General features: G+C 59.5%; 52 protein-coding genes and 13 pseudogenes (1 of these 65 running past the window's edge). 28 read left to right on the top strand and 37 right to left on the bottom strand.

The annotated features are described in order from the left end of the window. From AB7G19_RS40435 to AB7G19_RS40415, 5 genes and pseudogenes are all read right to left on the bottom strand, one after another. Nucleotides 1-52 carry the start of an undecaprenyl-phosphate glucose phosphotransferase gene (locus AB7G19_RS40435; protein ID WP_439037754.1) on the bottom strand. Its footprint begins 1,442 nt before the window's first position, so 52 of the gene's 1,494 nt are visible here — the first part of the coding sequence; it begins with the start codon at nt 50-52; the stop codon falls past the left edge of the window. A gap of 620 nt (nt 53-672) precedes the next feature. Then, on the bottom strand, nt 673-1,314 hold the full coding sequence (locus AB7G19_RS40430; protein ID WP_439037652.1) for a DUF4339 domain-containing protein: 642 nt from the start codon (nt 1,312-1,314) through the stop codon (nt 673-675). Between the two features lie 736 nt (nt 1,315-2,050). After that, nucleotides 2,051-2,668, bottom strand: coding sequence for a LabA-like NYN domain-containing protein (locus AB7G19_RS40425; protein ID WP_439037653.1), 618 nt, complete (start codon nt 2,666-2,668; stop codon nt 2,051-2,053). Beyond that, nucleotides 2,655-2,855 (bottom strand): hypothetical protein, encoded by a 201-nt coding sequence (locus AB7G19_RS40420; protein WP_439037654.1) that lies wholly within the window; start codon nt 2,853-2,855, stop codon nt 2,655-2,657. Before AB7G19_RS40420 ends, AB7G19_RS40425 begins: the two co-directional genes overlap by 14 nt. Before the next feature lie 1,926 nt (nt 2,856-4,781). Further along, nucleotides 4,782-5,440: pseudogene (locus AB7G19_RS40415) on the bottom strand (IS5 family transposase); the annotation flags it as partial. 168 nt (nt 5,441-5,608) lie between these two features. Between AB7G19_RS40415 and AB7G19_RS40410 the strand changes: the two are divergent. Continuing rightward, complete coding sequence (locus tag AB7G19_RS40410; protein WP_439037655.1) at nt 5,609-8,932, top strand: AAA family ATPase; 3,324 nt, start codon at nt 5,609-5,611, stop codon at nt 8,930-8,932. 395 nt (nt 8,933-9,327) lie between these two features. Here the strand turns inward: AB7G19_RS40410 and AB7G19_RS40405 are convergent. The 3 genes and pseudogenes from AB7G19_RS40405 to AB7G19_RS40395 form a co-directional block, all read right to left on the bottom strand. After that, nucleotides 9,328-9,690: pseudogene (locus AB7G19_RS40405) on the bottom strand (transposase); the annotation flags it as partial. A gap of 769 nt (nt 9,691-10,459) precedes the next feature. Beyond that, on the bottom strand, nt 10,460-10,759 hold the full coding sequence (locus AB7G19_RS40400; protein ID WP_439037656.1) for a hypothetical protein: 300 nt from the start codon (nt 10,757-10,759) through the stop codon (nt 10,460-10,462). Then, entirely contained in the window at nt 10,752-10,949 is a 198-nt protein-coding gene (locus AB7G19_RS40395) for a hypothetical protein (protein ID WP_441268861.1), read from the bottom strand. The genes AB7G19_RS40400 and AB7G19_RS40395 overlap by 8 nt, the downstream gene beginning before the upstream one ends. A gap of 148 nt (nt 10,950-11,097) precedes the next feature. Between AB7G19_RS40395 and AB7G19_RS40390 the strand changes: the two genes are divergently transcribed. After that, nucleotides 11,098-11,883, top strand: a complete 786-nt coding sequence (locus tag AB7G19_RS40390) for a Phasin protein (protein WP_439037657.1) — start codon at nt 11,098-11,100, stop codon at nt 11,881-11,883. 431 nt (nt 11,884-12,314) lie between these two features. On the opposite strand, the gene AB7G19_RS40385 is transcribed toward AB7G19_RS40390, so the two are convergent. Further along, nucleotides 12,315-12,524 (bottom strand): hypothetical protein, encoded by a 210-nt coding sequence (locus tag AB7G19_RS40385; RefSeq protein WP_038960214.1) that lies wholly within the window; start codon nt 12,522-12,524, stop codon nt 12,315-12,317. Between the two features lie 121 nt (nt 12,525-12,645). On the opposite strand from AB7G19_RS40385, the gene AB7G19_RS40380 reads away from it, so the two are divergent. The 6 genes and pseudogenes from AB7G19_RS40380 (at nt 12,646) to AB7G19_RS40355 (ending at nt 16,644) form a co-directional block, all read left to right on the top strand. Beyond that, nucleotides 12,646-13,815, top strand: coding sequence for a sensor histidine kinase (locus tag AB7G19_RS40380; protein WP_439034260.1), 1,170 nt, complete (start codon nt 12,646-12,648; stop codon nt 13,813-13,815). Nucleotides 13,816-14,277: 462 nt separating this feature from the next. Beyond that, nucleotides 14,278-14,358, top strand: a pseudogene (locus AB7G19_RS40375) (heat-shock protein); the annotation flags it as partial. 66 nt (nt 14,359-14,424) lie between these two features. Next, nucleotides 14,425-15,607, top strand: a pseudogene (locus tag AB7G19_RS40370) (IS3 family transposase). Continuing rightward, a complete protein-coding gene (locus tag AB7G19_RS40365; protein ID WP_441268860.1) occupies nt 15,490-15,999 on the top strand; it encodes an Hsp20 family protein in 510 nt (169 codons plus the stop codon). The pseudogene AB7G19_RS40370 and the gene AB7G19_RS40365 overlap by 118 nt, the downstream one beginning before the upstream one ends. 89 nt (nt 16,000-16,088) lie before the next feature. Then, nucleotides 16,089-16,411, top strand: a pseudogene (locus AB7G19_RS40360) (hypothetical protein). A 23-nt stretch (nt 16,412-16,434) separates the two neighbouring features. Next, nucleotides 16,435-16,644 carry a hypothetical protein gene (locus AB7G19_RS40355; protein WP_439037658.1) on the top strand — a complete coding sequence of 70 codons (210 nt, stop codon included), beginning with the start codon at nt 16,435-16,437 and terminating at the stop codon, nt 16,642-16,644. A gap of 639 nt (nt 16,645-17,283) precedes the next feature. Here AB7G19_RS40355 and AB7G19_RS40350 read toward each other — a convergent pair. From AB7G19_RS40350 to AB7G19_RS40340, 3 genes are all read right to left on the bottom strand, one after another. Further along, entirely contained in the window at nt 17,284-18,012 is a 729-nt protein-coding gene (locus AB7G19_RS40350) for a DUF72 domain-containing protein (protein ID WP_283018990.1), read from the bottom strand. Nucleotides 18,013-18,484: 472 nt separating this feature from the next. Next, nucleotides 18,485-19,000: an inorganic diphosphatase gene (locus tag AB7G19_RS40345; protein ID WP_439037659.1), complete on the bottom strand. Its 516-nt coding sequence runs from the start codon at nt 18,998-19,000 to the stop codon at nt 18,485-18,487. A 74-nt stretch (nt 19,001-19,074) separates the two neighbouring features. Beyond that, nucleotides 19,075-19,590 (bottom strand): YciE/YciF ferroxidase family protein, encoded by a 516-nt coding sequence (locus AB7G19_RS40340; protein ID WP_439037660.1) that lies wholly within the window; start codon nt 19,588-19,590, stop codon nt 19,075-19,077. A 47-nt stretch (nt 19,591-19,637) separates the two neighbouring features. On the opposite strand from AB7G19_RS40340, the gene AB7G19_RS40335 reads away from it, so the two are divergent. Then, nucleotides 19,638-19,991, top strand: a complete 354-nt coding sequence (locus tag AB7G19_RS40335) for an FAD-dependent oxidoreductase (RefSeq protein WP_439037661.1) — start codon at nt 19,638-19,640, stop codon at nt 19,989-19,991. Between the two features lie 359 nt (nt 19,992-20,350). On the opposite strand, the gene AB7G19_RS40330 is transcribed toward AB7G19_RS40335, so the two are convergent. The 5 genes and pseudogenes from AB7G19_RS40330 to AB7G19_RS40310 all read right to left on the bottom strand — a co-directional run bounded on the left by AB7G19_RS40330 (nt 20,351) and on the right by AB7G19_RS40310 (nt 23,512). Continuing rightward, complete coding sequence (locus AB7G19_RS40330) at nt 20,351-20,839, bottom strand: hypothetical protein (RefSeq protein ID WP_439037662.1); 489 nt, start codon at nt 20,837-20,839, stop codon at nt 20,351-20,353. Then, nucleotides 20,836-21,472: pseudogene (locus AB7G19_RS40325) on the bottom strand (cysteine hydrolase family protein). Before AB7G19_RS40325 ends, AB7G19_RS40330 begins: the two are co-directional and overlap by 4 nt. Before the next feature lie 69 nt (nt 21,473-21,541). Next, entirely contained in the window at nt 21,542-22,093 is a 552-nt protein-coding gene (locus AB7G19_RS40320; RefSeq protein ID WP_439037663.1) for an MOSC domain-containing protein, read from the bottom strand. Beyond that, nucleotides 22,090-23,241: a YihY/virulence factor BrkB family protein gene (locus AB7G19_RS40315; protein WP_439037664.1), complete on the bottom strand. Its 1,152-nt coding sequence runs from the start codon at nt 23,239-23,241 to the stop codon at nt 22,090-22,092. The genes AB7G19_RS40320 and AB7G19_RS40315 overlap by 4 nt, the downstream gene beginning before the upstream one ends. A 58-nt stretch (nt 23,242-23,299) precedes the next feature. Further along, entirely contained in the window at nt 23,300-23,512 is a 213-nt protein-coding gene (locus tag AB7G19_RS40310) for a hypothetical protein (RefSeq protein WP_439034276.1), read from the bottom strand. 40 nt (nt 23,513-23,552) lie between these two features. On the opposite strand from AB7G19_RS40310, the pseudogene AB7G19_RS40305 reads away from it, so the two are divergent. Then, a pseudogene (locus AB7G19_RS40305) lies at nt 23,553-24,248 on the top strand (PAS domain-containing protein); the annotation flags it as partial. A 312-nt stretch (nt 24,249-24,560) separates the two neighbouring features. After that, nucleotides 24,561-24,959 (top strand): response regulator, encoded by a 399-nt coding sequence (locus AB7G19_RS40300; RefSeq protein WP_439037665.1) that lies wholly within the window; start codon nt 24,561-24,563, stop codon nt 24,957-24,959. On the opposite strand, the gene AB7G19_RS40295 is transcribed toward AB7G19_RS40300, so the two are convergent. Continuing rightward, entirely contained in the window at nt 24,884-25,351 is a 468-nt protein-coding gene (locus tag AB7G19_RS40295; protein WP_439034278.1) for a SemiSWEET family sugar transporter, read from the bottom strand. The two genes, AB7G19_RS40300 and AB7G19_RS40295, sit on opposite strands and share 76 nt — an antisense overlap. 105 nt (nt 25,352-25,456) lie before the next feature. Here AB7G19_RS40295 and AB7G19_RS40290 point away from each other — a divergent pair, with 105 nt between their 5' ends. Genes AB7G19_RS40290 through AB7G19_RS40275 form a run of 4 tightly spaced genes read left to right on the top strand, consistent with a single transcriptional unit; the run spans nt 25,457 to nt 27,441 of the window. Then, the gene (locus tag AB7G19_RS40290; RefSeq protein WP_439037666.1) at nt 25,457-26,032 is read left to right on the top strand and encodes a phosphatase PAP2 family protein; all 576 of its coding nucleotides are present in this window, start codon (nt 25,457-25,459) and stop codon (nt 26,030-26,032) included. Beyond that, on the top strand, nt 26,019-26,624 hold the full coding sequence (locus AB7G19_RS40285) for a cupin (RefSeq protein WP_439037667.1): 606 nt from the start codon (nt 26,019-26,021) through the stop codon (nt 26,622-26,624). Before AB7G19_RS40290 ends, AB7G19_RS40285 begins: the two co-directional genes overlap by 14 nt. Then, nucleotides 26,621-26,968 (top strand): DUF3147 family protein, encoded by a 348-nt coding sequence (locus AB7G19_RS40280; RefSeq protein ID WP_439037668.1) that lies wholly within the window; start codon nt 26,621-26,623, stop codon nt 26,966-26,968. The genes AB7G19_RS40285 and AB7G19_RS40280 overlap by 4 nt, the downstream gene beginning before the upstream one ends. Further along, nucleotides 26,965-27,441 (top strand): DUF3147 family protein, encoded by a 477-nt coding sequence (locus AB7G19_RS40275; RefSeq protein ID WP_439034281.1) that lies wholly within the window; start codon nt 26,965-26,967, stop codon nt 27,439-27,441. Before AB7G19_RS40280 ends, AB7G19_RS40275 begins: the two co-directional genes overlap by 4 nt. An 18-nt stretch (nt 27,442-27,459) precedes the next feature. On the opposite strand, the gene AB7G19_RS40270 is transcribed toward AB7G19_RS40275, so the two are convergent. After that, complete coding sequence (locus AB7G19_RS40270) at nt 27,460-27,975, bottom strand: YciE/YciF ferroxidase family protein (RefSeq protein WP_439037669.1); 516 nt, start codon at nt 27,973-27,975, stop codon at nt 27,460-27,462. 137 nt (nt 27,976-28,112) lie between these two features. On the opposite strand from AB7G19_RS40270, the gene AB7G19_RS40265 reads away from it, so the two are divergent. Beyond that, nucleotides 28,113-28,253 carry a hypothetical protein gene (locus AB7G19_RS40265; RefSeq protein WP_439034283.1) on the top strand — a complete coding sequence of 47 codons (141 nt, stop codon included), beginning with the start codon at nt 28,113-28,115 and terminating at the stop codon, nt 28,251-28,253. Nucleotides 28,254-28,368: 115 nt separating this feature from the next. Here AB7G19_RS40265 and AB7G19_RS40260 read toward each other — a convergent pair. Together AB7G19_RS40260 and AB7G19_RS40255 are read right to left on the bottom strand one after the other, a co-directional pair. Next, nucleotides 28,369-28,637: pseudogene (locus tag AB7G19_RS40260) on the bottom strand (ATP-dependent DNA ligase); the annotation flags it as partial. A gap of 18 nt (nt 28,638-28,655) precedes the next feature. Beyond that, nucleotides 28,656-28,865, bottom strand: coding sequence for a hypothetical protein (locus AB7G19_RS40255; RefSeq protein ID WP_439037670.1), 210 nt, complete (start codon nt 28,863-28,865; stop codon nt 28,656-28,658). A gap of 354 nt (nt 28,866-29,219) precedes the next feature. Here AB7G19_RS40255 and AB7G19_RS40250 point away from each other — a divergent pair, with 354 nt between their 5' ends. Further along, nucleotides 29,220-29,675, top strand: coding sequence for a YidB family protein (locus tag AB7G19_RS40250; RefSeq protein WP_439037671.1), 456 nt, complete (start codon nt 29,220-29,222; stop codon nt 29,673-29,675). 107 nt (nt 29,676-29,782) lie between these two features. Here the strand turns inward: AB7G19_RS40250 and AB7G19_RS40245 are convergent, their stop codons facing one another. The 4 genes from AB7G19_RS40245 to AB7G19_RS40230 are packed head-to-tail and all read right to left on the bottom strand — an operon-like array spanning nt 29,783 to nt 32,581. Next, complete coding sequence (locus tag AB7G19_RS40245) at nt 29,783-30,517, bottom strand: hypothetical protein (RefSeq protein ID WP_439037672.1); 735 nt, start codon at nt 30,515-30,517, stop codon at nt 29,783-29,785. Next, a complete protein-coding gene (locus AB7G19_RS40240) occupies nt 30,514-30,930 on the bottom strand; it encodes a phage holin family protein (protein WP_439037673.1) in 417 nt (138 codons plus the stop codon). Before AB7G19_RS40240 ends, AB7G19_RS40245 begins: the two co-directional genes overlap by 4 nt. Then, nucleotides 30,927-31,607: a hypothetical protein gene (locus tag AB7G19_RS40235; RefSeq protein ID WP_439037674.1), complete on the bottom strand. Its 681-nt coding sequence runs from the start codon at nt 31,605-31,607 to the stop codon at nt 30,927-30,929. The genes AB7G19_RS40240 and AB7G19_RS40235 overlap by 4 nt, the downstream gene beginning before the upstream one ends. 11 nt (nt 31,608-31,618) lie before the next feature. Next, nucleotides 31,619-32,581, bottom strand: coding sequence for a DUF3618 domain-containing protein (locus AB7G19_RS40230; protein ID WP_439037675.1), 963 nt, complete (start codon nt 32,579-32,581; stop codon nt 31,619-31,621). Between the two features lie 1,211 nt (nt 32,582-33,792). Between AB7G19_RS40230 and AB7G19_RS40225 the strand changes: the two genes are divergently transcribed. Continuing rightward, nucleotides 33,793-34,041, top strand: a complete 249-nt coding sequence (locus tag AB7G19_RS40225; protein WP_439034290.1) for a hypothetical protein — start codon at nt 33,793-33,795, stop codon at nt 34,039-34,041. Nucleotides 34,042-34,282: 241 nt separating this feature from the next. Here AB7G19_RS40225 and AB7G19_RS40220 read toward each other — a convergent pair. The 3 genes and pseudogenes from AB7G19_RS40220 to AB7G19_RS40210 form a co-directional block, all read right to left on the bottom strand. Then, a pseudogene (locus AB7G19_RS40220) lies at nt 34,283-34,493 on the bottom strand (DNA ligase); the annotation flags it as partial. 433 nt (nt 34,494-34,926) lie between these two features. Further along, nucleotides 34,927-35,070: a hypothetical protein gene (locus AB7G19_RS40215; RefSeq protein ID WP_439034291.1), complete on the bottom strand. Its 144-nt coding sequence runs from the start codon at nt 35,068-35,070 to the stop codon at nt 34,927-34,929. A gap of 1,254 nt (nt 35,071-36,324) precedes the next feature. After that, a complete protein-coding gene (locus tag AB7G19_RS40210; RefSeq protein ID WP_439037676.1) occupies nt 36,325-37,158 on the bottom strand; it encodes an AI-2E family transporter in 834 nt (277 codons plus the stop codon). 804 nt (nt 37,159-37,962) lie between these two features. Here AB7G19_RS40210 and AB7G19_RS40205 point away from each other — a divergent pair. From AB7G19_RS40205 to AB7G19_RS40190, 4 genes and pseudogenes are all read left to right on the top strand, one after another. Next, nucleotides 37,963-38,394 (top strand): annotated as a pseudogene (locus AB7G19_RS40205) (pyridoxamine 5'-phosphate oxidase family protein). A 421-nt stretch (nt 38,395-38,815) separates the two neighbouring features. Next, nucleotides 38,816-39,709 (top strand): DUF72 domain-containing protein, encoded by an 894-nt coding sequence (locus tag AB7G19_RS40200; RefSeq protein ID WP_439034293.1) that lies wholly within the window; start codon nt 38,816-38,818, stop codon nt 39,707-39,709. 58 nt (nt 39,710-39,767) lie between these two features. After that, nucleotides 39,768-41,273 (top strand): FAD-dependent oxidoreductase, encoded by a 1,506-nt coding sequence (locus tag AB7G19_RS40195; RefSeq protein ID WP_439037677.1) that lies wholly within the window; start codon nt 39,768-39,770, stop codon nt 41,271-41,273. A 35-nt stretch (nt 41,274-41,308) separates the two neighbouring features. Beyond that, nucleotides 41,309-42,340, top strand: coding sequence for an ATP-dependent DNA ligase (locus tag AB7G19_RS40190; protein WP_354134864.1), 1,032 nt, complete (start codon nt 41,309-41,311; stop codon nt 42,338-42,340). 148 nt (nt 42,341-42,488) lie between these two features. Here the strand turns inward: AB7G19_RS40190 and AB7G19_RS40185 are convergent, their stop codons facing one another. The 3 genes from AB7G19_RS40185 to AB7G19_RS40175 all read right to left on the bottom strand — a co-directional run bounded on the left by AB7G19_RS40185 (nt 42,489) and on the right by AB7G19_RS40175 (nt 44,415). After that, nucleotides 42,489-43,415 (bottom strand): transglutaminase family protein, encoded by a 927-nt coding sequence (locus tag AB7G19_RS40185; RefSeq protein WP_439037678.1) that lies wholly within the window; start codon nt 43,413-43,415, stop codon nt 42,489-42,491. 236 nt (nt 43,416-43,651) lie between these two features. Beyond that, nucleotides 43,652-43,834, bottom strand: coding sequence for a hypothetical protein (locus AB7G19_RS40180; RefSeq protein WP_439037679.1), 183 nt, complete (start codon nt 43,832-43,834; stop codon nt 43,652-43,654). Nucleotides 43,835-43,926: 92 nt separating this feature from the next. After that, nucleotides 43,927-44,415, bottom strand: a complete 489-nt coding sequence (locus AB7G19_RS40175; protein ID WP_071915852.1) for a YciE/YciF ferroxidase family protein — start codon at nt 44,413-44,415, stop codon at nt 43,927-43,929. Between the two features lie 208 nt (nt 44,416-44,623). Between AB7G19_RS40175 and AB7G19_RS40170 the strand changes: the two are divergent. Next, nucleotides 44,624-44,836 (top strand): annotated as a pseudogene (locus AB7G19_RS40170) (DUF2252 family protein); the annotation flags it as partial. Between the two features lie 93 nt (nt 44,837-44,929). On the opposite strand, the gene AB7G19_RS40165 reads toward AB7G19_RS40170, so the two are convergent. The 3 genes from AB7G19_RS40165 to AB7G19_RS40155 form a co-directional block, all read right to left on the bottom strand. Then, nucleotides 44,930-45,085, bottom strand: coding sequence for a hypothetical protein (locus AB7G19_RS40165; protein ID WP_439034296.1), 156 nt, complete (start codon nt 45,083-45,085; stop codon nt 44,930-44,932). Nucleotides 45,086-45,202: 117 nt separating this feature from the next. Continuing rightward, nucleotides 45,203-46,474: a hypothetical protein gene (locus tag AB7G19_RS40160; protein WP_354112621.1), complete on the bottom strand. Its 1,272-nt coding sequence runs from the start codon at nt 46,472-46,474 to the stop codon at nt 45,203-45,205. A gap of 29 nt (nt 46,475-46,503) precedes the next feature. Further along, the gene (locus tag AB7G19_RS40155; protein ID WP_439034298.1) at nt 46,504-47,682 is read right to left on the bottom strand and encodes a zinc-dependent alcohol dehydrogenase; all 1,179 of its coding nucleotides are present in this window, start codon (nt 47,680-47,682) and stop codon (nt 46,504-46,506) included. A gap of 124 nt (nt 47,683-47,806) precedes the next feature. Between AB7G19_RS40155 and AB7G19_RS40150 the strand changes: the two genes are divergently transcribed. The 3 genes from AB7G19_RS40150 to AB7G19_RS40140 all read left to right on the top strand — a co-directional run bounded on the left by AB7G19_RS40150 (nt 47,807) and on the right by AB7G19_RS40140 (nt 52,002). Next, nucleotides 47,807-48,082, top strand: coding sequence for an SDR family NAD(P)-dependent oxidoreductase (locus AB7G19_RS40150; RefSeq protein ID WP_439037680.1), 276 nt, complete (start codon nt 47,807-47,809; stop codon nt 48,080-48,082). 90 nt (nt 48,083-48,172) lie between these two features. Then, entirely contained in the window at nt 48,173-48,412 is a 240-nt protein-coding gene (locus AB7G19_RS40145; RefSeq protein ID WP_439034300.1) for a hypothetical protein, read from the top strand. A 1,061-nt stretch (nt 48,413-49,473) separates the two neighbouring features. Continuing rightward, nucleotides 49,474-52,002, top strand: coding sequence for an excinuclease ABC subunit A (locus AB7G19_RS40140; RefSeq protein WP_439037681.1), 2,529 nt, complete (start codon nt 49,474-49,476; stop codon nt 52,000-52,002). Here AB7G19_RS40140 and AB7G19_RS40135 read toward each other — a convergent pair. The 3 genes and pseudogenes from AB7G19_RS40135 to AB7G19_RS40125 all read right to left on the bottom strand — a co-directional run bounded on the left by AB7G19_RS40135 (nt 51,999) and on the right by AB7G19_RS40125 (nt 52,976). Next, a complete protein-coding gene (locus AB7G19_RS40135; protein WP_354134855.1) occupies nt 51,999-52,214 on the bottom strand; it encodes a hypothetical protein in 216 nt (71 codons plus the stop codon). The genes AB7G19_RS40140 and AB7G19_RS40135 overlap by 4 nt on opposite strands. Nucleotides 52,215-52,231: 17 nt before the next feature. After that, entirely contained in the window at nt 52,232-52,480 is a 249-nt protein-coding gene (locus tag AB7G19_RS40130; RefSeq protein WP_354134854.1) for a hypothetical protein, read from the bottom strand. Nucleotides 52,481-52,626: 146 nt separating this feature from the next. Further along, a pseudogene (locus tag AB7G19_RS40125) lies at nt 52,627-52,976 on the bottom strand (hypothetical protein). 417 nt (nt 52,977-53,393) lie between these two features. Between AB7G19_RS40125 and AB7G19_RS40120 the strand changes: the two are divergent. Together AB7G19_RS40120 and AB7G19_RS40115 are read left to right on the top strand one after the other, a co-directional pair. Beyond that, a pseudogene (locus AB7G19_RS40120) lies at nt 53,394-54,410 on the top strand (IS110 family transposase); the annotation flags it as partial. Nucleotides 54,411-54,614: 204 nt separating this feature from the next. Continuing rightward, nucleotides 54,615-54,770, top strand: a complete 156-nt coding sequence (locus AB7G19_RS40115; protein ID WP_354134852.1) for a hypothetical protein — start codon at nt 54,615-54,617, stop codon at nt 54,768-54,770. Nucleotides 54,771-54,792: the final 22 nt, after the last annotated feature.

Here is a 54,792-nt window from a genome sequence, read left to right as displayed (position 1 = left end):
GAACTGTCCGATCCGAGGCCAATTTACCATTACTATTTGACATAAAAAACACACTCAAAAAACGGCACGAAAAGCACGCCGCTAGCGGTTTTGCTGCAAAATTAACCTCATATCAACTAATCTCTGATTGCGGCGCAACAATGACTCCGCCTTAGACTGAAGTCGTGCGGATTGGCCGTGGTTTTTATTCACCTGAGGTGTGCTTGCATCACGCCGCCTCCCATCCCCCAACAGCTGTTGGCAAGCACTCTGAGTGGTGAGCGTGCGCGTCAGCAAACTAGACGGGGCGGTCTCTTGTCTGCTTCTGATTGGCGACTGCGGAAAAGGCGACAGCCGCACCAAGGTGATCGCCCATCTGGCCCCCGCTGAGAGCCTCTCACGTTAATCGAAGTTTGGCTTGAAAGCCCTAAGACTTGCCGTCCACAACGGGTTCAGCGACGCATGGAGCCCAAAGCTTCGCATTTGCCGGCATATGCGTGAGAGTGAGCCAAAAGAGCGTCGTCGAGCACACTCGAAATCAGCGGTTATCGAGAATGAGGTCCGCCGGCTACCAAGTGAGAATTACCTAGCTTAGAAGCGGGGCACGCGCCTGCCCGTTCTCGACCGAAATGGTAGTGAACCTTCGCGGGCCGTGGGGAGTACAAAGAATGACGCCCTGGCTCGGATGCTGAATTATACGCTTCCTTGTGACTGCCGTTCGCTATCTCTAGAGATCTGCTGTGCGGCCTCGAGAGCAACTCGGAGTCTGTCGGCCAATTTGTTCAGGTAGCTCTTATCGCGGGCATGAAAAACAACACTTGCGCCGTTCCGTAGTACGACCTTCAAGTATGAATTTGATGAAACATCGATGACATTGTACAGAGCAAAGATCATTCCGACGACTGTGAATATAGCAATATAGAACGGCCCATCTCGTGGCTCCCGAATGTGAATCAATGCAGGTATTAGGAGCACTGCGCCGAACGCTAAGCACGTCAGCCCGCCCACGGGCGTCTCCGTCTTTACCGAAATGTCGCGTATCATGCTTAGGAGAAATTCCTGGCCGTCCAGCTGAGCTTCGCCATTACTGATGGTGAGGTTTTGATCAAAGTATGTAGTCGAAGCCGGTTGAGGATTAGGGGGGAGTGCCGCTAGAGGCTGCGCCGGTGCGGTGGGAAAAAGATCGGAGAGACGTCTCCAAGTCCCGAGTCCTTGTTTCCACACGTATCCGGTCGGTCGAAGTTTTCCCGTGGCGCGCATCGACCTCAACTCTTCAATTGTTATTGGTCCGACTTGATTTCCGTCTTGCCAAACGAACCATTCCGCGATCGACATGGCTCCCCCACGGAAACGACATCAAAGAAACCATATTGGATTATGCAACTATGAGCGTCTAGTCTCGAAAGCGGGACGCCGCTGCCACCGCTGGATACGAGCCGTCGGTTGTTTCCCAGGTCAGCATTCCCGGAGGCCGGCGCTAGCCATTTCAATTCTGGCCAATTCGTCAGACGACCAGCGCGCCAAGAAATGCCGCTCCGAACCATCGATGTTACGTAACGGATCAAGGTTTGCATCACTCCCATCTGCAGTCAGGAGAGCTTAGAACGCCGCCTGTTGTTCGCCGCGGAATGCGGATACTTTAATTGTCACGAGGTCGGTCAAATTAGCACCTGCCACGTACCTCGAGCTTGAGGGAGAAGATAACCGTCAACTATGTCCGCGCTCAGGTATCAGAGGTCATTTCATGGTTTCTATCGAGCATGTGAACAGAATCGGGTGCACCATGACAAATGATGCGCAGGACGACCATTTTTTTTGCCATTGCAACCTGGAGCGTCACGATCTCTTGGGCGAGGCACCTGTACCCGCTAGCTCTCGCGGGTTATGCGTTCGCTAAGCGGAATGCAGCCGCTTGGTATCATTACCTCCGTGCTTTTCTCAAACGCTAGGGCCAGCCGCACGCTATACCTGCCTCGGGTGGCGTCGACCCAAACAAGCCGATCGCGCGGCGTGTCTTTTGGGCGCAATGCAGCAAAACCTTGGGCCAACGGGCCCACAAGGCAAACAGGGTTCAATCGTGAGGGGCATTCCCCTTCGGTTCTTGCAGGAACTTTGGCGGATAACCGCGGCCCTCGCCGCGATCACGTGGGGCGGGGCGCTCGGACGGGTCGCGGCCGAGCTTGGATTGCAGCTCGACGAGGTCGGTGAAGACGTCGGCCTGGCGGCGCAGCTCGTCGGCGATCATCGGCGGCTGGCTCGCGATGGTGGAGATCACGGTGACCCGGACGCCGCGGCGCTGGACGGCTTCGACCAGGGGGCGGAAATCGCCGTCACCCGAGAACAGCACCATTTGGTCGATGTGCTCGGCGAGCTCCATGGCGTCCACGGCGAGCTCGATGTCCATGTTGCCCTTGACCTTGCGGCGGCCGGAGGCGTCGATGAACTCCTTGGTCGCCTTGGTGACGACCGTGTAGCCGTTGTAGTCGAGCCAGTCGATCAGCGGGCGGATCGAGGAGTACTCCTGATCCTCGATGATCGCGGTGTAGTAGAACGCCCGCAACAGCGTCCCGCGGCTCTGAAACTCCTTCAGCAGGCGCTTGTAGTCGATGTCGAAGCCCAGAGTTTTCGCCGTCGCGTAGAGATTGGCCCCATCGATGAAGAGCGCGATCTTGTTTTCAGGGGACGCCATTGTGCTGTTCGCAGAAGTTAAAGTGATGAATTGAGAGTAGAAGGATTTGCTCGCTAAGGACGAATGGGCGGCGCGCTTTCTGGACATAGTCACGGGAGACGATGAGCGCCAGATAGAGCAGCTTGAGTGGTTTGAATTCTGCTTGGAACCCAGCCCGCAGACCGCTGTTGTCTGTCAAAATTGTCATTGTCACTTTCCTGTTTGAGGTTGGTCGTGCCATGACGTCTGGCAATTTTGCTCTATACGAACTCTCCATCAGAAAACGGGGCCGCGCATGGCGGTGGTGTGTCTCAGATAGATGCGGAAATCTTCTGGTGGTTGGAAGGGAACGCAGCCGCAACACGGCGCAATACCTTGCCGCTAGAGCCCTGTTCCAGTTGTTGTTGACTGCCCCGTATCGCGATCTAGAGAGATCTTACTCTCCTCGGTCGCTGCGCGGCAATCGACATGATCGTCAGGAGGGGTTTCGACCGAGGTGACCGAGAGGCTCTCTTCCCGAGAGGACGTAGCAATTCAACGATTATCGCGAGGCGATCTTCGACTTCCTCACCACAACCGCCCCGTGCAAGTCCCACTTCCATGGAAGTCGTGGGTAACCGCGCCTCTGGGCGATTCGTTCGCTTATTAAGAAGTTTTCGCTTTTCCGTTAGGGGGCGGATGGTTGATGCCCTCCGCTATGGCTTGTTGGAAAGAGGGTTGACCCGATCCACCGATACGCTTCCGGCTGTCACCGGGCCTTGGAGCGGCATTGTGGGGTTTGCCGGAAACAACACGTACTCCCAAGTGGTGCGAACAAACACATCCGGACAGGTAGGAAAGCGTGCGAGCGCGGCAACAACCACAATCTATATTGCACGTTCGGTTGGACCGATCTGGCGGCTGGGATGCTGATCGTCGGTTCGATCGTGTCGGTTGAGTAATTTCCAAAGGAGAAAAGCAAGATAGGATGGACCCAAGGGGTGCCCGATGGCAAGGCCAAAACGGTTGGTATCGGCCCGCACCAGCCGGCGGAGGCGGCGGTGCAACACCGGGACAGCTACTTTTTCGAATGGCAACAAAACGGTTCTTTGAACGGCCCTAGTCTTTACCCCCTCGCACGGTATTGACGCGGCGCAGGTACTGGCACCCCAGGCCGTTGCCGGTAAAAAGTTCTTCATCGTCCATGTTGATAGTCAACCGTCGAACTGCGGCGTCATCGGTATCACAGATGGGGTCAACCAGGGCTGCCCAAGGTTCGCTGGCGCAGGAAACGTCGGGCTGGTTCAGCAACGCAGGTGGCATTTGGGTGAATGGCTCTAACGTCGGCTCCGACCCGAGTATGGTTTCTGGGCGATGGCCGGCCTCCGCATCGATGCTAGCAGCAAGCTCGCTTGGTTCACTGTCGATGGTGTCAACTTCTATGGATCGAGCGGAACGGCGCGGACGGCTGCTAACGTGGCTGCGGGCTCGGACGGCTTTGACTTCGCTACGGCTGTGTCCGCTTCGACGTTTTATGCAGCGGTCGGGGCCATGGAAAACACCGGACAGGGCTACACAATCCAAAGCGGGTTGCCGGCGGGTTGGACTATGCCGTCCGTTTATAGTTTGTTTGTAGCCACGAGCGTTGGTCCGATCAAACCGATACGCTTGCGGCTGTCACCGGGCCTTGGAGCGGCATTGTGGGTTTGCCGGAAAGCGATGTGCGGAAACGCTTTATAGCCTTTGCGACACGGCGTCGTATGCGCCTCTCTGCTAAACTTAGGCCTTAGGCTCGTCCGGAAAATCGAAGCTGAAAATAACGAGTGCGAAAACTCCGACGATCAGGAGCGCAACGCATAGCGCCGCGATTCCGTAGGGCCACACCGCTGATCTCCTCTGGGAAAAACGAAGCCGACGCGCCGAGTATGATGGCGCGCCAACTCCGCCATGCTGAACCCGGACAGGGCAACTCGTCCGGCTACGATAGAGTAACCGGGCCGCCGAATGGCGCAATCGAAGCATGGAATTAAGCTTGAGCGGTAGGGTAAACGCGGACGCTAGGTTTCAAGTGGCTGGATAAGCCAGATCGCCATCCAAATCACCAATGTCCTGGTCTCGCATTGGTTAAGGAGCTCCTGCGGACTAAGCACCAAAGGCGCGATCGGCCGATCCTGTTGAAGAACCGCTCGACCTGGTTGCGAGCACGATGGAGATAGGGGCTGAAGCAGATCGGATCGCTGCGGTTGGTTTTCGGCGGGATGTTGGCCCACGCGCCCTTCTTCATGGCAAGCTCCCTGATCCAGTCTGCGTCATAGCCACGGTCGGCAAGCAGCATTGACCCGGATTTCAGGCGAGACAGCAGTTTTCCGGCAAGTCGAACGTCATGGGCCTCACCGGGGCTCAGCGCCAGCCGTACCGGCAGACCATTGCCATCGACCACCGCATGGATTTTGCTCGTCAAGCCGCCGCGGGACCTTCCCATCGATTGGCACTGGTTCGTTGTGATGCAGGCTCCATGCTGATGCACGCGGACAATGGAAGTGTCGATCATCTGGACAGCAGCATCCCGGGCAGTGGCAAGCGCTTCTATGATGCGGCTCCAAACACCGGCCCGCCGCCACCTGACGAAGCGGTTGTAGCAAGTAGTGTAAGGGCCAAACGCCGTCGGCAGATCACGCCAGGGTGCTCCTGATCGGAGGACCCAGAAGATGTCATTCAGGACCGTCTGTCGTTCACCCGAGGAACGCCACGCGGCTTGTTCGGCAGCAACGGCTTGATGGCGGACCATTCATAGTCGGCGAGTTCGTAGCGCATGATTCGAGCCCCCAGTTCGAGAGTTTGAATCACGGCATCTCTGCCAAAACTCTCGAAAAATGACCGGACATGCAACCTCGCGGCGGGCGCTGGAATAAGTCGGCGCGCGTGGTAGACTTTCGGTCCTATCGGTCCAGAGTGGGTTGCACAAAATCCGGAGGGGCCGCGATGCAGCAAATTGCCGACTGGCTCGAAAAGCTCGGAATGTTCGAGTACGCGCAGCGTTTTGCTGAAAACGGGATTGGTTTCGCAGCACTTCGCCATCTGACTGATCAGGACCTTAAGGACATCGGCGTGCTGCTCGGGCATCGGCGCATAATGCTTGCGGCTATCCAGGAGCTTGGGAGCCCTGCCGTAGCTGAACGCGTTACGGCCGAGTTGAAGCCCCAAGATGCCGCCGAACGTCGCCAAGTCACTGTTATGTTCTCGGACCTTGTGGGTTCAACAGCACTTTCAGCACGCATGGACCCTGAAGACCTACGCGAGATCATTTCCGCGTATCAGAATTGCGTCGCCGACATCGTGCAGCGGTTCGGCGGCTTCGTTGCGAAGTATATGGGCGATGGGGTACTGGTGTATTTCGGGTATCCGCAGGCGCACGAAGACGATGCGGAACGGGCCGTCCGGGCGGGGCTGGAGTTGGTGGCTGGCGTAGGTGCTCTGAAGATTCGTGCGCCCCTGCAGACGCGTATCGGCATCGCAACGGGACTGGTGGTTGTCGGCGACCTCATCGGGTCCGGCGCTTCTCAGGAGCACGCCATAATCGGTGAAACGCCAAACCTTGCGGCACGTTTGCAGGGCGTTGCTGAGCCGAACAGCGTCGTCATTGCGGAGAGTACTCGGAAGCTGTTGGGCAATCTGTTCGAGCTTGAAGAATTTGGGCCGAAAGAACTCAAAGGTATCTCAGGCGCCGTAGGGGCATGGGCTGCGTTGCGGCCGGCTTCAGTCGAAAGCCGCTTCGAGGCCTTGCACGCGAACGGATTGACCGAGCTTGTTGGGCGGGACGAAGAACTCGAACTCCTGTTGCGACGCTGGTCCAAGGCAAAGAGTGGTGAAGGCCAAGTAGTGCTGCTCTCCGGCGAGGCTGGTATTGGCAAATCGCGGCTTACGGCGGCGCTGCTGGAAAGCATCGCTAACGAGCCGCATACCCGATTGCGCTATTTCTGCTCGCCGCAGCATACCGACAGCGCTTTTTATCCGATCATCGGCCAGATGGAACGGGCAGCACGATTTGCGCATGACGACGCGCTGGAAACAAAGCTGGACAAGCTCGATACAGTATTGGCGCAGACTTCAACCTCTTTGGAGGATACGGCGCTATTCGCCGACATGTTGTCGCTGCCGAAAGACGGACGCTACGCGGCGCTCGACATACCCTCCGAACAGCACCGCCAGCGGACATTTGAAGCGCTCGGGTCACAGGTGGAGGCATTGTCGCGCTCCACACCTGTGCTAATGATCGTCGAGGACGCACATTGGACCGATCCCACGAGTCAGGAAGCTTTCAGCGGGGTCGTTGACCGGCTTCGGACCTACCGTGTGCTGTTGATTGTGACGTTTCGTCCAGAGTTCGAACCGCACTGGCTCGGGCGGCCCTACGTCACTGCTCTCACCCTCAATCGGCTGGCGCAGCGCGAAATCGAGACGGTGATTGATCACATCGTGGGCAACCAGCTTATCTCGGCGAGCGTGCGGCAGGACATCATTGAGCGCACGGACGGGATTCCCCTTTTCGTGGAGGAGATGACGAAAGCGGTCCTGGAGACCAAGAGTGAGGGCGAAGCGCGGCGAACTACTACAGACAATATTCCGTCACCTGCGGCGGCGGTCCCCGCAAGCCTGCACGCCTCGCTTATGGCGAGGCTCGACCAGCTCGGGCCCGCCAAGGAGGTGGCCCAGATCGGTTCCGCGATCGGGCGAGAGTTCTCTCACACCCTGCTTTTTTCCGTTGCGAGCAAGCCGGAGCCAGAGTTGGCATCCGCCTTAGACCGTCTGATCTCCGCTGGCTTGTTGTTCCGGCAAGGTGTGCCTCCGTATTCCAGCTATCTATTCAAGCACGCGCTGGTGCAGGACGCTGCCTATGGCACGCTGCTGCGCCGAAGACGGCAAGAGTTGCATGCACGAGTTGCCACCACCTTGGAGCAGCATTTCGCAGATCTGGTCGATCGGCAGCCCGAGATACTGGCCCATCATCTGACGGGTGCCGGACAGGCGGAACGGGCCTCTGATCAATGGCTAAAAGCGGGCCAGTTTGCGGCTTCCCGCTCCGCGTATGCCGAGGCGGTCAGTCATTTCGATCGTGGTTTGTCCCTGCTGCCATCTCTCTTGGATGCGCAGCGCGATCGGCAGGAGATCAAGCTGCAACTCGCTAAAGGCGTGTCTCTAAGTAACGCCAACGGCTTCTCCTCGGCCGAAGCAGCAAAAGCGCACGCTCGTGCGCACGAGCTTTCCGATAAGATAGGGGACATCGATTCTCAGTTCACCGCGATATGGGGGTTGTGGACTTTCCGACGCACGTCGGATTGGAATGCGGCGCGCCAGCTTTCAGATAGGCTCCTGAGCCTGGTCGAAAAGAGTAATAATGTCGGCCTTCGGCTCGAAGCTCATCATACGGGTTGGACAACACATTTCTTCTGCGGCGAACTTGCTCCGGCGCAGGAACATTGCGAGAAGGGCCGAACCCTTTATGAGTTCGAGCAGCACCGGACGCACGCACACATCTACGGCCACGACCCCGGAGTCTGTGCAGGAACGCTAGGTGCCTGGAGCGCCTGGCTGCTCGGCTACCCTGACACGGCGCTCGCTCGCGTGAATGACGCGTTGGCGCTTGCGGAACGGGTGAACCATCCCTTTAGCCTTGCTATGGCGCATCTGCATGCGTCGATATTGCACCAGTTCCGACGTGACTCAGCTTCGGTGCTGCAGCGCATTGAGAGCGCAGAGACCCTAGCGGCTGAGAAGCGCATTGCCTTGCCGCTCGATCCACGAGTCCTCCGCGGCTGGGCGTTGTTGGCACCGGATAGGATTGAGGCGGCGATTGCCTCCTACCACGCCGCGCTTGCTGATCCGGCGAAGCAAGGCACGATCCAGTACGCTCCCTATAGCTTTGCGCTTTTTTGCGAGGTGCTTTGTCGCACGGGAAACTACCCCGGCGGAGCCGAAGCCCTGACGGGTGCTGCTGCCATTGCGGAACAAAGCGGCGAGCACTGGTGGGATGCGGAAATCTCTCGGCTGCGAGGGTTGGTGGCATTATCTCGCGGCCAGCTCGGAGGGAGCAAATGGCTGTTGAAGTCCCTACAGACCGCTCGGCAACAACGGGCGAAATCACTTGAGCTCCGGGCAGCGACGAGCCTTGCCCGCTTATTGCGCGATGAGGGCAAACGCACCGCGGCACGTGATCTTCTGGCTCCGGTTTACGGCTGGTTCACTGAAGGGTTCGACACGCTCGATTTGAAAGAGGCCAAGGCGTTGCTCGATGACTTGGCGTCGTGAACCAGTCCAATGGTCTAGCGACTTTCGAGCTTGGCCCATCGCGACATATTGCGCTGCCGCACGAAGTCGGTTGCTTATAGGGGCAAAGCAGATATTGCCTTAGTCGCATCACGCCACCGGGTTTATGGGTACACGGCCTTCTGTAATGGGCCCGATGATGTCAAGCCTCCCGAGTGAACGTCACGCCGCCGAACCATGCTTCTGTCCGTGGTCAACGCCTGGTCGCCACATCATGCTGTCAGAGGGAGCGGTGAGCCTATCTAGATACGCGTGGTTCGTCAGATGACGGCCACTGGGCGTGTAACGGCTTCACCGGATCCACCGTCCCGGCGACGGGACTTCGGGCACCGGGCTTCAGTTCAGCCCGGTTGCGTTCTTGATCTCCTCCACGTCTTCTATGCCGCGATCGGCCCCGCTTCGGTCCATCGGTAAGTTGTGCCGTCGACCCAGATCCGATGCAGGATCACTGCGAGCTTACGTGCCAGAGCGACTTTTGCGCGCTTCGAACCTCGCCGCTTGGCGACGTCCATCCCCCAACGCTTGAGTTTTGAGAACCGCGTGATGCGCGATAGCAGAACGTTGGCAGCCTCATACAACACCGTGCGCACTATCTCGTCTCCGGCCAGCGTGATCCCGCCCGTGACGTCCTTTTCTCCTGATTGGTATTTCTTTGGCGTGATCCCGAATAGCGCGCCTGCTGCCTTCGATTTTACGATGCGATGAGGATCATCAATCGCCGATTTGTAGGTGACGGCGATTTGACGCCGACCGTCCGAGAGCAACTTGTAACTTCGCACCGCACCATGCTTGACTTGATAGACATACACAGCGGGCTCTTTTTCACCGAAGATTCCGGTGTCTTTTCGGTATTTAAATTCGCTGAGGCCGATAATTGATACGCACAAACATCGGTCATTCCTCTTCCACATCAAATCCTTTGAATAATCCTTTGCCACCAAGTCGTTCGATGAGCGACCATATCATTCCATGTCCCTTAGATCATTGTACCAAAGGACAAGGTCAGGTTGCTGGCGCCCCCGGCCGCAATGTTGCGTTTCGAGGAGCTTGCGCGCGGACGCCTCCGGGTCTGCATAGGGTCGTTCTGCGGTGTGCTTCTAGATTTTTGCGGTTAGCGCGGTGGCGCTCATAACAGAGCCGACGTGCCGTATTCCCGATCTATCCAAGAGGGCGGAGTGAAACTTTTGGTCCCATGGGCTATTGCGCTACGTGAGCCAAATTTGTTGTTTGGGAGGCCGCATATGGCCAATTCTGTTCGCCCATGGACCTCGGAAGACCTTGAGACGCTCAAGGCGATGGCCGGGAATCACCGGCGCGAAGAGATAGCTGCTGAATTGAACCGAGGCGTCTCGTCGGTGGCTGTTAAAGCGCATCAGCTTGGTATCTCTTTGCGATACCACGCCGTGCCAAAGCGTCGACCTTCAACAACCGAGTCAGCGCCGGGCCATTGACTCGATTGTTTTCGAACCTGCGTTGCCCTCTTCGACCTGGAGCGGAAGTTCGCCACCGTCAGGCGACACCGCGCAAGGGCAGAGCCAGCTGCATGTCGAGGCGCTGTGTGGCGTTGGCGGCGATGAAGTCTTGCGGCGCAGATGAGATCTCAGTGTCGGCTGCGCGCTGAGCCAGGACGTCGGCGACGTCGGAAGTCGCATCGCGGGACCACCCCTCGACGGGATTGAAGGATACGATTCGAACCGGATAGGCGTACTGGCCGGACAGGAGATTTTGCAGGATGATCTCGACGTCGGTGTCAGTCTCGTCGGTCTCGCGCCAGGCGCAACCGGCACGCGCGCCGAAGTCTTCAAGCACCAGATAGATATCGCGGTCGAGGCGGTCGGCCGTATAATTTGGCTAAGTTCATCGCGCTGTCGGAAAGCGTCGCCCGGCAATGTTCGGCGATCTGCCATCCGTCGATGCCTCCGGGCAGCTTGACGTCCGTGATGAGAACGTCGGTGATTCGCCGCCCGTGCCACGCCAATGCCTCTTCGCCGTCAGCCACATGGATGACCTCGTACTCTTCCTCTCGCAAAGCGTCCACCACGAACTGCTAGTAATACTGTTAGTGCTAGAGCATTCAACTTGCTCCAGCGATACGGCTTATCAATGGCCGAGGGTTCGCTTCGAGAAAGTCTCGCGAAAATCAAGGCATGAACGCCTGTGTAGTCGCCGCAGAGAGCACAACGAGCGGAGGGCTGATTGTTCTCAGACTGACGCCGTTGAGCAGTGGTCAGGAAGATCGCCAGTTAGACGTTTGTTGGTTGGAGTTGCTACCTAAAATCATCGTCGACAGCGCAGAACGTGCGATTGATCTCAGTTCATGCGGAACTTCAACAATGCACGGGTTTGGAACGCCACGTCACAAAGCCTGTTGTCCTTTCAGAAATGAACGTTGTGGTCGCACCCCCATTTTCGTGGAGCGTCAGATGAGCAAACGCAAACCGGCGACGGCGCCGAAGCGCGCCCGGAATCCGAAAATGACCGCGCGGGCCCAACGGAACAAGCAGAGCATTGTTAGAAGCCCGACAGAGAATTTACTTCGCTCTGTTGCGGCAGTCTCGATTGAACCGCCTCCTGAGCTTCATGATCCTAAACACGAGGTTCCTATCATTGAGCCTCGGGTGGATGCCTTACCAAATGACCTCAGTCAGAGAATGACGGATAGCGATCCAACGAAAGGCTTTGCTTTAGCGACGGCAAACATGCAGGCGTATCAAGGGAAGCTTCTTGAGATAGCCGAGGCCAACGCGCAATTTGCTTTTGAATTCGGCCTGAGACTTGCGACGATCAGGTCACCAACTGAATTTTTCGGCGTCATTACGGAGTTTACAAGCAGACGGGTCGATATGTTCGGGCAGCATTCGAAAGAATTGGCGGCATATCCGTTCTGGCGCATCAAGCGCCCCCGAGAGCTCACGGCTCTGCCGGGACGATAACTGAAGCCGTACCCGCTGCGGAAAAGGATGGACGCAAACGCGGATTTCGAAAGGGGCGATGCCGCCGCGCCTTGCGTGCGTTAGGATCCTGCATGGAAAGGGTGACCGGCTCATCGAGGCCAACCAGTCGCGCCGTGTCCTGAAGTGGCCCTGGACCGAACCCCGCTGATCCTGTTGTCATACGTCTATCGTGGTAGAGCAGACGTGGACCCGCGCTCGCTTCGACGGTCGGTTGTGACCCATTGCGGGCGTTAGCGTTCGAGCGTTTTGAAGAACAATCTTTTAAGCCTGTACTTCGGACCTCGCGCATTGTCCTCTTCCGTGCGACTGTTAGGGAATAAGCGGACATCGCGAATTATGTGTAGACGCCCCAGCGCCATTCCGGCCTAAGTTCCTAAATCTTACATTTGACCGGTCGACGCGCCGATCGCTTAACGAGCGGCTCTTTTCTCCGGGTCGTCCCGGCGCTGCGCCATCTCTGTGTTTCGATCGAGCTGCGCACGCTCGCTGCGGCGCATCCTTCCCGTCTTTATGACGCCATAGAGAATTGTGCCACCCAAGATGAAGGCGCCGATAAACATCATCCAGAGCGCCGTCACCGAGGTATCGCCGAGTAGCATTCCGACGCCACTGTTTCCCATTTTCGCTCTCGCTGTTTTGTCTGGAGAACCAAACCCGCATTGGAGCGGAGGTTCCCTGTTTCGTTCCTATTGTACGGTCTCGCGCTTAGGCACAATTCATGAGGCCCGATGTTAGAAACGAATGGAGGACCACCCGGCCGAACAAACTGAGGGCGATGTGCTGGACAAACTCCGGCGCCATATCCGCATTTTGGTCGATATCGGTCGTCTTTCGGTTGAAGAGGCCGGAACAGAACGCTTCTTGGACCAAGCGGTGCTGCAAATTGCCCGAGCCGTGGAAATCGACCACGTTAAGGTGCTTCAATATCGTCCAGACACGTCCGATCTTCTGTTGATTGCGGGAGTCGGCTGGAAGGATGGTGCCGTCCGCACCGCCACGCTGTCGGCCGACCTCCGCTCGCCGCCTGGCCGCGCTTTCCAAACGGCCGAGCCTGTCAGCATCAGAGATTTCGCCGAGCAGAACGAATTTGTTTGTTCCGAGTTCTTGGCGGAGCACAGCATTGTGGCTGTCAGCAACGTCCCGATCCTCATCGGCGGCGCCGCATGGGGCGTGCTGGAGGTGGACAGTACAAAGCCGAGAGACTTCTCCCAGGATACGACCGAGTTTCTGACCGCCGCCGCCGCGCTGATAGGTGCTGTGCTGCGTCGCGGTGCGCAACCGGACGAACATGCAAGCCTTATGGCTGCGGTCGCGGAAGCTAAAAAGGGGCAGATCTTGCTTCGAGAGATGCAACATCGGGTCAAGAACAATTTTCAACTCGTCCTGTCCTCGATTTCCATCCAGAAGCGCCGCTATCTTGATCCAGAATCACACCGCGCTCTGGACCACGTGGCCAGCCGCATCAACGCCATCTCGCTCGCACATGATCAGCTTGCCCCTCGCCAAGAGGGGCAGATCGTTAGACTTTCCCATTACATCCGGGCTCTTTGCAGCGCGATCCGCAATCAGGTGGATGAGGTTGAAGTCGACGTCGAATGCGACGAGCTCGAATTGGCGATCGACCGGGCCCTCCCGGTTGGCCTCATTTTGAATGAGACTGCGATGAACAGCATCAAGCATGCGTTCGGTGCAGAGGGAGGCAGGATCAGCGTAAGTTTGGTGGGAGGCGTCGGCTACGGCGAGGCCCGATTGACAGTGACTGACAACGGTCGCGGCATTCAACATCCGAACAAAAACGGGTCGGGCCTTAAGCTGATTACCTCTCTGGCGAGACAAATTGGCGGTACCGTCAACCAGACCAGCAGCGACGCGGGTACAACAACAACGCTTACATTCCCTTTGATAATGTAAAGTGGGACCTGCTGAGCAGGCACGGGATAGGCTGCGCCTCAGCTATCGCGGGCCGGGTCGGCCGATGGTACACCTGCGGACCGAGCAAAGCCCCATATCGTCGCCGAGGTGGGTAGTCGGGTTGTGGCCCTTAGCCGCAGGTCGATTGAGCGCGTGTCATGTCGGCTGTCAGGCAGACCGGACACCGATCCAACTTGGCGTCCACCGCTGATTTCGAACCCATGCGGCAATCGACCGCAGAGAAGCGGATGTAACCTTCACGACAACAACGCTAGACCAGACCGCCCGTTTAGAGCGCTAAATGTTTTTCGTCATCCTCTTGAAACGTTTTTGCTCGTGACAGATTTTTTGGACGCCGCAGACGTGGCGGCCGGGGCGCCTTCGGGGCCCCGCAATCAAGGCGGGCGCCGGAAGGTGTCCGGTGCCAGCTCGTACCCAGCTTGCTCTTTGGAGGATTTGGCTATGAGGTATGATTGGACTCCCCTGTGGAGGTCGACCATTGGGTTCGACCACCTGTTTGACGTTCTCGACGAGGTCCAGCGGACTGACCTTGCCCCGCGGGTTTAATCCAGTTTGAAGTTCGTTCTGGCCCACGACAAGGACCAGAGCATGAAGCGCAGCCGCTTTTCGGAAGAGCAGATCATCGGGATCTTGAAGGAGCATGAGGCCGGCGTGTCGGTCGCCGATCTGTGCCGCAAGCATGGCGTCAGCGACGCCAGCATCTACAAATGGAAGGCCAGGTTCGGCGGGCTGGAGGTCTCGGAGGCCAAGCGGCTGAAGACGCTGGAGGACGAGAACACGCGGCTGAAACGGTTGCTGGCCGACGCCATCTGGACAACGCAGCCTTGAAGGACCTCGTGGGAAAGAAATGGTGACGCCCGCGGCCAAGCGGAAAGCTGTCGCCCATCTCCGAGACGCCTTCGGGATGAGCGAACGGCGGGCGTGTAAAGCCATCGGCTGCTGTCGCATGACCATGAGATACCAGACGACCCGGGCGGACGATGCCGGTCTTCGCCAACGCATGAGGGCGATCGCCCAGGAGCGCCGCCGCTTTGGCTATCGGCGCCTCCACGTTCTGCTCAAGCGGGAGGGCTATGTGATCAACCACAAGAAGCTGTTCCGGCTCTACCGGGAAGAGAAGCTTGCGGTGCGTCGCCGTGGCGGCCGCAAGCGGGCGATCGGGACCCGGGCGCCGATGACGGTGCCGATGGCGCCGAACGACCGCTGGTCGCTCGACTTCGTATCGGATCAGCTCACCGATGGTCGCCGCTTCCGTATCCTCACCGTGGTCGACGACTGCACCCGCGAGTGCCTGGCGCTGGTGGCCGATACCTCGCTCTCGGGCCCCCGGGTGGCGCGGGAGCTGGACCGGCTGATGATTGAGCGCGGCAAGCCGAAGATGGTGGTCAGCGACAACGGCAGCGAGCTCACCAGCAACGCCATCCTGACATGGGCTGATCAGAGCCGCGTGGCATGGCACTACATCGCGCCGGGCAAGCCCATGCAGAATGCCTTCATCGAAAGCTTCAACGGCCGGCTGCGCGATGAACTGTTGAACGAGACGCTGTTCACGTCGTTGGCCCAGGCCCGCGTCGCGCTCGGATGCTGGCGGGCCGATTACAACGAGGCACGACCACACTCGCAGCTCGGATGGAAGACGCCGTTCGCCTTCACCTGCCACCCGCGCCGGGAGCCGGCGCTGCGCTATGCCGAGGGCTCCGCGCCGGCTCCCGCCGCTGCCACCGTCCAACCGGGCAAATCCAACAGCCGGGGCGAACTCAGGACTGGATAAAACTTGGGGGCAAGGTCAGGACCTCTGAAGAGACCTATCCCCCCTATAACATCGAGCGGCTCGACGAGAACCGCTTCCAAATCTCGGTGGCGCTCGCCGGATTCACACCGGACGAGGTGGGCCTTACGGTGGAGCAGAATGTCCTGACGTTGGAAGGCCATAAGGCCGAGAAGGACGAGAAGAGCTTCCTGCATCGCGGAATGTCGACACGGTCATTCAAGCGCCAGTTCACCCTGGCTGACCACGTTGAAGTCAAGGGCGCGCACTTCGAGAATAGTCTGTTGGTCATCGAGCTTCAACGCGAGATTCCCGAGGCCATGAAGCCGCGGCGCATCGCCATCGCGGGCGCAAGCGCCGGGCAGGTCAAGCAGATCGAAGGCAAGGCCGCCTGACCAACCCGCGGCCTGGTTCCGATCGCCGCCGCGCGGGTGATCCCGCGCGGCCACCCTAATGCGTCTTACGATGGGTAGGAGCTTTAGCCATGCGGACGACGCCCACACACGATAACGTTTTCGATTTAAATGCTCTTCTTCACCCGGCACGGTGTTCTCGCATCCGCGCGAGGTCGTCGCTGACCCGAATTTGAGTCTGGCCGAGAAGCGGGCCATCCTCGCGTCATGGGCTTCTGACGCCTCGGCGATCGCGTCCTGTCCAGCGTTACGCTCGCCGGACGGACTAAAGGCGCCTGTTCATATCGACGAAATTCTGGAAGCGCTACGCGCGCTAGACGGGAACGGTCCGCGCAACCCGCCGGGCGGCAAGCTCATGCGTCTGCGCTGGGCCGAGCGTCGCGCGGCGGCGTGAGCGAGGGGTCTGCAAGTGATTCCATGACTGACGTCACACAGTTGATTCCAGGTCGCTTCTATTGGGTCCTTGTGCGCTCAAGCACGAAACATCCCGAGTGGCAGGCGACACGCTTCGCCGGCGCTACCTGCCAAGGCGACGGCGCCAAGTGGGACTTCATCGGCTTCAATAGCGACGTCGGTCATCTTTTCGTCGAGGTCGTCGACATCGGCTCAGAAATACTGTCTGTCTAAACGCTCGCGTTAATATGCCTAGGAAGCCAAGCGACCGCGCAGCTATCGATCCACTGCGCGGATTCCCTGTTTCTGTACAACCGCTGCGGCCCTGCCCTTTCTGCGGCGGTTCGGAGGTTTGAATCAACAGCAACATCGATCCAAAATTCGTAGTATGTAAGAAATGTTCGGCTTTCGGCCCCAATGCGCCACCGTTAAGTAGGCGGCCGAGCATTGGAACAAACGCACCGCCCCCTAAAGCGAATACGTGGCGGAACTTGTTTCTCTTTCGGAACGGTATGGCGTTCTTGCGGGCGGCGAGCCAGACCAGCTAGCAAATAGGAAGTAGGCCAATTACCAGCCGAGCCGCGCCCACAGGGCACCAAGCAGCACGAGCAGGGCGAGCCAGCCCAGCATGACGACCATGCCGCGCGCGAACCGGCTCTTCACCTCACCGCGCCGAGCAGCTCGGGCCGTGACACCAGCACTGCGGCCGCGCCCACCAGCAGCAGCATCGACGAGACCATGATGGCCGCGTCAGGCGGCCAACCGGCCGCAATCCCTGAAGGTCGAGGTTTCCTCGGAAGAACTCATCCTCAATGGAAAGATCGATCTTGCCGATCTTGTCATGGTGATCGCCGGCTCGGTTGCTGGCGGGCCTTAGCCTAAGAGCATCGCCTTCAGTTTCAGCGCGTCGGCAGGCGCCGCGCTCTTCTGGTCGTTGTCGAAATAGACATAGACATCGCATCCTTGTCGTTTCCAGGATTCGATGCGCCGCGTCCATTGCGTCAGCGTCGGCCTTCCATAGTGGCCGTAGTAGCGACCGCTTGGACCGTGGCCGCGTACATACACAAAATCCGCTGTGCGCTTCCACGGCGCGGGCGCGTCGTGATGATCCGAGAGGCAGAGCGAGATGTTTTGGTCAGCCAGCATTCGCAGGATGCGGGGTTGATACCAGCTCGGGTGGCGAAATTCGAAGCTATAGCGCCGCTTCTTCGACAGCAGTTTGAAGAAAGATGCGAGCCTGTCGGCATTCATCTCGAATTGCGGTGGCAGCTGAAACAGGATCGGCCCCGCCTTGCCGCGTAAAAAGGACATGCGATCTTCCAGCAGCTCGAGGCTGTTTTCGCTGGTGTAAGACAGGCGCTTCCAATGCGTGATAAATTTGGACGCTTTCCAGGTGAAGACGAAGTTTTCGCCGGTCTGCTCCCGCCATGCCTTCACGGCTTGCGGTGTCGGCGTTCGGTAGAAGACGCCGTTGAGCTCCGTCGTCTCGAATTGGCTGGCATAGTAGCGAAGTTGCTCTTTCAACGGCAATCCCTCCGGGAAGAAAGGACCGCGCCAGGAGTCGTAATGCCAGCCTGAAGTACCGATCAGGATGCGTGCCATTTCTGCGAGCCATCATTGGTCGAGAGAATTCAAAGTCTTGGTGCCAGCGAAGAACGCTTGTGCAGCAAATACGTTGCTCGGTTTGGAGCCAGCGAGTTGCCAAGGTCGATCCCTCCGATCACGATCGGCAGCTTCGCGAGGTGCGGTAGGAACGAGCTCAAATAGAGTGGTTGGCATCATACCTATGACCTATCCACTCGGCCCCCCGCTCTGTTACGGGGGTTCTTTCTTTTATCGTGTCGTGGCGAAATGCGGCGTCGCGAGGAAGTCGCGGCCTTGATCGCTAGCGCCGCTTCGCCGCGCGGTGGCGCCAGTTGCCAGCACCCTTGCGAGCTGCAGCATCGACGATTAACGGCCGGTCAATTCGCTTTCCTGCGTAGTTTCCAGCGTTTTGATCGAACAGGGATCGAGGACTTCCCCTAGCGTTCTCTCGCCTTGGGTAGGGATGCCGTGTGCAGTAAGACCGGGCCGACTAGCGGGCCAGACGCTTGATGGTCTTCGCCGCACGGTTCGGACCGTGCCACCCGAGAAATTTCAGTTCCTTGTTTTCCAGCGCATTCGTCGCCCGAAAGAACTGCTCAAGGTCGTCGCGCGCATGGGAGGGGAGATTACGGATATCCTTGAGATCCGTTTCGAGCGGTGACCGGTCTGGTACCGCAAAAACCCGGTCGTTTTGTTCCTTCTTGCCCTTGCTCCTTTGTTCGACTTCGAGAATGCCGACCGGACGACAGCGCAGCACGACGCCCGGATAGGTCTGCGCGTCATGCAGGATTAGCACATCCAGCGGATCGCCGTCCTCGGCCTTGGTCGAGGGAATGAAGCCCCAATCGTAAGGATAGGTCAGACCCGCCATCAGCGGCTTTGCCAGGGTAAAAACACCGTGCTTGGGATCGAAATCGAGCTTGCACGAGCTTCCCCGCGGCGTCTCGACAACGGCGAAGATGTTGTCGTCGTCGATCCAGCTCGGCAGTTTTGTCACATTGGTCATGGCGACAGTCGATCTCGGCATCGACAAATGGGTACGGGCCTGTCGAAATCAGGCGCCAGACCCGGGGGCGGCGATCAAGCGGCGGTTGAGGCCTTCTTGTTAACGCCCTTGCGCAGCGCGACTGTGTTGAGCTTGGTGTTGGCCGCCTTCTCCTCGTTCAGGTTCGTGGTCAGGAAGCGCACGATATCGTCATGGCCGAGCTCTTCCGCCCACGCGATCAGCGTGCCGTAGCGGCATATCTCGTAATGTTCGACCGCCTGCGCGTTAGCGACGATCGCCGCATCGAGTCCCCCCGTGTCTTCGATCTCGCCGGCCGTCTCATCCGCTTCCTTGATGAGGCCGTCAATGGCGGGACATTGCGTGCCGCCCGGCGACTTGCCCAGTTTCTCAAAGGCCTTCTCGAGACGCTCGACCTGCTTGTTCGTCTCTTCGAGATGGCCCTTGAAGCCCGTGATCAGATCCCGGTTGGTGGCCTTGTCGATCATTTTCGGCAACGCCTTGAGGATCTGCTGCTCGGCATAATAGATGTCCTGCAAGCCGTGCAGCAGCAGATCATCCATCGTCTTGATGTCTTTTGTGAATAGTCCCATGACGTCACTCCTTGATCTCAAAGCGATGGAACGGCGCGCATTGGGCTTTGTTCCTCGCACTTTGCGGCAGCCGGCCGCATGGGGTGGGGCGCCGCACTGACCGTCCGTCTGCGAAGGGCGCGGAGGCGGCTTCCAGCCGCAGGAGGAACTGCGGCACCGAGCGGGTGTTTTGCTTCAGTATGGTGAGCACTTCGCTATGGATGGCGACCGAGATACTGCCGGCGGCGGGCGCGCTGAAAGGCGGTGTGCATTGCGATGTGGCCGTTGTCGGCTCCGGGATCGCAGGAATCTCGACCGCCTACGAGCTTTGCAAGCGCGATCAGTCGATCATCGTCATTGATCGCAAGGGCATCGTCAGCGGCATGACAGCGCGGACTTCGGCGCACTTGGCGCCGCTCTGATTAGAAAGCTTCGTGGTGCTGAGAACGCGAAACTCGTCTACGAAAGCCAGGCCGCCGGCGTCGACCGGCCGGAGCTGACGTTCACTCTGAAGATTAGGTCGACGTTCTCTGCGTTCTCTTACTTTGGTCACATGCTTCGCTCGTATCCTGCAACCCCGACGCGGCTCTGCTGGCCGGATCGAGGTTTGAATTCGAATGAGCCGTGGAATCTTCAGATTTTGGCTATCTCGCGGGGACCTGGAGTTGGCTGTTTGCCAGCACGTCCTTAAATGCTGACTTTTTCTGTGTCCCGTCGAATGCAGGCGAAACGATGAAGCAGGTCTTCTCGATGCTATCGCAATTGGTGGCTCTCAGCACGACTACGGGCTCGCTGCTGACAACCCTTGAAGTTCGCCTCCAATAGGGCTGTTAGCGACGATCTCGGTTTCGCGGCCGGATCGGGTTTGATAGCTTGCATAGCTCGGCCCTTGCCGCCCCAATCCGATGGGGCGGCTGCCTGTTGGTCGAGATGCGCCAACCGTAACCATATTAACCGACACCGTCCTCGCTTCTAATGGCAAGACGTCTTGCTCAGGACTTGGACGGTGCGCCGGTCGTCGCAGCCGGTGGTGGCGGCGGGTTCTGGGGGCGAGCTTCGCGGCCATCACTTCTAGAACCGCGATCGTGTCCCGCTCGGTCGTACCGTCGCTTCGCCACAGGCCTTGTCCAGGTGCGCGGACGAAACTCGTCGCCCCGCCGAACCTGTCGGTGAGCTCCTGCAGGAAGTTGTCGAACCATTCCGTGGAAACCGGCTCGCCCTTGCCGGTCTGCGTCGGAACGAGGATCTGTACGACATAGGAATGATTCATAAGAGGGGCCTGGCCCGGCCGTTGGCCGGCCAACTGGCGAGAAGCGTTTCGGTCGTGACGCATTCCACCTGCTGGCCGAACCGGTTCATGTAGATGTTCATCATGGAATCATGCGTTTCGTCTGCCGAGCTGCAGAGCGCATCGGCGATGAGGATCACGCGGAAGCCCCAGTCGACCGCGCCCAATACGGTCGCGAGCACGCAGACGTCGGTTTCGCCGCCTGTGATGACGACCGTTTCGACGTCGGCTTCGCGAAGCTGCGCGTGAAGCGCGCTCCCGGTCCAAGGCGAATAGACGTGCTTGTCGAAAGGTGCGCGCGGGCGGCACGAAGCGGGCGAGTTCCGGTACCAGGTCCACCATTTCTGGCCCGAGCTTATCGATGGTCATCGAACTCCAGCGTTCGTAGTAGCGCCGCCACATGCCGGCGCCCTGGCCTGGGCTTTGCGCCGGAATGAACCGCGTGAAGATTGTCCGCTCGGGATGGGCGGAGGTGATTGCGACGACGTTCGGCAGGACGAGCGGCAACCACGGCATCGTCCAATCCGTGCCTCCCGCGAACATCCGCTGCATGTCGACGCAAAGATGAACCGCATTCCGGGGAGCGCCGTAGCGGAGGTCGTCACCTTTCGTCATGGCCCTTTCCTCAAAAGTCAGCTCCAACGGAGGTGTAGAGGCTTTGGTTCCTCCGGGCCTGCCAACGGGCTACAGCGAAGGAAGACGCTTCTGACATCCGTCGGGCAGGATGGCGCGCGCAAGATCGCCGGCTGCCACCTGTCCGCCAGCTCGCACCACGCCCAAGACGCCGCATCTGAATGCAGGGTCCGTTTTTGCCGACGACACGACCTGCCTTTTTAGGCCGGTCCTGAAGCGTTCGATGAGCACGCAGGGCGTCCGCAGCCCGGTCAGCTCGACGACCGCCGTAGGCCCGAGTTCGATGCGCGTGCCGAGCGGCATCTTTTCAAGGTCCAGGCCGGCCGTGGTGATGTTCTCGCCGAGTTGTCCGGGCCCTATGTCGTAGCCCGCCTCACGGACAGTCGCGAAGAGCTCGCTTGGAATGAGGTGGACTTGACGTAGGTTGGGCAGACGAGGGTGTCGCCGAGCAGCGTACCTGTGCCGCACATATTCGCCGGCGTGGGCGTCGCCGTCGACGCCGTGCCCTTTCACCAGCGTAATGCCGTCCTGCACCGGCTTGCTGAAGCGGTGTTCGCCGTCGGCGGCCACTGCCACGACCGCGCCCTCGATGGTGTCCCTCACGATCGGGGGGCCCCCACCGTGTCCGCCATCTTGGCGCCTCTGGTGCCGAGCGGCTTAGGATGTCCCGTCGTGGTGTCGCGCGCCGTCTGGTGCTCCATCTCCGCGTTGAGCTCGGCTCCGAGTAGGATCACGATCGCCGAGATCCAGAGCCACGTCATGAAGCCGATGACCGCGCCCAAGGACCCATAGGTGGCATTAAAGGTGCCGAAGTTCGCGGCGTAGAAAGAAAACAGGCCGGATGCCGCAACCCAAAGCAGGGCCGCAGCCGCACTGCCCCAAGTGATCCATGTCCACCGCGGCGCCTGGCGGCTGGGGCCGAACCGGTAAATGCAAGCCAGGGCAAAGGCCAGACCGACGAAGAGTGCAGGCCAGCGCCCGATCCGGACAAGCAGGTCCGTCGCGTTTGACATTCCGACGTACTGCAGGACCACGGGGATGACGACGACGGCGCCAAGCGCCGCCACGACGAAGGCGATTGCGCCGATGGTGAATCCCAGCGACATCGCATTCAGCGTGAAGAAACCGCGTTTCTCTTGCTCGCCGTAGACGATGTTCAGCGTATCGAACAACGACTTCATGGCGGCGTTCGCGCTCCAGAGCGAGATCGCAAGCCCGATCGCGAAAGTGAAGCCCAGGGTTCGGTCGCCCTTCGTTGCGACACGCGTCAATTGCTCTCGCGCCACTTCGACGGCGCCCCCCGGAATAAAGCCCGAAACGTCGTCGAGGTGCTTGGCGATGCTGCCAGGATCGGAGAACAGACCGTAGATGGCGACGAGCGCCGCGATGGCAGGAAAAATAGCGAGAAGGCTGTAGTAGGTCATGCCGGCGGCGAGCGCGAGGACGCGGTGATCGCCGATATTGCCATAGACCCGCCAGAGGATATCCTTCCATCCTCGGGCCGGGATCTCTGCGGGCGAACTCGCTTGGCGTCCCCGGTTTCCGTCTTCGGTCGCAATTTCGGCGGGCGAGGCGTGTCTGTCGGCTTCCGCGGTTTCGGGAAATGCTTCGCCCTTTTCCGGCTTGGCAACCCGGTCGGGCGGTGCGATGCGATCCCACAGAAAGGCTATCGCCATAAGACCTAGGGCTGCCGCCAGGCTCCATCCGGTGCCATCCGGGCGTCGGGATACAATCTTTGCGGGTTCCGCCATCACATCCTCCGCGACTTCAATCTCACCGCGGAGGTTGAGTTCCTGCTCGCAAGGCTCGTCAGCTTCGCAGCGATTTCAGCGGCAGCGAAATCCGGACGCTGAGACCTTCGGGTCGCCAGTCGCGCTCGATCTCCCCGCCGATCCGCTCGATCGTGATTTCGACCAGCTTCGTGCCGAAACCCGTGGTCTCGGGAGCATCGACCCCGCAAGCGCCGCTCTCGGTCCACTCGATCAGGACCCGGTCCGCTTCCGCCGCCCAGGTGACGGTCACGCTGCCCCCTTCGTGGCTCAAGGCACCCGGTTACGCGAAGATCACCCGCGACCTCAACGAGCGTCGGCGCTCCGCCGAAACCTTGGCCGAGAGCGAGGAGCGCTTCCGCCTGCTCGTCGAGGGTATCGCCGATGAGGCGATCTACATGCTCGATCCCAAGGGCCATATCTCGAGCTGAACAAGCGCCCGTGCGCAGCGCTTCAAAGGCTATGCCGCCGAGGAAGTTCTTGGTCAGCACTTCAGCCGGTTCTACACCCCGGAGGACCGCCAAGCCGATCTGCCATCCAAAGTCCTTGCAACCGCGGAACGAGAAGGTTGGTTCAAAAGCGAGGGCTGGCGAGTCCGCAAGGACGGCAGCCAGTTCTGGGCGCACGTCGTGGTCGACCCGATTCGGGATCCGACCGGCAAGTTGATCGGTTTCGGCAAGATCACCCGCGACCTGTCGGAGCGTAAAGAGGCCGAGGAGAAACTGTGGCATACTCAGAAGCTGTTCCGGCTCCTTGTCCAGGGCGTCACCGACTACGCGATCTATCTGCTGGATACCCAAGGCAACATCGTCAGTTGGAACGCCGGCGCGGAGCGCATCAAGGGGTATCAGGCTCACGAGATTGTCGGTCAGCATTTCTCCCGTTTCTACGCGCAAGAGGACGCCGCCGCAGGTGCGCCCATGGAGGCGCTCGCCACCGCGTTGCGCGAAGGCAAATTCGAGCGCGAGGGGCCGCGCCGGCGCAAGGACGGGTCGTCGTTCTGGGCCCACGTCGTGATCGACCCGGTATACGACGCCGATGCAGGAGGCTTGCCATTCCGCGCACCGTCTCGACGACATCGACCGCTACGATCTCGAGATCCTGCTTGCGGGCGAAGGCCAGCAGGCGCTGCGCGTCGGGGCCCTCGCGGATCCGAATGCGCAAGACTTGTCGGCCGGCGACTATGTCCGGATTTTCGTGACGGACACCAGTAGTGGCATGGACAGCAAGACCCTCGCCCGGGCCGTCGAGCCGTTCTACACCACCAAGGGGGGCGGACGCGGAACGGGCCTGGACTGCCGATGGTGCATAGCGTCGCGGCGCAGTCCGGCGGCCGCCTTACCTTGAAGAGCGTCAAGGGCAAGGGTACGACCGCCGAAATCTGGTTACCTCGCGACACCAGTGGACAGGTATCGCGACCTCACGGGGGAATGGATCGGCAAGCCGAGGTCAGCCCGACGGCGAAAGCGTTGATCGTGCGTGTCGTAGATGACGACCCGCTGGTTCTGCATAAACGACGGTGGCTTTGGAAGACGCTGGTCACGAACCGGATCGAATCTTCGTCAGGCCAGGCCGCGCTCGATATGCTCGAGGCCAGGCCCGCGGTGGACATCGTGGTTACCGACTACCTCATGCCCGGCATGAACGGCCTGCAGTTTGCGGAGAGAGTGCGCGCAGCGGCCGGACCTGCCCGATCCTGATCGCCTCGGCCTACGGGGACCTGAGTTCCTCGGACCTGAAATTGCCGGAACTGCAGAAGCCGTTCACGCTGCACGAACTGCTTCAGGTGATCTCCGCGACCCTGAATGATGCGGACAGGGACGGCTCGAACGTGCACGTGTTGCGACGTCGGCCTTAAGCGCACAGATCCCGTATCTTGCGGCCCAACGTTGGCCAGCACGATGACCCAATCTTCCCGGATCAGGCCGTATACGGTCCAGAGGCCGAGCCCGAGCGTCAGCGCCCTCAGCATGCCGAGCGAAAGATCGTCCGTGGAATTGCGCGGCCAGGCTTTCCGGACCTGCGGAATGTAGGAGAGCGAGGCAAGGAAAGCGGCAATGCTGCCGACGTAGGTGGAGAGAGATCCGGACATGGTCCGTCAACGAGGGGCGAGTAGCGGCCGTTCCTCGGCGCGAACGCTTGGCACCTGGAGAACTGCCGCGCGTTATAGGATTCCCTATTGAACATCAGAGGATCGATGTCCCTTCTCACCGTGAAACCGACCAAGTTCGACGAGAGGATCGCGCGGACGGTGGCGCGCAAGACTAACCGTCGTGCGGAAACGGTCGCCCGCGGGTTGACCTGGGGCGCCGACGAGAAAATCCTTATGGCCTTGGCGGCAGCGGGTTGGGCCCTGTCCCGAACGCAAGGAGAGCCGCTGCGCCGCGCCGGCAATCATGCCCTGCTTGTGGCCGCCACGGCCTCGATGTTTCCGCACTTGTTGAAGACGGTCTTCGACCAGACGCGTCCGGACCGGAAGACGGTGTTGGGGCATGTTCAGGGGATCTCCTTCTCCGGCAAGCGCGAAGACGCCTTTCCGTCGGGACACGCCCTGCACATGGGAGCGCTGGCATCGGCCGCGGGGCCGCTGCCGGCGGGGCCCCGCTGGGCGATACGCGCGCTGGCGGTGGGCCTTTGTCTGACGCGCATCGTCGTGTTGGCGCACTGGGCGAGCGACGTCGTCGCCGGCTTCGCCCTTGGTGCGGCGCTCGAACGAATGCTTCGCCTCTGGACCGGCTATCCCATCGAGGAGACAGATGATGCCGCTACTTGAGCACTTGAAGGAATACGCCGAACGCGCCACCGGTCTTCGTCGTCCGGGTAAGCGTTGGGCTTCAGAACTGCCTCGTCCGCGGAAGCCACACGTGGTCCGCTTTAGGGATGACGGCCTTGTGCCCAACCACCCGCGCTGGCCCCTGATGCTCTACCGAAGCGCCGTCAGCCTCGACGAGCAGCACGATCCTGCGGCGGTGGTCGAAGATCTGTTCGAAGCCAACGGAAGGGGGGATAGCTGGCGCGACGGCATCTACGACTATGTTCACTACCATTCGAGGATCCACGAGGTCCTCGGGATCGCGCGCGGCAAGGGGCGCGTCCGCTTCGGCGGCAACAAGGGACGGATCTTCACGTTAAAGGCCAGTGACATCCTAGTCCTGCCCGCCGGGACCGGCCATCAATGCCTATGGGCGGACAAGGACTTCCTGGTCGTCGGCGCCTATCCCTCGACAGGCACCTACGACGAGTGCACGACCGTCGAGGACCGTCCTCGCGCGCTGAAGACCATTCCGAAGGTACCGCTCCCGCGCAAGGCTCCAGCCTACGGCGCCGCAGGGCCGCTCAAGAGGCTTTGGAAGAAGCCGAAATGAGCGAGTACGTCATCCGTTTCCTGGTCGGCGGTGCCGTCGTGTCGGCGTTCTCGATGCTGGGCGACGTGCTGAAGCCGAAGAGCTTCGCCGGCCTCTTCGGGGCGGCGCCTTCGGTCGCGCTCGCGACGCTGGGCATCGCGATCCATCAACACGGCGCCGTCTACGCCGGGGCCCAAAGCCTTTCCATGATGGTCGGCGCGAACGCGCTGGTCGTCTACAGCATCCTGGTCTGCCAGCTCCTCATGCGCGCCGGGATGCGGGCGTTGCCGGCTACGATCGTCTCGATCGTCGTCTGGTTGGGCGCAGCCTTCGGCCTATGGGCGATCGCGGGAGGGCAAGCGTGAGGCTCCCGATCAAGGTCTCGCTCTCGTCGCTGCAGGAAGGGCGGTGGTACGAATACTTGGTGCGTTTCGGCCTGGGCGGCGCCGCCACCGTGTTCACGGGATTGATCAGTAGTCGCTACGGAGCCTCGATCGGAGGTCTCTTTCTCGCGCTCCCGGCTATCTTCTGCGCCAGCGCGACCTTGATAGAGAAGCACGAACTCCGTCGCAAACGGAAGGCTGGTCTCGAGGGGAGGCGGCGAGGGCGGGAGGCTGCCGCGCTCGATGCCGCCGGTGCCGCGCTGGGCGCTCTCGGTATGCTCGCCTTCGCCGCTGTGTTCTGGCTCCTCGTCGAGCGGAGCGTTGCAGGCGCGTTCATCGGCGCTTCGCTGGCTTGGCTGACTGTGGCTGTCGCCGCCTGGTTCGTGCGCCGGCAGGTCCGCCTTACCCGATTGGCTCAACGAGACAGCGGCCCCGCGATGTCGCGGGGCCGCTGAAACCGCCTTGAAACTCAATTAGGCCGCGCTCGAAGCCTTGGCGTTGACGCCCTTGCGCAGCGCCACCGTGTTGAGCTTGGTATTGGCCGCCTTCTCTTCGTTCAGATTGGTAGTGAGGAAGCGCACGATATCATCGTGGCCAAGCTCCTCGGCCCAGGCGATCAGCGTCCCGTAGCGGCAAATTTCGTAGTGCTCGACGGCCTGCGCGTTCGCAACGATAGCGGCGTCGAGCACGGCCTTGTCCTCGATCTCGCCGGCGGTCTCGTCGGCCTCCTTGATGATGCCGTCGATGGCGGGGCACTTGGTTCCGCTCGGCTCTTTGCTGAGCTTCGCGAACGCCTTCTCGAGCCGCTCGACCTGCTTGTTGGTCTCTTCCAGATGGTTCTTCAGGCCGGTGACGAGATCGCGATTGGTGGCCTTGTCGATCATTTTCGGCAGCGCTTTAAGGATCTGCTGCTCGGCGTAGTAGATGTCCTGCAGACCGTGAATCAGCAGGTCTTCCATGGTTTTGATGTCCTTGGTGAAGATACCCATAATTCGATCTCTCCTCTCGCAATGATGGCAATGCAACGCTCCTCGGTCCTTGGCGGTTCCTTTGTGAACATGGGAGAAAACCGATGAGCGATTAGTCCGAGACCTTCGCCGCGCTGCTCGGGCGGGCGGCCCTGGACGTGTGGGGCGACATACCGCGCGACATCCAGGAAGCACTGTTCGAGACGGCGTTGAAGGGCCGGGAGGACGACCACAAAGAGCTTGCCCGTCTCCTGCACGACCGCCATCCGCGCACGCTACACCCGGTCAAGCCGAGCTAGGAACTGCCCACCGCAACCGGTGTTGACGGCGCTGCGGTTGCGTTTTTGAGGGGCGTCATGGCTCAAGGACCTAATCGCGAAAGCCGAGAACGAAGGTTTCAAGCTCGCGCCGTTCGTCGGCGCGCTTGGCCATAATGCCTTCGAGGCCCGTGCGCTCCGCCTCGGCGAAGAATTTCTTTCCGCTGCCTTTGCGATGCTTGCTGAATACGATCAACTTGTAACGCGAAAGGACGGCCTTGAGCCGCTTCTTGCGTTCAAGTAGCGGCAGCTTCCGTCGTCCTCGGCGTCCGCGAACATCAGGTCGAACGCGCAGTAAAGGAGCGTGGCCCCGTCACGCAGCGCGTTCTGTAGCAACTCGAAATGCGAGACGCCGTCCTTGCCGATTTGCCGAAGCGCCGATTGCTAACGAACAGCTCTTTTCTCCGGGGCGTCCCGACGCTGCGCCGTCTCTGTGCTTCGGTCGAGCTGCACACGCTCGCTGCGGCGCAACCTTCCGGCCTTCATGACGCCATAGAGAAATGTGCCACCCAGGATGAAGGCGCCGATAAACATCATCCAGAGAGCCGTCACCGAGGTATCGCCGAGTAGCATTCCGACGCCACTGTTTCCCATTTTCGCTCTCGCTGTTTGTCTCAAGAGCCAAGCCCGGAGCGGAGGTTCCCAGAGTTCTGCACGGCAAGCCTTCCTCTCGAAATCCTACCTCCTCTTGGAGCGTGGGATAGGGAACGTATTAATCAGAGGCTGCGGTCGTTGGGAATCGCGCGATGAGTATCTTTCGTGCTCTTGCTCTGGCCATTCTTTTTCCCGGCCGCTTTCGCGGAGGACGCTGGCGGAGCAAAAGTGAATTCGGCCGGGCAACGCCCGGTGTGACTTCAAGATCCGGCGCGGCGGGCTGCGTACGCGTGCCTAGGAACAGAACCGATGCGTCAGAGTTCGACTGTTGAATCCTTATCATGGAGCTGCAAGATGACCCGCGGAATGCCGTCCATGACTGCGCTTTTGGGACTGCTCGCCATTGCCGGATATCAGAATAGAGACAAGCTGGCGGAGTTGCTAAAGGGCCCGGGAGCGGGGTCGCTAGAACCCCCTAGTTCTCAACAGCCGCTTGGCGGGCTGCTCAGCAATCTTACGGGCATGCTCAGCGGGGCCGGCGTCGGCGGATTGCTTCAAGGAGGGATCAGCGAGCTGCTGGAGAAATTCAATCAAAATGGTCGCGGTGATGTAGCTCAGTCCTGGATCGGCACAGGGCCCAATAAGGACATTTCGCCTCCGCAACTGAACGAAGCAATCGGCCCAGACGTGTTGGAAAAGCTCGAACTGGAGACCGGGCTTTCTCGAGAGGAGATTCTCGCAAGGCTATCCCGGGAGCTCGCCTCAGCAGTCGACAAGTATACGCCGGAGGGACGCTTGCCCGGCCTATAGTTTCGACTGCCCCCGGTCGCTCTTGAAAGGGATGGAGGATGAGCTCTTTGGAGCATCGTTATTGGCTTCATCCCCGGGGGACCACGTGGTCCGCGCCGACTGCTCCATTAGCCCGATTGGGGAGACCTCACTTTGGCGGTGGCTGCCTCGGCGGCATCAATGCCGGCCTGCCTCACCTTATCCAGGGCTTCGGCACCTTTGTCGCCGACTTCTGCGATCACTGTATCTGAGGCTTCGCGCCAGGCCTGCGATACCGCGCCGGCGCGACGATTAACGTCGGCCTTCACATCGTCGGCAACTTTGCCGATATATTCGTTCTCGATTTCGGAAGCGCGAAACGTGCCTGCGACTGCTGCACCGATCGCCAAGCCCACAATCCCAAGCACCAAGGGTCGTCTTTCAAGCAACTCAGTTAGTGACGATTGCGTACTGGTGAGCGCTTCTTTACCTGGAAGCGCAGTGCCAAGTTTGTCTTGGAAGAAGGTGACTCCCTCGTCGAACCGATCCTGAACGTTGTCGACAGCTTCTGAGACTGCATCGTAAGGGGCAGCGGTGGCGCCTCGCAAAGTTTCACCGATGCCCAGCGATCCCTCGTCGCCCATCTCAGGTGCCGTGGGTGGCGCCGTAGTCTGCTTAACAGCCGACGCTGCCGACCTGAGAGGACTCGTCCCAGCATCGGCCACGGGCGAAACTGCATCCACAACAGAGCGGGTCGCGGTCTTCAGCTTCTGGTCGCCAGCCAATAGCCAAAGCGCTCCACCTCCGATTAGCGCAGCGGCAAGAGGGTTTTCCCGGGCCGCCGTCACCAAATTGTCAATAAAACTGCTCTTCGTGTTGCTCATCGCACCATTCCTTTCATAGTGTCCTTATCCTTTTCAAGCTGCCCGATCGTTTCTCGAGGTGCCAGATTGCGCACATCAAGCCGGTTGATGCCGACTGCAAAGAGCAAGGCCGCAATTACCGCCGCTATGAACGCCGATGTTAGATACGACACCGGTTGCGACCATCCTGCCGAGATCAACGCCGCGGATAGGGCAAACAGTGCCATGACGATCGCCGGAATCACCAGAACGGCACCACCTGCAATCAAACCTAGCGCGCCACCAAGTTTCTGAAGCTTGTCGCCAACTTCGGCCTTGGCCAGGTCCATTTCGTTCTGGAAGAGCTTGGCAAACTGCGACATGGTATCGCCCAGCAGCGTCGAGATGGCCCGAAACTCGCCCTGGCTGGTTTTGATATCGTGCTCGATGCTCATGGTACGGTGTTGCCCTGTGAGGATGACGTCTGTTGCGAACTCGAACCGGGCCGCGCGGAACCTTGAGGCCAAGTTTCGTCTCTCGCCGAGAACGGGGCGTCACGGGACTTATGAGCGTCTTCCGACGACGATTTGTTCATTGTGCCACTCCGCTTTGATGATGACGATTGCTCGCCGGATGCTTTTAGGAAGCGGACCGCTGCGAAGCCTGCCAGCACTGATATTCCGAGAAAGGCCGCGGGCTGACGCTTGGCGAAATCAGTTGCGCCTTCTACGAGATCCCGGAAGCTGCCATCGCGGATCTTCTGGGCGGCTTCTTCGACATAGTCCGCAGCAGAACCGATGCCGCGTGCAGCGAACGGTACGTCGCTCTCGAATGCTCGGCCGGCTTCACGCATGTTGCCTGCGAGGCGCTCAACGAAATCCGCGCCCGACCGCTGCTGCTCGCGGGCCTGGCTCTGGATTTGGTCCACAGTCCCTTCCGTCACCCCTTTGGCCGCATCCGCCGCTTCACTGAACTTGTCCCGCGCGAGATCGGCCGTTGCGTGAAAGGCATCGCCAGCGCGCTGCTTCATCTCTGCGCCGGCTTCACCGATCTGTTCCTTCAGATCCTTCGAGGGTCCCTTGTCTCGGTTCGGCGCGAACTGCGTAATATTGTTCGGGTCCACATCGTTCATGATGGTTTCCTTCAGGTGTTGGTGTTTTGGGAGGGGCTAAAGGCGGCTTTGACGACGTCGTCCGCAGCCTCTTTCAGAATGCCCGCCACATCCTGCGTCATACGACTAGCGTGGGTGCCGAGATCGGCCTCGGCGACCTTCTGCGCCGCCGCGTCGGCTGCCGACGTGGTCGTCTCTTTCGCTGCCTCAAATCCGGATTGGGCCGCAGCGGCCGCAGCCTGCTTCACGCCATCGCTGGCCCGACCCATCACGTTGCCTTCAACCTTGGTCTCGGGAAGAGCCGCAGCGATGATGGCACCGATCGCGATGCCCAGGCCTCCGATCAGAGCAGCATTGTCGCCGATGGTCTGACGGGCCTGGTCAGGCGCGTTCGTCGCCGCATCCTTGGCTGCGTCGATGCCACTCTTGAGCTTTTCACCTGCAAAACTGGCAGCCTGTGTTGCGCCTGTTCGCAGGTCATCCGCAAGGCTGGCGGCCCGATCTTGTGCGTCTCCAGCCATGCCAGCGGCTCGGCTTCGAGCAGAGGATAGCTTTTCCGTCGCGTCGCCCTGCATGGCACGGGCACCCTCCGCCAACTCCTCGAGCATTTCCCCCGCTCTATCCATTACCGGACCGGACGCGTCCGCAGCGCGATCACGTACTGTCTTCGAGGTCAGGGCAAGTCCGGCGCCGATCATCAGAAGTGGCAGCGGGACACCTCGCGCCAATCGCAGCAGCGGAATTCCTACTGCAGCGCCCGCGGCCACTGCGCGCATGGGATTGTCCATGATCTGCTGTTTGAGCCCTTCAATCCAGCTCTGGGTCTTGTGGCTGACGTATTCGGAGACTTCGGATTTAATGTGCTGCGGCGAGACCTTGTGGCGGATGTCCTCGGCGGTGTCCGATATCTGCTCCCTTAATCGCCCTACGGTAGCCGCCAGCTCTGCGCGGTTGCGCTCAGACTGACGCTTCAACTCCTCCACTGATCGCGCCATCGCTTCTCACCCTCTTGCTTTATTTCTTGTATCTAAGGACGAACACACGCTTTGTTGAATCGTTCCTAGCTGAACGAGGATGACGTGCCACCGGCCAAACTCCCCGCTGGGCGCAAGACTTTGGTACGTGAAGAAAACAGCCTCGAGCAGCGGTGGTGTGCCGAGAAGGAGAGCTCGGAGAATGTCGCGTCGATAGGATCTTCGCAGGACTCGCGCTTGCGCGGGCGGCACAAGCGATCCGATACGATCCGCGTCACTGCCTGCCTCGTTGGCTATGGTTGCTCAAATCGAGACATTCTGCCGCGGCTTGCGGAATGCGTTCGAACAATAGCCAGGGGCCTTGTGGTTGTTACCGGGCATATTCCCTGTACCGCGAGCGGCGCGGGCGCTGGACTTGATTTCGAGTTCAAGGAACGACGTCCTCGCCGGAAGGTCGCGATGGAGACTGGGCCTTTCGCCGGAGAGCCGTGTTCAAATGTCGATTGTTCGCGAAATGCTTCCCCAAGAATAGTTGGCCAGTGTTGTCTGGGCCGGCACAGAGCGCTCAAGGGGGCAACGCGAGTGGGGATCGCCTCGAAGGTCCGCTAAGGCCAGCGATGGTGCTCTTCTTGGTGCGCATGCTCGTTGAGTCTGCGAGTTGTCGGCGAGCTCCTCTGTCTCGGCAGTTGCGACCTCCACGGGGAAGTCGTCTGCTGTAAGTGAGGTAGGCACCTCGACGCGTTTGGTGCTGCTTCAGCTTAGGAACGAAGGTTACAGCGGTCGGTTGCAAGCAAACTTATAGGAGAAAATGACCATGAAGATCGGCAAGATGGCGCTCGCAGCTGCACTTTTGTTCGGATCGATCGCTGCCGCCTCCGCGCAGGGTGGCGCTGGTGGCGGGGCCGGTGGTGCTGGCGGAGCAGGGGCCGGCGCGGGCGCTGGCTCGGGCGGAGCCGGCGGCGCAGGTGCGGGATCAGGGGGCGCCGGAGGCGCGGGTGCGGGATCTGGAGGCGGCGGCAATCCTCCAGCCGCGACCAGCGGTCAAGGGGCATCGAGCAGCCCGGGTTCGGCTAACCCCGGGGTGACTATGAATGACCCGAAGATGAAAGGGAAATAGAAGCGAAAAGAAATGGCCCGCTGACATGATCGAGCGGGCCGCTTTCATGAAGCAGTCGCGGAGCGATTGAGGCTGCGTTAGACCGGCCGGGAGGAGACCGGTGCCAAGAACGTTGGTGTCCAAGTCCGATCTCGAACTGATCGCTCTTCAGGAGATCCGGCACGTTCCCGGCGGGGAGCTCGTTATCTCCGTCGAGATTGAACACGGCGACGCGGAACCCGATGGCCTGAATTGGCGACTGCTCGTGATTGCTAAAGACGGTGCGGACCTCGATCGCCTCCAAAACGCCGCTACAACCACGAGCCATCGGCTGAAGCGTCGATACCAACTTGTCAACCAGGGCGGCAGCTCGGCGGGTGGCTGAAGCTAGAGACTGGCACCCAACACCAACAAAACGGCACCGATTGCCGCAAGGAGAATACCCGGCCAGTTCGCTCTGACCCCCAGGAATCCCACGCCGCGCCGCGTCGGCTCCAGTGTATCGCCGGCGGGCCGACTAAGCGATCCCCGCCAAATTGTAGCGCGTGCCATGTACAAAATTCCGCCGAGAACAAGCAGGGCGCCAAATCCTATCAGGACCATTCTCACCTCCTCGATTCATGGTTTTTGCCCTCATCGAGGGCGAAGCCGGCGATGGTGAGGGTCTCGCGCTGGGCGCAGGTTTTCTTGACCCAATTTATTGCTGCGGCCGACCTGGTACACGCTGTCACGCTCTTTGGAGACGACGCCTTCGAGCCCGACCTTGCAAACATGGGCAAACATCGCGCCCCCGTCGATCTTAAGACTCTCGCTAAACTGGACGTCGGTGCCGGCGAGCGCGCGCCTGCACCGAGGTGCAGCGGCAGGGCTTGGCGTTCGGCAGCTTCATCGAGACGGCGGAGTCGCGGATATTGATCCGCTACGTCCGCGCCTGGTTGCGCGACACTTTCGCCATCTTCACTAGCGCCCGCATCCAGGATCTGATCGAGCAGAGTAGGGCGTAGCGTGACAGGGAGCGACTGGCACATGCCGGGAAGCGAAGGAAAAGTTAAAGATACGCCACCGGGCTCAAATACATGTCCCGGCGGCGGTATTCATTTCCAGCCCCGAGATGGGAACTAACAAAACCTCGGATACAGGTCCTACGCATGAAACTTGGGAAGGTTTCAGGCCCCCTGGTGCACGTCGCCGGGCCTAACCGCTCCCGGGCTAAACGTGCGGCGTAACTCGCGTGCTCTGACTTCTCGAACGTACGGGACTATCTCCGCAACTATGCGTAGGCGCGCTCTCTGGGGACGCCTAGCGCGACCTTGCCCTTGATGAACTCTTCGAGGCCGACCAAAAGTTTACGCTCATCTTCCATCATCTGCTGAAGGGCGTGCGTTTCCTGCCTGAGTGGGTCGTCGTCAGACATCAGTGCTTCACTCTAGTGGGAGCTGTAAATACTCCGCCGGGCAAAGGCCCGCTGGTTCACTGGCGGGCCTACCACCAATAAGCAACCCCTGCCGGTTTACGACAGGGGCTGCCGCGGATGGATGGCCTGAGGCTAGCGCCGGGGCGTCTAGGTGTCACGCCAAGGACCCGCTGAAAGTCAACGCCGCTCGGCGCCTCGTAGCTAGCAGATTTGTTAAGCAGCGCGCACAAATAAGCGGCTTCTTAGGTCGCGTCGGGTTCGATCACGTGTACCAGGGCGGAATACACGTTTTGGTTTTACCAATTGTTCTGCAGTACGCATTGCGACCACCAGTCACGCTAGCGGTTCGCCAGCAACGGAAAGGGGCAATTGAACCGCCGGGCCCGATTGGGCAGGAGGCGCGCGCGATCGGCGGCGGCAGATGACGCATCGTCGACGTTTAAGGCGCTAGAATAACGAAGGCCGCAGCGTTTTTCTCGCTGCGGCCCGCGCCGTGTCACAAAATGCCGGTTAAAAAGATCTAAGCGAAGTATGGACCCAGCCCCGGGTGAGATGATCTTACTGAAGCGTTTTCAGCCTGCAATATGATCTATTTCACAAATGGCCTGCTTGCTTAACCTCGAACGAGGGAAGGCCCGCCTGGGGCTGGCTGAGCAGGCGGGCCTTCAACCCCAAGCACAAGGCCGCGTATGTCCCAACGGCCATCCCGAAACCGAGACTGCTCGTGTTTGCTTAACGAGCAGCTAAGAACTGGGCTGACATCACTAGGCTGCGGCCAGTAGCACCCGTAAAAATCCAAGTACGAGCTTGGTGCAAAGACCCCTCGTTCTAGCCGTGGCATCCGCGACGGCGCTCCCGCCCCGGTGCAGCCTATGCCGCAGCTCGCCGAGAGGGCCTTGCGCCGACGTCAACGCCTGGGACCACGCCGAGAGGCGCGGCAGCGTGCTCGCGCGAACGCCTCGTAGGATATCACTTAATGAGGCGCTCGCTCGACGACAAATTGGCGATGATCGTCGGATCCGCTTGGCAGACGGCCGGACGGATTCAGCGTGTCTGCGGCGGTGAAGCTCACGAGACAGCGCGCTGGAAAGACTTTGGAGAGCGGGACGTCTTGAACGGGAAACTCAGAAATAGGAATCGGTGCGAAGCGCTAAGGCGGAGGCGGTAGTCTGCGACGTATTAGAGATATCGCCGGAAATAGCGCTCGCTGTAAGCCTTAAGCGAAAGCACTTCGGGGCCCGCACGTCAGCGCAGTCAGTCAGACCTGCTTCGCTCTTCAGGACGAAAAATCCACTCTCGCCAAACCGTCAATAGTACGGCCATGATGACTGGTCCTAAAAACAAACCGAGTAGGCCGAACGCAGCCAGCCCCCCGAAAATTCCGACGAACGCAAAGAGGAAAGGGAGCCGAGCCGCGCCCCCGACCAGAGTTGGCCACACAAAGTGATCCCCTGCAAGCATGACGGTCGCGCCCCAGAAAAAGACGCCTGCGGCCGCGATCCCGCTGCCACCGCCGGACAAAAGCGTCGCGGCGGCGGCCGTGAACACTGCCCAAGCACCGAATGGGAGCATCGCAAAAGCTGTGGTTATGATGGTAAACATCACGGCATTTGGTACGCCTGCCGCAAGGTATCCGACACCGATCAACAAGCCTTCGCCGATAGCGACGATCACGGTACCGTTCACCGTCCCTCGGATCGAATCCACGATCTTCTGCACCACGCCCTCGCCGGGGTGCCCCAGGATGCGATCGCACGTCTCGATGGTACGGTTAGCGACCGAGCGGTCGTTGCTGAGCAGCACGAACAAGGCAAACAGAGAGAAGAAGAGCATGAACAGGCGACGCATCAGCTGACCGCCGAAAGTGTAGAATAGACCAGACGCATCATCCGCATTGATGGTCTTGAGCCAAGCAGTCGCGGCTTTCGGATCCGACAGATTATCGCGCCACCATTGCTGCACGATTTCTGCTACGACCGGCAGGCGAGCGATCCAGTCGGGCACTTCGATTCCGCTCTCCCTGGCCTTCTTCAGCCAGTTCGCGATGTCACCGCTTTGCTCGGCCACCTGGTAGATGGCAAGCGCCATGGGCGTAAACAGATGAGCGCGGCGATCGCTGTAAAGGCGACGGCTGCCAGCCTTGTTGGGCCCGAGGTGAGCCGTGCAGCGAACTTGATGTAGAGAGGCCACAAGGTGACGGCGAGAATGGTCGCCCAGATCAAAGGTGGCAGGAATCCCCCCGCTGTCCACAGGGAGAGCGCTACCACCGCTACGGCAAAGACCACCCGGGCGTTCATGCGCGCGCCCGAACCAAGTGGGAGCGGCTTTTGCTGCACCGGGTTGCGAGATGCGTCGCGATCCGAAGCTTTCGATGTGCCGGGCTTTGCTATCCGTTTGCTAACCGTGTTCGGGCGACCCACTTGCTACCTCGCTTGGCGGTCCGGCGCTCGTCGATCCTACCGGGGTCGCTAATCTTGCCGTGAAGTAGGCACCGCTCGTCAGAAAACATCCGAGGCTTGATCAAGGTTCCATCCAATGTACGGGGCCTCTGATCGCTCTTACGGCAGTAAAAGACCATTGTTCACGCAACAGGCGGGCGCGCCTTAACAAGGCGGGGCTGCCTACGTGGGCTGCCCCGTATGCCGGCATCTAGGTAAGCCGATTTACTTTTTACATTCGGTTTCTGTCGAGTTCCTGCGCCATGCCAAGGTGATGCTGCAGAGTGGGCAAGGGTTTGTTCGCCCCATCCTTGTTTCGGATCGTAACGTTGACCGTCCGCGAGCAATGAGCGGCGTAATCGCTTGTCGTCGCTCCCACGGCTAACCAGTTGCGGACCTCAAGGGAACATGGGTTGAACCCCGCAGTTGCTCCCCGGCCAATGGAGAAGGAAAGATGTCCAAGAAATCGCTCGCTGAAATCGCGAAGGAAATGGCCGGCATCGACATCGCCATTCTTTCGACCCACACAGAAAACGGTGAGATCGCCAATCGACCCATGAGTAACAACGGCGACGTGGCTTACGACGGCACGTCTTATTACTTCACTTACGAAAAGACGCGGACAGTTTCTGACATCCAACGGAATCCTAATGTCGCGCTCGGATTCTCATCCGAGACCGGTCTATTCGCCGAACGGATCTAAGTGGCCGTCGAAGGGACTGCCGAACTGATCCGCGACAAGGCCGTCTTTCATCAGCACTGGACAAGTGAGCTCGACAAATGGTTCGAAAATGGCGTGGATACTCCAGGCATTGTCCTGATCAAGGTCAAAGCCAACCGCGCGACCTATTGGAAAGGTCGCGAAGAAGGTGAGGTTGGACTCTGACTGAAGATTCAACCGGGGCGAAACCCTAGTGGGGCCAGCTCTTTCGATGATTTTTCCGCAACCGCAAGACCGGCGCTATCACGATTGTACAGTCACCCAATCTCATTCTGTGGATTGTGATCGTGGCCGGCCTTTTGCTCTGGGTATGGCCATCAGCACGCAAAGCAAACTTGGCCCTGACGATCGCGGCCAACGGTGGCCTCGTTCTCTGGACGGTGGATGAAATCGTCCGTGGCGTCAATCCTTGGCGGCGCTCTCTCGGTGCAGTCGTTCTTCTCTACGAATTCACGACCCTTTTTAAACGACGGTAAAGATTCCGCACGCGGGAGCGGGAGCCCAGATGTCGCCGCGGACTTGCATTGTAACGGCGCCAGCAGGGCTCGCGAGGCTGTAGCGGTAGGCAATCGAGGGTCGTTCGCAGATGGCACCACCGACGCGGATCGAATTGACCCCCGAGGAGCTCCGAGAACGCAGACGTCTGCGACGCGAAAAGCAGCGCGAGGACAATATCAAGCGTGCCGCAAAGATGCATGCTGCTCGCCTCAAGACAAAAACTGACCGTCCAAAGGATCCGCCGCGACACAGACAGTTTGTCCACGTCGGATGCTCCGGCTGGCGTTATTGGAAATGGCGGGACTCATTCTATGCAGACGTGCCGCAAACCGAGTGGTTTAATCATTACTTAACGCGTTTCGACACTGTCGAAATCAATGCATCCTTTTACTCGTGGCCGACAGTCGCCGGTGTCCAATCCTGGCGGCGGCAGCCCGGGAGGAAGAAGTTCATCTACACCGTCAAAGTCTCCGAACTCATCACCCACGTGAAACGATTCAAAGCGACAAAGACGCTCATCCGGGATTTTGGAATGATCGCCGACATTCTGGGTGACCGGATGGGCTGCTTTCTGTTTCAAATGCCGCCGAGCTATCGTTACACCAAGACCTGTCTTAATGACATAGTCTGCCAGCTGGATCCCGAGCGTCGCAACGTCGTGGAGTTTCGGCACGCGAGTTGGTGGAATGAAGAGGTCTATGAGGCTTTTCGTATCGCGGGGATTATCTTCTGCTCCTGCAGCGCGCCACGCTTGCCGGACGAACTCGTTCGGACGAGCGATGAACTCTACATCCGCCTGCACGGCCCAAAGCGATGGTATCGTCACGATTATTCCAAGAGCGAGCTGGAGATCTGGGCCAAAAGGATCAAGGCGAGCGGTGCGAAGCGGGCCTGGGTCTATTTCAACAATGACAACGACGCGCACGCTCCCAAGAACGCGACGACCTTCAGGCGCATGCTGGCCGTTGTACTCAAGGTCTGAGACGTAGAATTGGAACTCTGCCTGACATGGGAACGTTCTCACGTGTTTGGAGAACATCATGACCAGCAAATCGCTCTGGATGGATATTGACGTCGCACCTGATGCGCGCGTGCTCGATGGCGCGCAGGAGTGCGACGTCGCCGTGATTGGCTCCGGGATCGCCGGGATATCAACGGCGTATGAGCTTTGCCAGCGCGGCAAGTCCGTCATTGTCATCGACCGCGGCCGAATTTGCGGTGGCATGACGTCGAGGACGTCGGCTCACCTTGCTCCTTTGTGCGATGATCTCGTCAGCGAAATGACGAAGATCAGGGGGCACGAGGCGACAAAGCTCTTTTGCGACAGCCAGGCGGCTGCCATCGACCGCATCGAGGAAATCCAGAAGATAGAGAAGATCCACTGCGACTTTCGCAGGCTTGACGGCTATCTCATTCAGGGGCGGGACATGCCGTCCGATATCATCGACCAGGAAATGGATGCGGTCCGCGAGGTCGGAGCTCCCTTCCACCGGCTGATGGGCGTATCCCTCAAAGGGTGCGAGGGCCGCCACGTTCTGCGCTATCCCCGGCAAGCGACTTTTCATCCCCTCAAATACCTGGCCGGGGTGGCAAAGGCCTGCAGTAAGAATGGCGTGACCTTTTTCCGAGACAGTCCGGTCGACGAAGTGACTGAAGACAATGGTGTCGTGACGGTTAAAGCCGCGCGCGGCGCCATTCGCGCCAAACATGCCGTTGTCGCAACCAACTCTTCGATCTCCGACCGCTTTGCCATCCACACGAAGACGGCTCCCTATCGGACCTATGTTATCACCTTCGAGATCAATCGCGGTGCGATACCTGACGCGCTCTACTGGGACACTGAAGATCCTTACCATTATGTCCGCCTGCAGCCCGGTCCCGCCAATACCGACTATGTGCTGGTGGGAGGCGAAGATCACAAAAGCGGAGAGGCAGACGACGCTGATGAGCGTTTTGACAGACTGGAAGCCTGGGCCCGCAGCCTGGTTTCCGGCCTCGGCAAAGAGACGCATCGCTGGTCCGGGCAGGTGCTCGATACAATCGATTATGCCGGCTTCATCGGACGGGATTCCGGCGGCAAGAATATCTACGTCGCGATGGGCGATTCCGGGCAAGGCCTGACGCACGGTGTCGCCGGCGCGATGCTGAATACGAGCCTCGTTTTTGGTGAGGATCACCCCTGGAAAGACATCTACGAGCCGGGCCGGGTTCCTCTTAAGGCCGCGAAGAACTTTGTGACTGAGAACATTACCGCACTTAAAAGCTTTGCTGAGTATGCGGCGCCTGGCGAGATTAACTCACTGGACGATCTCAAGCTTGGCAAAGGCGCGGTCGTGCGGCGTGGACTGAAAAAACTTGCAGCCTTTAAAGACGAGGCAGGTGCGCTGCACCTGAGGTCGGCGAGTTGCACGCATGTGGGTTGTCACCTGCATTGGAACAGCTTTGAGACGTGTTGGGACTGCCCCTGTCATGGATCGATGTTCGATGTCGACGGACAGCCAATCAACGCTCCTGCCATCGGGCCTCTCGCTCGTGTGGAAGACTGAGCGGCGTGAAAAAGCGCCGCATCGCAATCAAGGCCATGGAGGCCCGTTCGGTCGACGCCATTCCGATCGGCGAGCTATGGCTGTACGAACCGAAGTGGGATGGCTTCCGTTGCCTTCTGGTGCGGGAGGGCGAGCAAGTCGACCTCCATTCGAAGTCCGGGCAGAACCTCAACCGGTACTTTCCCGAAGTCATGGCCGGCGCGCTTGCGGTCCGCGAAAAAAGCTTTGTCCTCGATGGCGAGATCGTCGTTCCGACCGGCGGTCAACTCTCATTCGATGATTTGTTGCAGCGCATTCACCCTGCTGCAAGCCGCGTGAAGAAACTGGCGGCAGAGAGCCCGGCCTTGTTCCTCGCGTTCGACCTCTTGTTGAAAGGCGGAAGCGATCTGGCGGGTGAGCCTCTCGCCAAGCGGCGGCCACTTCTGGAGAATTTCGCCGCTCGTTTCTTCTCGAAGACAAACCTGTTTCGCCTTTCGCCGGCCAGCTCGAAGCTGAGGGATGCCCAACGTTGGCTCGCGTCGGCGGGCGGTGGAAGCGATGGCGTCATCGCGAAGCGCCTCGACCTTCCATACCAGGCCGGCAATCGAGAGGGTATGCAAAAGATCAAGCGTTATCGTAGTGCGGACTGTGTCATCGGCGGCTTTCGCTACGGCGAAAACCGTCTAGCGGGCCGGCAGGTCGTCGGGTCGATTCTTCTCGGGCTCTACGATGATGACGGGTTGCTGCACCACGTTGGATTCTCGTCGGGGATCAAAGCAAAGGACAGGCCGGCTTTGACCGACAAGCTCGAAGCCGTCAAGCAAGCTCAGAGCTTTACAGGAAATGCCCCTGGCGGTCCCAGTCGCTGGTCGACGAAGCGATCGCCAGAATGGCAGCCGGTCAAGCCGAAATATGTGGTCGAAGTGTCCTACGATCATTTCACCGGCGGTCGCTTTCGTCACGGGACTTCGATCATCAGGTGGCGACCGGACAAAAAGCCTTCTCAATGCACGTTCGAACAGGTTAGGCAAAGAGCCGATCGCACCCTCCTATCAAGGCTCGGGATTGGTGGACGTTTGTCTCGGTAAAGAGGTTGCGCACCGTTACTCCGGAATGAGCGGGCGCTATCGTTGGCATAATGCGCTCGCGAGCAGCCCGCGATCCGGCTTGTTGACGTTGTCGCCGGACATGTTTGGATTGCGAGCACTACGGCGGTCCTCCCCTTGGCGCAGTTCATCAGGGCGATCTCGCCTTGTCCTGGCTCTTATCGGTGATGAGAACGCCATTAGCGCTCCCGCCTTCCGCGGTGACCGAGACAGTCACGCCCATGCTCAGGAAGCTATCGCTTGGGCCAAAGAAGCTTCCTGATACTGGTATGCACTGGCTGATATCGCGGGCAACTGCGACGGGGATCAGATTTCGACCACCGACGCTGCGGTTCGTCGGGTCGAAGGTGACCCAGCCCGCACCTGGTAGGAACACCTCGGCCCAAGCATGGGTCGAGCCAGCATCGCCCGAACCTAGGAGCTGATGGCTCGGGTCGTGGAGGTAGCCGGAGACGAGCCGCGCGCCGAAGCCGAGCTTTCGTGCGGATTCGGCGAACAAGACTGCAAAGTCGCGGCACGATCCCCGCCCGCGGTCGAGTGACTCCTCGGGAGATTGCGTGCCCTCGATTTCACGGCTCTGGTACCGAACGCGCTGGGCGACTCCGGCGTTCAGGTCTTTGAGCAGTGAAAGCGTATCGGTTGGGTTGCTACGTATAAACCCTCTCGTCCAGTTTTGCAGTCGCCCGCCCGGATCAGGGTATTGGGCAATAGTTAATGCGCCGAGGTCGGTCCATTCTTCGTCGGAGTAGCGGAACGGGTATGAAATGGCCGAGGCAGCGATATCGAACACCGGCCAATCGACTGCATCGAGAAGAATATCGGCTTCGCTGCCAATAACGAGCGTCGGGGCTGTGTCTGCAAAGTTGATCAGGGCGACAGTGTTGCCAAACACATCCTGGGCCCACTTGGTCACAGCGTCCGGCGTGATCGTCAAGATGTGTGACATCAGCCGCAATTCGCGGCTTTCGCGAGGGCGTAGCATTAGGCGGTGTGGAGAGAGATGTACTGCCTCTCTAAAACGATAGGTGGTCGTATGGCGGATTCGTATCGCCGTCATCTCGGCCTCCGTTTGTCAGGCCCATGGATTCTACAGCGGCCTCGCGACCTGAGATCCCGTATCTTGCAGCAGAAAACGATGGCCGCGAGCGTGGCGCTAATCACGTTCGCGCCGACGATCATCCAATCGAATAACACCGTAGACGATCCAAAAACCCGAGACCGAGGGTCAGCGCCCAGAGCATGAAGAGCGAGAGATCCTCCGTGGACCCGCGTGGCCACGCCTCATACGGCCAACTAGACCAACTCGGCGTTAGGCGCGGCCTTTGTAGGCTGCGTGCTACTCACCGGGGTCAGAGCCGGAAAGCTGTCTTTCAAGCCTCTCTCAAGTTCATCGTCTTGCTTCTTATCACTGCGCATTTCCTGCTTGGAATCGGCGGCGTGTTTGTCAGTCGGCGCCGGATTGAACTTTTCACTCATGTGATTGTCTTTCTAAATCGAAACGAAACGCTGCATTGAGAGCCGGGAAGGGCCGTCCGGAGGGCGGCGCTTCCCGATCCTTACAGGGTGGTTCAGGCTGCTTCCGCGTTGACTGCCGTCTCAGCAAGCTTTGTCAGCGCATCGTCGGTCTTCTTCTCTTCGGCCAACGTCTGATCCAACAACTTGACCGCATCCTTCATACCAAGCTTCGTGGCCCAGCTCTTAAGCGTCCCGTACCTGGATATCTCATAGTGCTCGACCGCCTGAGCGGCAGCCAAGAGCCCGGCATCAAGTGCCGGCTCACCCTTGTACTCGTCCATGATCTCGGTGCCCTCATCGAGAATGCCTTCGATCGCGTCACACTTCTTTCCGCGCGCCGGCTTTTCGAGAAGCTCGAAGATCTGTTCGAGGCGACCGATTTGACCTTCGGTCTCATCGTGATGTTTTTCAAATGCCGCCCGAAGTTGATCGGAATTGGCGGCCTTCGCCATCTTCGGCAAAGCCTTATAGATCTGTTTTTCGGCGTAGTAGATATCCTTGAGGGTATCGAGGAAAAGCGCATTTAGATCTTTGTCGGCCATCGGAACGCTCCATAAGTAAAAGGATTGATGCACGGCAACATGAGGTTGAGGCGATTGTTCCTAGCCAAAAGCAGCCCGGCCGAGTCTGGCTGCAGTGAGCCGCTCTACGTCGCAAGAATGAAAAGCCAACGATACCATTGGGTTCAAATTTCTGGCCACTTGCGCCGGAAGAGACCAGCGATGTCAAAGGCTTTTCCCGAAAGCCGCGTTGCACCACCTGGCCGTATCACTGCGATCACGCGATGACGACGCCGATGTTGAATTCATTGACGCGGAGTACTGGATGAAAGGCTGCAGTTCGCTCGGAAAGCTGCGTCTCGCGGGTCTCTGCAGCTTCGGTAACGGCAGAAAGAGGGACTTGGCATTGATGGACGTGAAAGATGCTGTCAAGCTGGCGGCCCCCCCGGTATGTGACGAGAAGATGCCGAAGACAATTCGGAGCCGGTTGTCGAAGGCGCTACACACCTCTCGCCCATGCTCGGCAAACGGCGGCGCAATTCGGAGAGAACTAGGATCAGGCGGACGACGAATTCTTGAGGTTGCGCGCCTTCTCACGCAAATCGTCGATGCGATCATGTGCGCCCTGACGTGTGAGAAGCTCGCCCGACTTGTCCAGGATATCGGCCTCACGGCAGAGCTTCGTGATCTCGCCGCGCTGTTCGTCAGTCATGGGTCGTGATGGGCATTCAAGGTCATGCTGTATTATGTCCCCGTGGCCTTCCCGTGGAGGCGATTCCAGGATTGAAAGGCCAGTATAACGAGCCTGACCTTGACTGAGCTCTGACGCTCAGGATCGGGAAACTGAAGCAAGCCACCAGTCGCCGATCGCTCGCGTCAGATCGATCCAGAGGCTCGAGGGGAGATCAGGCACGGCGATGCGGACGCTGTAACGGTCGGTCGTCAGGTCGTGAAACCATTCGGTCGCGGCAAAATCAAAGCCGAAACTCCCAGCGTGACGGATTGGAAAGCCGACTTCGCTTAGCTCCTCGCTCATGGCTGCGGCCGCCTGCCGGGCTGCCGCTTCGTCGAGAGGTTCGCGAGATCCCAACGTGACGTATAGTCCGTGAACGGGCTGCAACTGCGACGGCACGCCTCGCAGCCTCAAGGCGAAATGCCGGGAGGAGAAACGACCGTTACGAAGGATCGAGGCCATACGCCTCCTCGTCAGGCGACGGTAAGCGGATGTGCCTACGAATGGCGGAAAGTGCGCGGGTAAGGCTGCGTTGCCCAGGAGCCTTATGGCGTTGCGCGTTTCCGCCATAAGCTCTTCGAGGCATGAGGAAGGAATCCGCTGTGTCGCGAAATCGCTGCGGATCAACGTAATGGAACCTAGCCGCCCGTACTCCGCACCCAACGAATCCAACTTATTGTGACTCCGGACCAGGATCAGCGGAACGCCCCGGCGCCTCGACCACCTGATTACCTGCTCAATACGTCCCGAACTTCCGGTGAAACATGTTGTGTCGAAGATGATGAGGTCGAAATGCAGCTTTCCGCAATTGACGACGTCGCCGAAATCGCGAGACGCGATGCATGAATCCAGCAACAGGACTCTGCGAGAGGTACTGTCCGTCGAGAAACTCTGGATCGACCCGATTACCAGGTGCAGTTGCTGCGCATAGCCGTCGATCAGTTCTAATGTTTCCCCGTAAGAGCCTGGCAGCGCAACGACCTCGCCACCTTTCATCGACTTGGAGAGTGCGAGGAGTAGCGAAGCAATCGCCCCCATTCCCGAAGCCGTGTAGATCGTTTGTCGAGCGTGCCGCTCATCGAGCGCATAGAATGACGGTCCTTCTACGGCCAGGTCAGCGCGTTGATAGTCGTATTGAAACTTAAAGGGCCCGCTGGATGGACGCGCGCTGCCCGCCCATGCGGTCTCGGTGGCGTTCCACTCCTGCGTCTCATGCGCGGCTCTGAGAGCTGCGGTCAGCTGAAATTTACGACGAATGACTTCGGCGACCGAATCAGGACGATCCAGTGATAGCGGTGCAGCCAGGCAGCTGTTCAGAAGCTTCAGTTCTTCCAGCTTGCGATCGAAATACGCGTCTGTGCTCTCCATCCTAATCCTGCTCGGATAGCCGACAGTCGTCAGGCTCCGAAAGGCTTCATCACAACTTTGATGCAACCGTCCTTCTTGTCCCGGAAGGTCTTGTAGAGTTCCGGCCCCTCCTCGAGTGTTGCCCGATGGGTGATGACGAAGGATGGATCGATTTCGCCTTTCTGGATGCGCTCCATAAGCTTCGGCATGTAATGCTGGACGGGGGTCTGGGCCATCCGGAAGGTGAGGCCGCGATTGATGGCGCTGCCCATAGGAATCTTGTCCAGATACCCGCCATAGACGCCGACGATCGAAACCGTGCCGAAATTTCGGCAGCACTCGATCGCCTGTCGAAGAACGTGCGGCCTGTCCGTTCCCATGAAGGTCGCGACCTTGATCCGGTCGATCACAGAGCCAATGCTGGCAGTGGTTTCAGGCTCGGTGCCGACGGCGTCGATGCAGGCATCCGCGCCGCGCCCGCCGGTCAACTCCTGGATGCGATCGTAGATGTCGTCGTTCTGGAAATCGAGTGTGATTGCACCCGATTGTCTGGCGAGTGCCAACCGTTCAGGAACGGTATCGATCGCCAGCACGCGCTCCGCCCCCAACAAAAAGGCGCTCTTGATAGCGAACTGCCCGACAGGACCGCATCCCCAGACAGCCACTGTTTCGCCGCCCTTTATGTTGCAGAACTCGGCGGCCATGTAGCCGGTCGGAAAGATGTCCGACAGGAACAGCACCTGTTCATCGGTGAGACCTTCCGGGACCTTGTAAGGACCGACATCGGCGTAGGGCACGCGCAGGTACTCCGCCTGACCGCCGGCAAAACCACCGAGCATATGCGAATAACCGAACAAACCGGCCGGAGAATGCCCCCACATCTTCTCGGCCATCTTGGCGTTGGGGTTGGACCGCTCGCATCCGGAGTAGAAGCCGTTCTTGCAGAAGAAGCATTCACCGCAGGAGATCGTGAAGGGCACCACGACGCGGTCGCCGACGTTGAGCTTGGTATTGTCTTTGCCGACGTCGACGACCTCGCCCATCGTCTCGTGGCCCACCACGTCGCCTTTTTCCATGCTCGGCATGACGCCGTCGAGCAGATGCAGGTCCGAACCGCAGATCGCGCAGGCAGTCACCTTGATGATGGCGTCGCGGCCATGCTCGATCTTGGGATCCGGCACGGTCTCGCACCGGATGTCGCCTTTGCCGTGCCAAGTGAGAGCTTTCATGTAGGGAACTCCAAGCGAATGATGACGGCTAAGCTTAATTGCGTCTCGAAGTTCCTATCGCGTTAGGAACGGCGGCTGCCTAGCGCGATTAAGGAGGCAACCTGGGACCAAACGGAGAGCCGAGATGGTCAGGCAATTTGCAATCGTGCCCGGCGCATCTACAGGGATCGGTTACGAGTTTGCGCGCATATGCGCGCGCGATGGGTATGACCTTCTGATTGCCGCAGACGAGGTGGAAATTGAAAGGGCGGCCGCCGACCTGCGACGTGAGCCTGGCGCGGAGGTCGTCGAAGCCCTCCACCTCGACCTCGCCACGCAGGAAGGCATCTCCACGCGGCCATCAGGGGCCGTCCGATCGACGTGCTCACGGCGAATCTTCGACGCGTTGTACACCGCCTGAAAGCTGCCGGGCGTAGAGCCGGCAATCGAGGCCTCTCTGAATTCACTGTCGTTTGCGCTTCGCGAGGAGCTTCGCGATTCCGAAATCAGCGTGACCTGCCTCATGCAGGGCGCGACCGAGACCGAGTTTTTCAAGCGCGCCGACATGCTCGACACCAAGGTGGGCTCAGAGGACAAAGACGATCCTGCCATGGTCGCGCGCCAGGGCTTCGACGCCATGGTGAAAGGCGAGTGCGATGTTGTCCAGTCTGCAGTGGCAAATGCGACGCCCGCGGAGATGCTCGCAAAACAGCATCGTAAAATGGCGGAACCCGGCTCCGCCAAGCATTAGCCGGCAGGAGGAAATGTCATGCTTACGAAATCAATGCTGGTTGGCGCCGTCTTGGCTGTCAGCTCAACTATCGCTTTCGGCGGCCCTTGCAATACAGCTAACCGCGATGCCGGCTCTGGACCCGTCACGACGGGCCAAGCGAGTACGAGCACGGGCACCCCCTCGCCAAGCGCCAAGGAGCATCCGCCAACTTCTGCCATGAACAAGTCGAGCGAGAACACCGCAACCTCGTCGCAGGACGCCCAGCGCCAGATGCAAAGCCAGCCGACGGCAGCTGAACAGAAGACGACCACCGGCGCCCGCGACAACGAGTGCTAGGCGGAAAAACTCCCAGGCCGAGCGCGAGAGGTTGGTGGTGGCCCTGCTTCTCGTGCTCGACGTCTAGTAGAGGAAAGCCAGAGGATCCATATATTCTGCCGTCGCCGTATCGGCGCATAGGATCGTAGGGTTACACAGCGGTTGTCTTTCCTCGGCGTGGAGGGCGAGGAGTTCATTGATGGATGAAGCGGTGAAACGGACGGAACAACCAGTCGTGGGCCGACCGGCGCACGGCTACGTGCGCGTTCGCGGTGCTCGCTGGTTCAGCACAAGAGCTAGTTACCAAAGGTACAGCGAGCACGCCGTGCGGCGCAGTACTTAGGATGTCGACCGACTATCAGCTATAGTCAATCGGGCCTCAGATTGGCGGCAATCGCCAAGAATAGGAAGGGTCTTTTAGATCGGATCGACGACGTTCAGTGTGGGCGCGCGGACTTTGGCTGCATACTCGTTTACGACGTCAGCCGTTGGGGGCGCTTCCAGGACTTTGATGAGAGCGCGTATTATGAGTTCTTGTGCAAGCGTAAGGGTGTGCGTGTTGAGTACTGTGCAGAGTAGAAGTCCTCAACATTTGTCGGGAACTGAACGACGGGCGCGAGAGCCGGTTCCTAGATGTAAATCACAGGAGCTCGGGCTTTCGGCGCTAAGGGACGGCCGGTGACTGTTACGGAACCGGTCATTTCCCGGAGACTTTCCTCTTCGAGACGGCCACAGCGTTTCCGCGAGTGGCGAGGAACCGTACGATGGACAAGTCGCTGATCGGCGATAAGGGCGAGCAGAATATCCATACAGACGACGGTTTCGTCCGCGTCCGCGGAGCCCGCGAGCACAATCTGAAGGACGTTTCGCTCGAGATACCCCGAAATGCGCTCGTGGTGTTCACGGGCGTGTCCGGATCCGGGAAGTCGTCGCTCGCCTTCGGGACCTTGTACGCAGAGGCCCAGCGGCGCTACTTGGAATCGGTCTCACCGTACGCCCGCCGCCTTTTCCACCAAATGGCAGTGCCCGAAGTAGACTCGATCGAGGGGCTTCCCCCCTCAGTCGCCTTGCAGCAACAGCGAGGCTCGCCGACGACAAGGTCATCAGTCGGCAGCGTGACGACCCTGTCCAATCTGCTGCGGATGCTGTACTCGCGCGCCGGCGACTATCCGCAGCATCAACCGTTGCTATATGCGGAGTCGTTCTCGCCCAACACGCCCGAGGGCGCTTGTCTCAATTGCCATGGCATTGGCCGCGTCCATGCTGTCGACGAACGCCAGCTCGTTCCCGACGATACGCTGACCATCCGAGAGCGGGCCGTAGCCGCGTGGCCAAGCGCCTGGCAAGGCCAAAACCTGCGCGATATTCTCGTCACCCTCGGCTACGACGTAGACAAGCCGTGGCGCGAATTGCCGAAGAAAGATCGGGACTGGATCCTGTTCACTGACGAGCAGCCGACGGTGCCGGTCTACGCGGGTTATACGCCTGCCGAGACGAGGAGGGCACTGAAGCGGAAGGAGGAGCCGAGCTATCAAGGTACTTTTACCGGCGCGCGCAAATACGTGCTGCAGACGTTCGCCACGACGCAGAGCGCTATGATGAAACGCCGGGTGGCACAATTTCTGTCGAGCTCAAATTGCCCAGTCTGCAAGGGGAAGCGGCTTAAACCCGAACCGCTGTCTGTCACCTTCGCCGGAATGGACATTGCCGAGGTTTCGCGACTGCCGTTGAACCAGCTCCGCTTGTTGCTCGGCGGGCATCTCGACAAGAAAAGGAATCAATTCGTCGGCCATCCTGAGAAGGCTCTCGTGGTGCAACGGATAACGGAGGACGTGTCGGCACGCCTTGAAGTGCTACTTGATCTCGGTCTTGGCTATTTGACGCCCGAACGCAGCACGCCGACGCTGTCGCCAGGCGAGCTACAGCGGCTTCGATTGGCGACGCAGGTCCGCTCTAATCTGTTCGGAGTGGTCTATGTCCTGGATGAGCCCTCTGCGGGACTGCATCCGGCGGACACGGAAGCCTTGTTGCGCGCTCTCGACCGCCTGAAGTCGGCCGGCAACTCGCTCTTCGTCGTCGAACACGAGCTCGACGTGGTGCGGCACGCCGATTGGATCGTCGACGTCGGCCCCGACGCAGGCGCGCAGGGAGGGCGTATTATGTACAGCGGTCCCCTGGCAGGACTGAAAGACGTGGAAGCGTCTCGGACGCGACCTTACCTCTGTGGCCAGCACGAGAGGGTGGCAAGGGCTCCACGAGACCCCCGCGGATGGCTCAAGCTTCGCGGTGTCACGCGCAACAATCTCAATCGGCTAGACACGGAAATTCCGCTCGGCGTGTTTACGAGCGTCACGGGGATTTCGGGATCCGGCAAGTCGAGCCTCATTAGTCAGTTTCTTGTCGATGCCGTGGGCGACGAACTGGGCCAGCGCAAAGAGGCGGGCGACGAGGACGACAAGCTAGAGACTCCGGTCGAAACCTTAGGTGGCGAGATTGCGGAAGGCCTCGATGACATCAAGCGATTGGTAGTCGTGGACCAGAAGCCGATCGGCCGTACGCCGAGATCGAATCTCGCGACTTACACCGGCCTGCTGGATCATGTTCGCAAGATTTTCGCCTCAACCAAACAGTCGCGTGCAAGGCGCTATGACGCGGGCAGGTTCTCCTTCAATGTAGCGAAAGGCCGTTGCGAGACGTGCCAAGGGGAAGGCTTCGTCTGTGTCGAGCTTCTCTTCCTGCCGAGCGTTTACGCTCCCTGTCCGACTTGCAAAGGCGCGCGGTACAACGCCAAAACGTTGGAGGTCAAGATCCGGAACAAATCAATCGCTGACGTGCTGGCGTTGACTGTGGACGAAGCGTTCGAGTTCTTCAGTAGTGAGGATTTTCTACGTCGTTGTCTGGGCGTGCTTCGCGACGTCGGGCTCGGGTATATCCGGCTCGGCCAGTCGGCGACCGAACTGTCAGGAGGCGAGGCGCAGCGGGTCAAGCTCGCCACCGAGCTGCAACGGGCGCAACGTGGTCAGACACTCTACGTTTTGGATGAACCGACGACTGGACTTCATCCGTCGGACGTCACCAAATTGATGAGGCAACTGCACGGCCTGGTTGAGGCCGGCAATACGGTCATCGTGGTCGAGCACGACATGACGGTGGCTGCCGCCAGCGACTGGATCATCGATATTGGGCCCGGTGCCGGCGACGAAGGCGGTCGGATAGTAGCCTCAGGCACGCCGTCGCAGGTCGCGAAGAAATCGCGCAGCCGGACAGCAAATTATCTCGCAGCCGTCCTCTAAGATCCTGAATCTGTTGCCTTCAACGCCGCCAGGCGCTTGTGTAGAAAGGCCAGAACCATAAGGGGCGTCAGTTGCGCGTACTGCTTCTTGAATTTTTGAGCTATTTTCGCTTCGATCATATCGACGAATTCGCCGGACATGTAGGCAGTCAAGACCTCTGGATGTACGTAGCTCTTGCGGCAGATGGCAGGCGTGTTGCGCGATTTCTTCATGATCCGCTCCCGAGATATCAGGTGCTCGCGGGTGGCGCGACCATGCCCATGTCTATTGTCGAAGTGCCGGGCGCGGAAGGCTCTGAAACATAGATTAGGGGTTCGGGCTGAGTTAGGCGTTGAAGCTCAGCCATTTCTTCACACAGTCGCCGCGTGATGAACTGACGCTCGATATCCGACAATCTGGTCCCGAGCAGACTGCGATAGCGGGTGATGTTGTTGCGATGGGCACGCAAGCGGGCGAGGTTCTCGTCGATCATGGTCATCACTCTTGATCGTCTTCGATTGTCCTTCAATTCCCAAGGATATTCCCGCCAAAAAACTTAAAATGACGGGGATCGGTGTCAAGCTTTTTTTGCGCTGCGAAATTCGTTACCGAAAAAGGCTAGAAGCGTCTTCCGTTAAGACTGCATCAAGTCATGCTGCCACGCATGAAGCACCGGACGCGTGGATGGCCGTCGATGTAATGCCTCCAGACCATTGTACGGCCGAAGCGGTTTGGTTCCTTGACGACGGCGTCGTCAGGCACGTTGACCCATTCGTTGTCGATGCGACGCGGTAACGCCCGCTATTGGACTCCCAATCCGCATCAGAAACGATGTATCCGTCAACATCGGTGCAGCACTTTCCAAATTCGCTCTGCAAGCTTTCAAACCATGACTTCAGCGGAGAGTTGTCGTATCGGCCATCATCGTGTGCGAGTGCTGGCGTTACTAGCACCGCCAAGCTAAGCAACAGTGCCGCAGGTTTTGCCGGAAACATCTCTTTGCCTCCGCGATCTTCACCGGCCGATCCGCTGTCTTGATGCGAACAAGGCTGGCAATCCGGAAAACAAGATGGCGCTTACAGCTGCGTCTCGATGATGAGCGCAACGGCCACAATCGTTCGAGGCTTCGTCATGGGAGACCTTCGTCCCCGGCGCTTATGCACGTAAGTCCTTCAACTCGAGGCAAAGGTTCAACAACAACAGCTTAACTAAATGTCAGCTCAGCTGGCTGTTTGGTCCAGGCGATCGGTGGAATCCGCTTTTGGCCTTGGCAGGTCTTCGTGAAATGTCAGCGTCTGCACCGCAGTTGGCGAGTAAGCGGACACCGCGGATCTATGATGGGGTGGACGCACCGCCCGACGGCATCGATGTGCCAAAGTGGAGGTGTTGAGCACCACTTAAGGGAGGCGTCCTTGTCAGAGCTTATCATAATCGGTCTGGATATCGCCAAGCATGTTTTCCACGCTCATGGAGCAGACGGGAAAGGGCGAGCTATATTCAGCAAACGGATCAGCCGAGGAAAGCTGCTGGATTTCTTCGCAGCCCAGCCGAGTTGCACGGTAGCTCCGGAGGCATGTGGCGGAGCGCATCACTGGGCCCGTCAGCTGACCCAGCTTGGCCATGAAGTTCGGCTGATCCCTCCCGCCTACGTAAAGCCGTTTGTGAAGCGGCAAAAGAATGACGCGATCGATGCTGAGGCGATCTGCGAAGCGGCGCAGCGGCCGAGCATGCGGTTCGTGGCCGTGAAGAGCGAACAGCAACAGGCGGCGGGTCTGGTGTTTCGGACCCGTGACCTACTCGTGCGGCAGCGAACCCAGCTCATCAACGCGATCCGGGGTCACCTCACTGAATATGGTTGGATTGCACCCAAGGGGCCGTCGCATGTGGCGACTCTTGTCGATCTGATCGAGGAAGAAGCGATGGCCAGCTCGCTTCCCGAAGCGGCCCACACCATGTTCCGATTGATGTTAGACCTGCTGACCGACCTCAATGGCAAGATCGCAGACCTCGACAAGGAGATCGCGCGACGCGCTCGCGAGGACGAAGTATCGCGCAGGCTGATGACCGTTCCTGGCATCGGCCCGATCTCCGCCACCGCGATCGCCGCTCTAGCACCGCCGGCCGAGACTTTTGCCAAAGGCCGTGACTTCGCCGCTTGGTTGGGTCTCACGCCTCTTCAAAGGTCGACAGGCGGCAAGCAGAAGCTCGGTGCGACATCCAAGATGGGCGAACGCACGCTCAGGCGCCTCCTCATCATCGGCAGCAGCGCGGTCGTGCAACAGGCGAGCAAACGCGGTGCGCCAAGGGGGGCGTGGCTCGAACAGATGCTGGCTCGCAAACCGCGGATGCTGGTAACCGTCGCGCTCGCTAACAAGATGGCGCGGATCGTCTGGGCGCTACTCGTCAAGTGCGAAAACTACAGAGCTCCGGTGCGGCCAAGGCGTGATCTTGGCGGGCCAGAGGTCGTCGCAGGTGCAGTCGGTCGAAGGAGGGTATGGCGCAACAGTCGGCGAGACGGGGCCGGAAGAACCAGATGTACTCATCGTGCCTGGAGCACGCATTTATGATTTGGTTCCGGTCCGCGAACTCCCATACGGGCCCGCAGCTCCATCGCTGCATCAGAGGCCGGACAGATGGCAGCATCCGACGACGTGCCAATCTTCTTCAAAAACCGCCTGCATCTGGCGGGGCGTCCACAGATGAGTACACGCCTAAATTCAGAACACTCAACATTTGTTGGAGCCTGCGATGAAACCAAGGCGGAGAATATCGACGGCGCCCAGCCTTGAGCCGGTGCGTCGTGGCGGTCCC

It is taken from the genome of Bradyrhizobium sp. 215_C5_N1_1 (assembly GCF_052075935.1).
GTDB classification, from domain to species: Bacteria; Pseudomonadota; Alphaproteobacteria; order Rhizobiales; family Xanthobacteraceae; genus Bradyrhizobium; species Bradyrhizobium barranii.
Note: the sequence above shows the minus strand (reverse complement) of the source record. Positions and strands in the feature narration are given on the sequence as shown.

What these genes read in the sequence shown, in the direction of transcription:
- AB7G19_RS40430 (WP_439037652.1), bottom strand. Translation starts at nt 1,314, where the DNA reads ATGTCGATCGCGGAATGGTTCGTTTGGCAAGACGGAAATCAAGTCGGA.
- AB7G19_RS40425 (WP_439037653.1), bottom strand. Translation starts at nt 2,668, where the DNA reads ATGGCGTCCCCTGAAAACAAGATCGCGCTCTTCATCGATGGGGCCAAT.
- AB7G19_RS40420 (WP_439037654.1), bottom strand. Translation starts at nt 2,855, where the DNA reads ATGACAATTTTGACAGACAACAGCGGTCTGCGGGCTGGGTTCCAAGCA.
- AB7G19_RS40410 (WP_439037655.1), top strand. Translation starts at nt 5,609, where the DNA reads ATGCAGCAAATTGCCGACTGGCTCGAAAAGCTCGGAATGTTCGAGTAC.
- AB7G19_RS40390 (WP_439037657.1), top strand. Translation starts at nt 11,098, where the DNA reads ATGAACGCCTGTGTAGTCGCCGCAGAGAGCACAACGAGCGGAGGGCTG.
- AB7G19_RS40385 (WP_038960214.1), bottom strand. Translation starts at nt 12,524, where the DNA reads ATGGGAAACAGTGGCGTCGGAATGCTACTCGGCGATACCTCGGTGACG.
- AB7G19_RS40380 (WP_439034260.1), top strand. Translation starts at nt 12,646, where the DNA reads ATGGAGGACCACCCGGCCGAACAAACTGAGGGCGATGTGCTGGACAAA.
- AB7G19_RS40355 (WP_439037658.1), top strand. Translation starts at nt 16,435, where the DNA reads ATGACTGACGTCACACAGTTGATTCCAGGTCGCTTCTATTGGGTCCTT.
- AB7G19_RS40350 (WP_283018990.1), bottom strand. Translation starts at nt 18,012, where the DNA reads ATGGCACGCATCCTGATCGGTACTTCAGGCTGGCATTACGACTCCTGG.
- AB7G19_RS40345 (WP_439037659.1), bottom strand. Translation starts at nt 19,000, where the DNA reads ATGACCAATGTGACAAAACTGCCGAGCTGGATCGACGACGACAACATC.
- AB7G19_RS40340 (WP_439037660.1), bottom strand. Translation starts at nt 19,590, where the DNA reads ATGGGACTATTCACAAAAGACATCAAGACGATGGATGATCTGCTGCTG.
- AB7G19_RS40330 (WP_439037662.1), bottom strand. Translation starts at nt 20,839, where the DNA reads ATGAATCATTCCTATGTCGTACAGATCCTCGTTCCGACGCAGACCGGC.
- AB7G19_RS40315 (WP_439037664.1), bottom strand. Translation starts at nt 23,241, where the DNA reads ATGGCGGAACCCGCAAAGATTGTATCCCGACGCCCGGATGGCACCGGA.
- AB7G19_RS40300 (WP_439037665.1), top strand. Translation starts at nt 24,561, where the DNA reads ATGGTGCATAGCGTCGCGGCGCAGTCCGGCGGCCGCCTTACCTTGAAG.
- AB7G19_RS40295 (WP_439034278.1), bottom strand. Translation starts at nt 25,351, where the DNA reads ATGTCCGGATCTCTCTCCACCTACGTCGGCAGCATTGCCGCTTTCCTT.
- AB7G19_RS40290 (WP_439037666.1), top strand. Translation starts at nt 25,457, where the DNA reads ATGTCCCTTCTCACCGTGAAACCGACCAAGTTCGACGAGAGGATCGCG.
- AB7G19_RS40285 (WP_439037667.1), top strand. Translation starts at nt 26,019, where the DNA reads ATGCCGCTACTTGAGCACTTGAAGGAATACGCCGAACGCGCCACCGGT.
- AB7G19_RS40280 (WP_439037668.1), top strand. Translation starts at nt 26,621, where the DNA reads ATGAGCGAGTACGTCATCCGTTTCCTGGTCGGCGGTGCCGTCGTGTCG.
- AB7G19_RS40270 (WP_439037669.1), bottom strand. Translation starts at nt 27,975, where the DNA reads ATGGGTATCTTCACCAAGGACATCAAAACCATGGAAGACCTGCTGATT.
- AB7G19_RS40255 (WP_439037670.1), bottom strand. Translation starts at nt 28,865, where the DNA reads ATGGGAAACAGTGGCGTCGGAATGCTACTCGGCGATACCTCGGTGACG.
- AB7G19_RS40250 (WP_439037671.1), top strand. Translation starts at nt 29,220, where the DNA reads ATGACCCGCGGAATGCCGTCCATGACTGCGCTTTTGGGACTGCTCGCC.
- AB7G19_RS40245 (WP_439037672.1), bottom strand. Translation starts at nt 30,517, where the DNA reads ATGAGCAACACGAAGAGCAGTTTTATTGACAATTTGGTGACGGCGGCC.
- AB7G19_RS40240 (WP_439037673.1), bottom strand. Translation starts at nt 30,930, where the DNA reads ATGAGCATCGAGCACGATATCAAAACCAGCCAGGGCGAGTTTCGGGCC.
- AB7G19_RS40235 (WP_439037674.1), bottom strand. Translation starts at nt 31,607, where the DNA reads ATGAACGATGTGGACCCGAACAATATTACGCAGTTCGCGCCGAACCGA.
- AB7G19_RS40230 (WP_439037675.1), bottom strand. Translation starts at nt 32,581, where the DNA reads ATGGCGCGATCAGTGGAGGAGTTGAAGCGTCAGTCTGAGCGCAACCGC.
- AB7G19_RS40215 (WP_439034291.1), bottom strand. Translation starts at nt 35,070, where the DNA reads ATGTCTGACGACGACCCACTCAGGCAGGAAACGCACGCCCTTCAGCAG.
- AB7G19_RS40210 (WP_439037676.1), bottom strand. Translation starts at nt 37,158, where the DNA reads ATGGCGCTTGCCATCTACCAGGTGGCCGAGCAAAGCGGTGACATCGCG.
- AB7G19_RS40200 (WP_439034293.1), top strand. Translation starts at nt 38,816, where the DNA reads ATGGCACCACCGACGCGGATCGAATTGACCCCCGAGGAGCTCCGAGAA.
- AB7G19_RS40195 (WP_439037677.1), top strand. Translation starts at nt 39,768, where the DNA reads ATGACCAGCAAATCGCTCTGGATGGATATTGACGTCGCACCTGATGCG.
- AB7G19_RS40190 (WP_354134864.1), top strand. Translation starts at nt 41,309, where the DNA reads ATGGAGGCCCGTTCGGTCGACGCCATTCCGATCGGCGAGCTATGGCTG.
- AB7G19_RS40185 (WP_439037678.1), bottom strand. Translation starts at nt 43,415, where the DNA reads ATGACGGCGATACGAATCCGCCATACGACCACCTATCGTTTTAGAGAG.
- AB7G19_RS40180 (WP_439037679.1), bottom strand. Translation starts at nt 43,834, where the DNA reads ATGAGTGAAAAGTTCAATCCGGCGCCGACTGACAAACACGCCGCCGAT.
- AB7G19_RS40175 (WP_071915852.1), bottom strand. Translation starts at nt 44,415, where the DNA reads ATGGCCGACAAAGATCTAAATGCGCTTTTCCTCGATACCCTCAAGGAT.
- AB7G19_RS40165 (WP_439034296.1), bottom strand. Translation starts at nt 45,085, where the DNA reads ATGACTGACGAACAGCGCGGCGAGATCACGAAGCTCTGCCGTGAGGCC.
- AB7G19_RS40160 (WP_354112621.1), bottom strand. Translation starts at nt 46,474, where the DNA reads ATGGAGAGCACAGACGCGTATTTCGATCGCAAGCTGGAAGAACTGAAG.
- AB7G19_RS40155 (WP_439034298.1), bottom strand. Translation starts at nt 47,682, where the DNA reads ATGAAAGCTCTCACTTGGCACGGCAAAGGCGACATCCGGTGCGAGACC.
- AB7G19_RS40150 (WP_439037680.1), top strand. Translation starts at nt 47,807, where the DNA reads ATGGTCAGGCAATTTGCAATCGTGCCCGGCGCATCTACAGGGATCGGT.
- AB7G19_RS40140 (WP_439037681.1), top strand. Translation starts at nt 49,474, where the DNA reads ATGGACAAGTCGCTGATCGGCGATAAGGGCGAGCAGAATATCCATACA.
- AB7G19_RS40135 (WP_354134855.1), bottom strand. Translation starts at nt 52,214, where the DNA reads ATGAAGAAATCGCGCAACACGCCTGCCATCTGCCGCAAGAGCTACGTA.
- AB7G19_RS40130 (WP_354134854.1), bottom strand. Translation starts at nt 52,480, where the DNA reads ATGACCATGATCGACGAGAACCTCGCCCGCTTGCGTGCCCATCGCAAC.
- AB7G19_RS40115 (WP_354134852.1), top strand. Translation starts at nt 54,615, where the DNA reads ATGGCAGCATCCGACGACGTGCCAATCTTCTTCAAAAACCGCCTGCAT.